The 56,197-nt window shown below is 62.4% G+C and carries 55 protein-coding genes, 1 tRNA gene and 2 pseudogenes (2 of these 58 only partly in view); 36 read left to right on the top strand and 22 right to left on the bottom strand.

Going from position 1 to position 56,197, the window contains the following annotated elements; genetic code table 11:
* On the top strand, positions 1–600 hold the 3' portion of the coding sequence (locus CCOS865_RS10630; protein ID WP_119140502.1) for a LysR substrate-binding domain-containing protein. The gene continues 312 nt to the left of window position 1, outside the view; 600 of the gene's 912 nt are visible here — the last part of the coding sequence; the start codon falls outside the window, past its left edge; the stop codon is at positions 598–600.
* A gap of 436 nt (positions 601–1,036) precedes the next feature.
* On the opposite strand, the gene CCOS865_RS10620 is transcribed toward CCOS865_RS10630, so the two are convergent.
* Entirely contained in the window at positions 1,037–1,936 is a 900-nt protein-coding gene (locus CCOS865_RS10620) for a lipopolysaccharide biosynthesis protein (protein WP_244216081.1), read from the bottom strand.
* Between the two features lie 409 nt (positions 1,937–2,345).
* Between CCOS865_RS10620 and CCOS865_RS10615 the strand changes: the two genes are divergently transcribed.
* Positions 2,346–2,954: a helix-turn-helix transcriptional regulator gene (locus CCOS865_RS10615; protein ID WP_119140491.1), complete on the top strand. Its 609-nt coding sequence runs from the start codon at positions 2,346–2,348 to the stop codon at positions 2,952–2,954.
* Positions 2,955–3,010: 56 nt separating this feature from the next.
* Here the strand turns inward: CCOS865_RS10615 and CCOS865_RS10610 are convergent, their stop codons facing one another.
* Positions 3,011–3,340, bottom strand: a complete 330-nt coding sequence (locus tag CCOS865_RS10610; RefSeq protein WP_119140489.1) for a hypothetical protein — start codon at positions 3,338–3,340, stop codon at positions 3,011–3,013.
* Between the two features lie 489 nt (positions 3,341–3,829).
* On the opposite strand from CCOS865_RS10610, the gene CCOS865_RS10605 reads away from it, so the two are divergent.
* Positions 3,830–5,173, top strand: coding sequence for a D-serine ammonia-lyase (locus CCOS865_RS10605; protein WP_119140487.1), 1,344 nt, complete (start codon positions 3,830–3,832; stop codon positions 5,171–5,173).
* A gap of 426 nt (positions 5,174–5,599) precedes the next feature.
* Here CCOS865_RS10605 and CCOS865_RS10600 read toward each other — a convergent pair whose 3' ends face one another.
* The gene (locus CCOS865_RS10600; protein ID WP_119140485.1) at positions 5,600–5,860 is read right to left on the bottom strand and encodes a DUF6429 family protein; all 261 of its coding nucleotides are present in this window, start codon (positions 5,858–5,860) and stop codon (positions 5,600–5,602) included.
* A 1,251-nt stretch (positions 5,861–7,111) separates the two neighbouring features.
* Here CCOS865_RS10600 and CCOS865_RS10595 point away from each other — a divergent pair.
* Positions 7,112–7,645, top strand: coding sequence for a DUF4145 domain-containing protein (locus CCOS865_RS10595; protein ID WP_244216080.1), 534 nt, complete (start codon positions 7,112–7,114; stop codon positions 7,643–7,645).
* Between the two features lie 80 nt (positions 7,646–7,725).
* Positions 7,726–8,799 (top strand): hypothetical protein, encoded by a 1,074-nt coding sequence (locus CCOS865_RS10590; RefSeq protein WP_119140481.1) that lies wholly within the window; start codon positions 7,726–7,728, stop codon positions 8,797–8,799.
* 50 nt (positions 8,800–8,849) lie between these two features.
* Here the strand turns inward: CCOS865_RS10590 and CCOS865_RS28420 are convergent.
* A pseudogene (locus tag CCOS865_RS28420) lies at positions 8,850–9,031 on the bottom strand (phage portal protein); the annotation flags it as partial.
* Between the two features lie 268 nt (positions 9,032–9,299).
* Positions 9,300–10,688 carry a KAP family P-loop NTPase fold protein gene (locus tag CCOS865_RS10580; protein WP_119140479.1) on the bottom strand — a complete coding sequence of 463 codons (1,389 nt, stop codon included), beginning with the start codon at positions 10,686–10,688 and terminating at the stop codon, positions 9,300–9,302.
* 190 nt (positions 10,689–10,878) lie between these two features.
* Here CCOS865_RS10580 and CCOS865_RS10575 point away from each other — a divergent pair, with 190 nt between their 5' ends.
* From CCOS865_RS10575 to CCOS865_RS10565, 3 genes and pseudogenes are all read left to right on the top strand, one after another.
* Complete coding sequence (locus CCOS865_RS10575; protein WP_119140986.1) at positions 10,879–11,046, top strand: helix-turn-helix domain-containing protein; 168 nt, start codon at positions 10,879–10,881, stop codon at positions 11,044–11,046.
* A 131-nt stretch (positions 11,047–11,177) separates the two neighbouring features.
* The gene (locus tag CCOS865_RS10570) at positions 11,178–11,438 is read left to right on the top strand and encodes a hypothetical protein (protein ID WP_244216079.1); all 261 of its coding nucleotides are present in this window, start codon (positions 11,178–11,180) and stop codon (positions 11,436–11,438) included.
* Positions 11,439–11,525: 87 nt separating this feature from the next.
* Positions 11,526–12,689, top strand: a pseudogene (locus tag CCOS865_RS10565) (Arm DNA-binding domain-containing protein).
* A gap of 122 nt (positions 12,690–12,811) precedes the next feature.
* Here the strand turns inward: CCOS865_RS10565 and CCOS865_RS10560 are convergent.
* A tRNA-Ser gene (locus CCOS865_RS10560) sits at positions 12,812–12,899 on the bottom strand.
* A gap of 127 nt (positions 12,900–13,026) precedes the next feature.
* On the opposite strand from CCOS865_RS10560, the gene CCOS865_RS10555 reads away from it, so the two are divergent.
* The 8 genes from CCOS865_RS10555 (at position 13,027) to CCOS865_RS10520 (ending at position 18,817) form a co-directional block, all read left to right on the top strand.
* Positions 13,027–13,698, top strand: a complete 672-nt coding sequence (locus tag CCOS865_RS10555) for a Bax inhibitor-1/YccA family protein (protein ID WP_119140474.1) — start codon at positions 13,027–13,029, stop codon at positions 13,696–13,698.
* Positions 13,699–13,899: 201 nt separating this feature from the next.
* The gene (locus tag CCOS865_RS10550; RefSeq protein WP_119140473.1) at positions 13,900–15,279 is read left to right on the top strand and encodes a nucleobase:cation symporter-2 family protein; all 1,380 of its coding nucleotides are present in this window, start codon (positions 13,900–13,902) and stop codon (positions 15,277–15,279) included.
* Between the two features lie 87 nt (positions 15,280–15,366).
* Positions 15,367–15,759 carry a sulfurtransferase complex subunit TusD gene (tusD, locus tag CCOS865_RS10545; RefSeq protein ID WP_119140471.1) on the top strand — a complete coding sequence of 131 codons (393 nt, stop codon included), beginning with the start codon at positions 15,367–15,369 and terminating at the stop codon, positions 15,757–15,759.
* Between the two features lies 1 nt (position 15,760).
* Positions 15,761–16,120, top strand: coding sequence for a sulfurtransferase complex subunit TusC (gene tusC / locus CCOS865_RS10540; protein ID WP_119140469.1), 360 nt, complete (start codon positions 15,761–15,763; stop codon positions 16,118–16,120).
* The gene (gene tusB / locus CCOS865_RS10535; RefSeq protein ID WP_119140467.1) at positions 16,120–16,416 is read left to right on the top strand and encodes a sulfurtransferase complex subunit TusB; all 297 of its coding nucleotides are present in this window, start codon (positions 16,120–16,122) and stop codon (positions 16,414–16,416) included. Before tusC ends, tusB begins: the two co-directional genes overlap by 1 nt.
* A complete protein-coding gene (locus CCOS865_RS10530) occupies positions 16,413–16,748 on the top strand; it encodes a TusE/DsrC/DsvC family sulfur relay protein (RefSeq protein WP_119140465.1) in 336 nt (111 codons plus the stop codon). The genes tusB and CCOS865_RS10530 overlap by 4 nt, the downstream gene beginning before the upstream one ends.
* The gene (locus CCOS865_RS10525; RefSeq protein WP_119140463.1) at positions 16,745–17,758 is read left to right on the top strand and encodes a glycosyl transferase family protein; all 1,014 of its coding nucleotides are present in this window, start codon (positions 16,745–16,747) and stop codon (positions 17,756–17,758) included. The genes CCOS865_RS10530 and CCOS865_RS10525 overlap by 4 nt, the downstream gene beginning before the upstream one ends.
* 96 nt (positions 17,759–17,854) lie before the next feature.
* On the top strand, positions 17,855–18,817 hold the full coding sequence (locus CCOS865_RS10520) for a glutathione S-transferase family protein (RefSeq protein WP_119140461.1): 963 nt from the start codon (positions 17,855–17,857) through the stop codon (positions 18,815–18,817).
* Positions 18,818–18,967: 150 nt separating this feature from the next.
* Here the strand turns inward: CCOS865_RS10520 and cysG are convergent, their stop codons facing one another.
* The 6 genes from cysG to ftsK all read right to left on the bottom strand — a co-directional run bounded on the left by cysG (position 18,968) and on the right by ftsK (position 26,469).
* A complete protein-coding gene (gene cysG, locus CCOS865_RS10515) occupies positions 18,968–20,356 on the bottom strand; it encodes a siroheme synthase CysG (protein WP_119140459.1) in 1,389 nt (462 codons plus the stop codon).
* The gene (gene serS / locus CCOS865_RS10510; RefSeq protein WP_119140457.1) at positions 20,357–21,637 is read right to left on the bottom strand and encodes a serine--tRNA ligase; all 1,281 of its coding nucleotides are present in this window, start codon (positions 21,635–21,637) and stop codon (positions 20,357–20,359) included.
* A gap of 25 nt (positions 21,638–21,662) precedes the next feature.
* A complete protein-coding gene (gene crcB / locus CCOS865_RS10505; RefSeq protein WP_119140455.1) occupies positions 21,663–22,037 on the bottom strand; it encodes a fluoride efflux transporter CrcB in 375 nt (124 codons plus the stop codon).
* Entirely contained in the window at positions 22,034–23,359 is a 1,326-nt protein-coding gene (locus CCOS865_RS10500) for a replication-associated recombination protein A (protein WP_119140453.1), read from the bottom strand. The genes crcB and CCOS865_RS10500 overlap by 4 nt, the downstream gene beginning before the upstream one ends.
* Before the next feature lie 12 nt (positions 23,360–23,371).
* The gene (gene lolA, locus CCOS865_RS10495; protein ID WP_119140451.1) at positions 23,372–23,995 is read right to left on the bottom strand and encodes an outer membrane lipoprotein periplasmic chaperone LolA; all 624 of its coding nucleotides are present in this window, start codon (positions 23,993–23,995) and stop codon (positions 23,372–23,374) included.
* Between the two features lie 62 nt (positions 23,996–24,057).
* Positions 24,058–26,469 carry a DNA translocase FtsK gene (ftsK, locus tag CCOS865_RS10490; protein ID WP_119140449.1) on the bottom strand — a complete coding sequence of 804 codons (2,412 nt, stop codon included), beginning with the start codon at positions 26,467–26,469 and terminating at the stop codon, positions 24,058–24,060.
* 445 nt (positions 26,470–26,914) lie between these two features.
* Between ftsK and aat the strand changes: the two genes are divergently transcribed.
* From aat to infA, 3 genes are all read left to right on the top strand, one after another.
* On the top strand, positions 26,915–27,595 hold the full coding sequence (aat, locus tag CCOS865_RS10485) for a leucyl/phenylalanyl-tRNA--protein transferase (protein ID WP_119140447.1): 681 nt from the start codon (positions 26,915–26,917) through the stop codon (positions 27,593–27,595).
* A 55-nt stretch (positions 27,596–27,650) separates the two neighbouring features.
* A complete protein-coding gene (locus CCOS865_RS10480; protein ID WP_119140445.1) occupies positions 27,651–28,358 on the top strand; it encodes an arginyltransferase in 708 nt (235 codons plus the stop codon).
* A 102-nt stretch (positions 28,359–28,460) separates the two neighbouring features.
* Positions 28,461–28,679: a translation initiation factor IF-1 gene (infA, locus tag CCOS865_RS10475; RefSeq protein ID WP_002553999.1), complete on the top strand. Its 219-nt coding sequence runs from the start codon at positions 28,461–28,463 to the stop codon at positions 28,677–28,679.
* Between the two features lie 89 nt (positions 28,680–28,768).
* Here the strand turns inward: infA and clpA are convergent, their stop codons facing one another.
* Both clpA and clpS read right to left on the bottom strand, forming a co-directional pair.
* Positions 28,769–31,039: an ATP-dependent Clp protease ATP-binding subunit ClpA gene (clpA, locus tag CCOS865_RS10470; protein WP_119140443.1), complete on the bottom strand. Its 2,271-nt coding sequence runs from the start codon at positions 31,037–31,039 to the stop codon at positions 28,769–28,771.
* Positions 31,040–31,069: 30 nt separating this feature from the next.
* Positions 31,070–31,432: an ATP-dependent Clp protease adapter ClpS gene (gene clpS, locus CCOS865_RS10465; RefSeq protein WP_119140441.1), complete on the bottom strand. Its 363-nt coding sequence runs from the start codon at positions 31,430–31,432 to the stop codon at positions 31,070–31,072.
* A gap of 230 nt (positions 31,433–31,662) precedes the next feature.
* Here clpS and cspD point away from each other — a divergent pair, with 230 nt between their 5' ends.
* The gene (gene cspD, locus CCOS865_RS10460; protein WP_119140439.1) at positions 31,663–31,929 is read left to right on the top strand and encodes a cold shock domain-containing protein CspD; all 267 of its coding nucleotides are present in this window, start codon (positions 31,663–31,665) and stop codon (positions 31,927–31,929) included.
* A 70-nt stretch (positions 31,930–31,999) separates the two neighbouring features.
* On the opposite strand, the gene icd is transcribed toward cspD, so the two are convergent.
* Complete coding sequence (gene icd, locus CCOS865_RS10455) at positions 32,000–33,256, bottom strand: NADP-dependent isocitrate dehydrogenase (RefSeq protein ID WP_119140437.1); 1,257 nt, start codon at positions 33,254–33,256, stop codon at positions 32,000–32,002.
* A gap of 479 nt (positions 33,257–33,735) precedes the next feature.
* Here icd and CCOS865_RS10450 point away from each other — a divergent pair, with 479 nt between their 5' ends.
* From CCOS865_RS10450 to CCOS865_RS10410, 8 genes are all read left to right on the top strand, one after another.
* Positions 33,736–35,961, top strand: coding sequence for an NADP-dependent isocitrate dehydrogenase (locus tag CCOS865_RS10450; protein ID WP_119140435.1), 2,226 nt, complete (start codon positions 33,736–33,738; stop codon positions 35,959–35,961).
* Between the two features lie 204 nt (positions 35,962–36,165).
* Positions 36,166–36,606 (top strand): NUDIX hydrolase, encoded by a 441-nt coding sequence (locus CCOS865_RS10440; protein WP_119140431.1) that lies wholly within the window; start codon positions 36,166–36,168, stop codon positions 36,604–36,606.
* A 56-nt stretch (positions 36,607–36,662) separates the two neighbouring features.
* Positions 36,663–37,787, top strand: a complete 1,125-nt coding sequence (mnmA, locus tag CCOS865_RS10435; protein ID WP_119140429.1) for a tRNA 2-thiouridine(34) synthase MnmA — start codon at positions 36,663–36,665, stop codon at positions 37,785–37,787.
* Positions 37,784–38,404 carry a high frequency lysogenization protein HflD gene (gene hflD, locus CCOS865_RS10430; RefSeq protein WP_119140427.1) on the top strand — a complete coding sequence of 207 codons (621 nt, stop codon included), beginning with the start codon at positions 37,784–37,786 and terminating at the stop codon, positions 38,402–38,404. The genes mnmA and hflD overlap by 4 nt, the downstream gene beginning before the upstream one ends.
* Before the next feature lie 207 nt (positions 38,405–38,611).
* A complete protein-coding gene (purB, locus tag CCOS865_RS10425; protein WP_119140425.1) occupies positions 38,612–39,982 on the top strand; it encodes an adenylosuccinate lyase in 1,371 nt (456 codons plus the stop codon).
* Between the two features lie 81 nt (positions 39,983–40,063).
* Positions 40,064–41,230 (top strand): ribosomal protein uL16 3-hydroxylase, encoded by a 1,167-nt coding sequence (locus tag CCOS865_RS10420; protein WP_119140423.1) that lies wholly within the window; start codon positions 40,064–40,066, stop codon positions 41,228–41,230.
* Positions 41,223–41,657 (top strand): GNAT family N-acetyltransferase, encoded by a 435-nt coding sequence (locus tag CCOS865_RS10415; RefSeq protein ID WP_119140422.1) that lies wholly within the window; start codon positions 41,223–41,225, stop codon positions 41,655–41,657. Before CCOS865_RS10420 ends, CCOS865_RS10415 begins: the two co-directional genes overlap by 8 nt.
* A 158-nt stretch (positions 41,658–41,815) precedes the next feature.
* Positions 41,816–43,780: a DNA topoisomerase III gene (locus tag CCOS865_RS10410; protein ID WP_119140420.1), complete on the top strand. Its 1,965-nt coding sequence runs from the start codon at positions 41,816–41,818 to the stop codon at positions 43,778–43,780.
* Between the two features lie 262 nt (positions 43,781–44,042).
* On the opposite strand, the gene CCOS865_RS10405 is transcribed toward CCOS865_RS10410, so the two are convergent.
* From CCOS865_RS10405 to CCOS865_RS10395, 3 genes are all read right to left on the bottom strand, one after another.
* The gene (locus tag CCOS865_RS10405; RefSeq protein ID WP_119140418.1) at positions 44,043–45,140 is read right to left on the bottom strand and encodes an extracellular solute-binding protein; all 1,098 of its coding nucleotides are present in this window, start codon (positions 45,138–45,140) and stop codon (positions 44,043–44,045) included.
* Positions 45,140–46,249, bottom strand: a complete 1,110-nt coding sequence (gene aguA / locus CCOS865_RS10400; RefSeq protein WP_119140416.1) for an agmatine deiminase — start codon at positions 46,247–46,249, stop codon at positions 45,140–45,142. The genes CCOS865_RS10405 and aguA overlap by 1 nt, the downstream gene beginning before the upstream one ends.
* A 96-nt stretch (positions 46,250–46,345) precedes the next feature.
* Positions 46,346–47,233: a LysR substrate-binding domain-containing protein gene (locus tag CCOS865_RS10395; RefSeq protein ID WP_119140414.1), complete on the bottom strand. Its 888-nt coding sequence runs from the start codon at positions 47,231–47,233 to the stop codon at positions 46,346–46,348.
* Positions 47,234–47,405: 172 nt separating this feature from the next.
* On the opposite strand from CCOS865_RS10395, the gene CCOS865_RS10390 reads away from it, so the two are divergent.
* From CCOS865_RS10390 to CCOS865_RS10375, 4 genes are all read left to right on the top strand, one after another.
* Positions 47,406–47,963, top strand: a complete 558-nt coding sequence (locus CCOS865_RS10390) for a helix-turn-helix domain-containing protein (protein WP_119140412.1) — start codon at positions 47,406–47,408, stop codon at positions 47,961–47,963.
* 9 nt (positions 47,964–47,972) lie between these two features.
* Positions 47,973–49,313 carry a glutamine synthetase family protein gene (locus CCOS865_RS10385; RefSeq protein ID WP_119140410.1) on the top strand — a complete coding sequence of 447 codons (1,341 nt, stop codon included), beginning with the start codon at positions 47,973–47,975 and terminating at the stop codon, positions 49,311–49,313.
* Positions 49,314–49,419: 106 nt separating this feature from the next.
* A complete protein-coding gene (locus tag CCOS865_RS10380) occupies positions 49,420–50,265 on the top strand; it encodes an RHS repeat-associated core domain-containing protein (protein ID WP_119140408.1) in 846 nt (281 codons plus the stop codon).
* Between the two features lie 177 nt (positions 50,266–50,442).
* Entirely contained in the window at positions 50,443–51,222 is a 780-nt protein-coding gene (locus tag CCOS865_RS10375) for a TSUP family transporter (RefSeq protein ID WP_119140406.1), read from the top strand.
* Here CCOS865_RS10375 and nudC read toward each other — a convergent pair.
* Complete coding sequence (gene nudC / locus CCOS865_RS10370) at positions 51,190–52,020, bottom strand: NAD(+) diphosphatase (RefSeq protein WP_119140404.1); 831 nt, start codon at positions 52,018–52,020, stop codon at positions 51,190–51,192. The genes CCOS865_RS10375 and nudC overlap by 33 nt on opposite strands.
* Before the next feature lie 34 nt (positions 52,021–52,054).
* On the bottom strand, positions 52,055–52,867 hold the full coding sequence (locus CCOS865_RS10365) for a crotonase/enoyl-CoA hydratase family protein (protein ID WP_119140402.1): 813 nt from the start codon (positions 52,865–52,867) through the stop codon (positions 52,055–52,057).
* Positions 52,868–53,067: 200 nt separating this feature from the next.
* On the opposite strand from CCOS865_RS10365, the gene CCOS865_RS10360 reads away from it, so the two are divergent.
* Positions 53,068–53,703: a hypothetical protein gene (locus CCOS865_RS10360; RefSeq protein ID WP_119140400.1), complete on the top strand. Its 636-nt coding sequence runs from the start codon at positions 53,068–53,070 to the stop codon at positions 53,701–53,703.
* 42 nt (positions 53,704–53,745) lie between these two features.
* Here CCOS865_RS10360 and CCOS865_RS10355 read toward each other — a convergent pair whose 3' ends face one another.
* Positions 53,746–54,291, bottom strand: a complete 546-nt coding sequence (locus tag CCOS865_RS10355) for a hypothetical protein (RefSeq protein ID WP_119140398.1) — start codon at positions 54,289–54,291, stop codon at positions 53,746–53,748.
* A gap of 58 nt (positions 54,292–54,349) precedes the next feature.
* Entirely contained in the window at positions 54,350–54,991 is a 642-nt protein-coding gene (locus CCOS865_RS10350; protein WP_119140396.1) for a LysE family translocator, read from the bottom strand.
* A 160-nt stretch (positions 54,992–55,151) separates the two neighbouring features.
* Between CCOS865_RS10350 and CCOS865_RS10345 the strand changes: the two genes are divergently transcribed.
* The 3 genes from CCOS865_RS10345 to CCOS865_RS10335 form a co-directional block, all read left to right on the top strand.
* Positions 55,152–55,457, top strand: a complete 306-nt coding sequence (locus CCOS865_RS10345) for an NIPSNAP family protein (RefSeq protein WP_119140394.1) — start codon at positions 55,152–55,154, stop codon at positions 55,455–55,457.
* 35 nt (positions 55,458–55,492) lie between these two features.
* Entirely contained in the window at positions 55,493–55,939 is a 447-nt protein-coding gene (locus tag CCOS865_RS10340) for an NUDIX hydrolase (RefSeq protein ID WP_119140392.1), read from the top strand.
* 96 nt (positions 55,940–56,035) lie between these two features.
* Positions 56,036–56,197: the beginning of a dihydrofolate reductase family protein gene (locus CCOS865_RS10335; RefSeq protein WP_119140390.1), read on the top strand. Its footprint extends 462 nt past the window's final position; 162 of the gene's 624 nt are visible here — the first part of the coding sequence; it begins with the start codon at positions 56,036–56,038; the stop codon falls past the right edge of the window.

Raw genomic sequence — 56,197 nt, 5'->3', positions numbered from 1 at the left:
CTGCTGAGCACCACCCCGGCATTTGCCAGTCGCTGGTTGATCCCGCGGCTGGGCCGGCTGGCGGCGGCGCACCCGCAGATCGCGCTGATGATCGACGCCTCCGACAGCACCCGCCCGCTCAGCGGCAAGGGCGCGGTGGACATGGCCGTGCGCTGGGGCGCGCCGCCGTTTGCCAACGGTCACGCCCGGCCCTTGCTGCCCGGCCAGGCGGTGCCGGTCTGCGCCCCCTCACTGCGGGGCGAACACCACTGGCAACACGCCGCCGAGCTGGCCGAGCTGCCGTTGATTTCCGACAGCCACAACAACTGGAAGCGCTGGTTCGACCACTATGGTTTGCCCGCCACACGCTTCACAGGCCCCAGCTTCTCGCAGACCATCCTGGCCATCGAGGCCGCCGAGCAAGGCATGGGGATCGCCCTGGTGCCTGGCCTGCTGGTGGAAAATGCATTGAAGGCCGGCACGCTGGTGGTCGCGCTGGCAGGGCATGCGCTGCCCAGTGCGGCAGGGTTCTACATGCTTACCGAGCAGTCATTGCCCGCGGGTTGCGCGACCGCGAAGGTGGCGCAGTGGCTGGAGCATGAGGCGCAGCTGCACGGTTGAGCCGTAGTCGGGCCTCATTAGGGTTAATTGCAACATATCGTTGCGACAGCGCTGCAAACGCCTGGGCAGCGCCTGCTTGAGCAAGGTCAGGAACAAGGCACGCAAAAAGCGACCCGCGTTCGACAGGCAGCGGGATACAGCGTGACTTAATTACATGATTGGAAATACAGCTCCCCGCTAACTTGTAGGAAGCTTCATATACGGCTGTAGGACAGGTCCTACAGCCGACTATAGCCTGTATGAAAAGGCAGTGTCGCACGCCAGATTGAGCTGATACGGTCCATGTTTTCCTACATCGGCACGGACGCCTTCACCTCGAGAAAAACATGGAAACGTTCAATCGCTCAGCCGTCGCACTGCAAAAGAATCTGCTCACCCTGCGCCAGCAGCGCGACCGCTCGAGGGCCATGGGCGACGATCAGCGCGCCGAGGATCTTCAGCGGATGATTGCCCGCATCGAAGCCGCACTCGCCACCTTGCAGGGTGCATTCGAACCCCCGACGCTGCAGTGAACCGACTTGCGCCCGGCGTGGCGTGGCGCCCTGCGTTGACCCGCGATGGCAAGCGCCTGCTCGTTGTCGATCTTGGGGATCAGCTCGCTGGGGATCCGAGAAGTGGCCGACAGGTTGTAGACCCTGAAGCCGTCTCCGATCACCTGGCGCTTCATCAACGACAGCGACGGCAAGATACGGCTGGCCCAGTGCTGGTCGAGGCCACAGGGTGAACGGCCGTGCTCGCCCTTCTCATAGAAACGGCCCACGGACTGATCGAGGTCGACGCCCACCAGCAGCACCTCATTGAAGCCGAGGTGATAGGCCAACTGCAGCGCGACGTAGGCAACGGTGCGCGCATCGAAGAAGCCGTGGCTCAAGTCCTTGCTGAACCCGATCGAGCGGGCCCGTTTGCTCCACAGCGAGCGCGCCCTGGCATACGGGCTGGCAGCACCCGCCAACCACTCGCCCAGGCTCGGCTCCGCCGCCTTGGTCAACGGGTAGCACTGCGTGCCTGCGGGTAGTGCGTGCGCCTCGCCCTGCTCGGCCCAAAGCGCGAGCCGCGGGCTCTGCCGCAGCGCGGTGGCAAACAGGTGCGGCTGTTGCCGGGCAAAGTCCTTGTCGGTACAAACATAGAAGAACGGCTTGATGCCAGCCTGCTCAAGCAGACTGATCGAGCCGTTCATCGCAATGATCGGACAATCGGCAAAACGCTGCAGCGGAAACTGCCCAGCCGACTGACCGGAGGCCAGAATAACGACCGGACCACTCTGGGTATTGCGACACGCCTCGAAGTCGGAGAACGCCCCGCGTAGAGCCTGCGGCTGCGACGGAAGTGAGTTCATTGATCTGTTCAAACAGTGGAATGACTTACAAGGTTACATAGGTTTACAACTCATACGCCAGCATTTACATAACACTTACGCGAATGCCATACATAGGCCATTAATACCAACTGGCCATCACTCGTAAGTGTCTTATGGTGATTTGTTAAGATAGGTAAAGATAGCGGTTAGTTACGTTAAGACAGTTACCGGCTGAATAGGTAACTTATAAAAATTAAAGGACGGAACTTATCAGCGCAACTTCAGTCAATTGATAATCCGTCTGGATTTTTCATACCGCTATTGCCCCCTGACACCCACAGTCCCGCCCGGCGCGCGATTTCTCCTGGCCGTGCCATCACCGCTGGTATGATGTAGCCCTTCCCTTCACTGCCCCACTGCCTGCCCATCAAGGACCTCGCCGTCGAACATGAAGCCGTTTGAAAACTACAAGGTCATCGCCGACTGCATCGCCACCCTGCTCTTTCCGCATGCCGAGGTCATCGTCCACGACCTCGAGAGCCAGACGGTAGTGCACATCGCCAACAACTTCTCCAAGCGCACGCTGGGTGATGACTCCGCCCTGGACGACTTGCCGGACGATCTCGGCCAGGCCGCCAGCCTCGGCCCCTACGAGAAGCTCAACTGGAACGGGCAGAAGATCCGCTCGATCAGCAGCGTGCTGCGCGACGCCCAGGGCAAGCCCGAGGCACTGCTGTGCATCAACGTCAATTTTTCAGTGCTGGAGCAGGCCCGCGATGCGCTCGACGCGTTCTTCCAGGTCAGCCGGCTAGTGCCGCAACCCGACGCGCTGTTCAGGGATGACTGGCAGGAGCGCATCAATACCTTCCTGCACGCCTGGCTGGGTGAGCGGCAGCTGTCGCTGAATACCTTGAGCATGAAGCACAAGCGGGTACTGATCGAAGCGCTGTACAACGAAGGGGCGTTCGAAGGGCGCAGTGCCGCCGACTATGTGGCCAACGTGCTGAGCATGGGCCGGGCGACGGTCTACAAGTGGGTCAAGCTGCTGCGCGGCTAGCGGGCGCAGGCCAGCCCCGCCTCGCCTCGGCAGCAGCGCACCTGCGCCGGCAGGGCTTACTCTGCGCTTTGGGCAAGCACGGCCAAGGCGCGGTCAGCGGCATTCTGGAAGATGCGCCGCAGGCTCTCGGCCTCGGCCTTGACGATCACGCGGGCGGCGATCAGGCCATGGGCAAAACCGATCCCCAGGCTTTTTGCGCAGAGCAGCTCTTCGCGGTCCTTGGCGTCGGCGATATCGCCCAGGTAGAGGGCAGCGGGATGCTCGTAACGCTCCAGCAGTTTCAGCGCGCGAAGCTCGTCCACGGAGATGGCGAACTGGGCGGCGGCCTCCGCACCCAGGCTTAAATGCTCAAACTGAAGCAGGCTGAGACGGTCGGTGGCGGTCATGGTGAATTTCCCTTCCCTCATAAAAACGGATCAGATCCGAGCGCTCCGCGCTCAGGGCTTGAAATGGATGAGCTGTTGGGTAGCAGGTTAACAGAAGCGGGGGCTGACCGCGCTTGGAAAGACGCCTTGACCGGTCAACGGCTGCGCGATGACGGGATGCCTGCGCAGACGCGCTGCTGAAACGGTGCGAACGGCCCGGAGAATGTGTCTTCAGCTCCCCGCCGCCCAGCGCTCCAGTTGTATCAGCTGAAGTCACAACCGATGCGGACCCACATTATCTTGCGGCAAGCGCCATTGAATCGCCGGAGCTTACATAATCAATGCTACCGATTTAATGAAGCGCCCCGCAGGCGTGTGCTCGTTTTTATAGTTCGGTTACATAGTCTCGAACAGAAATCGCACAACCTTCACCGCACGCTGGCGGATATAGGCGATGACTTCGACGTCGGCTAGAGTTTGAACCTGCCCATCCAGCCTACGGAGCTCGTCATGATCCACGGTAAAACCCTAGACGCCTGGAAACGGAGTCATCCGCTCATCACCGAGCTGACGGCGTTGAAACCCATTTCCTGGTTCAACCCAGGTATCGCCAAGGTTTCTGAAGCGCTGGATGACGTAGGGCTGTCAGCCGCGGATGTTCAGTCAGCGAGCGACAGGCTGCAACGGTTCGCCCCCTACCTGGCGAAGGTATTTCCAGAAACGGCGGCGAGCGGCGGCATTATTGAATCGCGCCTCCTGCCACTCACCCAGACACAAATCCTGCTAACCGAAGAGTCCGCCCTGGAAAATAGCGGTTCTCTTTGGCTCAAAGCCGATAACGAGCTGCCGATCTCAGGCTCGGTCAAAGCCCGCGGCGGTATCCACGAAGTGCTCAAGCATGCTGAGGACAGAGCGCTGGCGGCAGGTTTGATCAGCCTGGAGGATGACTACACCGTCCTGGCCAGCGATGCGTCCAAAGCCTTTTTCAGCCAGTACACACTGGCAGTGGGCTCGACCGGCAACCTGGGTCTATCGATCGGCATCATGGGGGCAACGCTGGGGTTCAAGGTGACGGTGCACATGTCTGCAGATGCGCGTCAGTGGAAGAAGGACAAGCTGCGCGCCAACGGTGTAACGGTGATCGAGTATGCGTCCGACTACAGCGTTGCAGTCGAGCAGGGTCGATCGCAGGCCGCCGCAGACCCCGCCTGCTACTTCGTCGACGACGAGAACTCGCCGCATCTGTTCCTCGGCTACGCAGTGGCCGCTGAGCGTCTGGCACGCCAGTTCGACGAGGCTGGCATCAGCGTCAGTGAAGAGGCGCCGCTGTTCGTCTACCTGCCGTGTGGCGTGGGTGGTGGCCCGGGGGGCGTGGCGTTTGGGCTCAAGCTGGTGTTCGGCGATGCGGTGCATTGCCTGTTTGCCGAGCCGACGCACTCGCCGTGCATGCTGCTGGGGGTTTATACGGGGTTGCACGACCAGACCAGCGTTCAGGATTTTGGCATCGACAACATGACCGCCGCAGATGGGCTTGCGGTGGGCCGACCCTCCGGGTTTGTTGGCAAGGCGATGCAGCGATTGATCGATGGGTATTACACGGTTACCGATGAGGAGCTGTATCGGCTGTTGGTGGTGGCCTGGGAGCGGGATGGCGCTCGGCTTGAGCCTTCGGCGTTGGCGGGGGTGCCAGGGATGGTGCGGGTGTTGCAATCGCCGGGTTATCTGGAGCGCATGGGGTTCACGCCTGAGCGGCTGCAGAGGGCCACGCACCTTGTCTGGGGCACGGGGGGGAGCATGGTGCCGGCGGAGGCGTTTGAAGAGTATCTGGCGAAAGGGGTTGGGCTGCAACGGTAGCCGTTTCGAGGTCCCGCCAAGTAGCGCGCCGCCTTGATAACCGTGGTGCGCTCGCCACCTGCGCGGCGCATCGCGGGCAAGCCCGCTCCTACAGTTGTTGCTACGTGCAATCGCGTATGAACAGAGGCGTCGCCAGCCATTATGGTGCATGGCGAGAACCACAAAAAAATCTATAGAGATCGACTCAATTTTTTCGTCGTACAAACAAGGTGAAAACCTCGGTCTGTCAGGTCATGGTACGTTGCAACAAATGTAGGAGCGGGCTTGCCCGCGATGCGCCGCGCGGGCGGCGCTCGATTTCAAAGACGCAACAGACTCTGCGGCATGCGCCACACAGCACTGATTCCTAAAGAATGAACCTGCTTGTCTCGCCCTGCGCCTCCTGACCTGGGGCACACTGCACGTTACAGTGGGCGCTCCGGGCAGTCAGCTATCAGCGTCGGACGAATGCTCGCCGTGAGCGCCTACCGCAAACAACCGATCAGCTATCTCCCGTCCTCGCTCCAGCCCTTCAGTCGTTAACCAGATCGACTTGTTACGGTTCACCGGATCGCTGATGAAACCCTGCTCGTGCAGTCGGTTCATGATCTCGAAGTCGAACCCTTTCCAGGCGTTGCCGGAATCAGAGCTGAAGGCTGCCAACAGGCCAAGGACGGCTTCTTCGAGGAGTTTTTCGTCGTATTGCATGATGGTACCTCCGCACGTAGGTTTTAACGTTAGGGTTAAATCCTACCTAGAGGCTACCTCGACGGCGATGATCTTCAAGCACAGGTTGTCAGCCCGATGCAAGGCGAAAGGTTGCAGAGAGACCTTCATGCTCGACTCGATGTCTTCGTCGTACCAACAAGGCTAAAACTCCAATCCATCAGGCCATGGCACGTTGCAACAAATGGGGGAGCGGCCTTGTGTCGCGATGGGCCGCGCGGGCGGCGCTCGATCTTGAGGTCGCCCGAGAAGCCAGTAGCATGAACTAGAATTGGAAGCGCGTCCAAAACAAACCCTTCCAAACGGCGTTCCCGCGGTTGATGTCACCGACTCCAAAAACGCAAAAAGCCCTGACTAATCAGGGCTTTGAAGTTGGCGGAAGAATAGAGATTCGAACTCAGAAAATCCGCGCTCCATGGGCTGTAGGCCTTGATTTACTTGGAGTCTATCACACCCCTGTCACCGGTTTTGTTCCCTGAGTGTTCCCAGCCTGCGGGCAGACGTCACCCTGCCACCCCTCCCCCGTAGGCCATTTGTCATTTCAGGTGGCCCCCTCAAAAAGGTAATTTTGGTAATCGGTTTTCAAATCAACCGTCAAACCATTTAAAATCAATTGGTTGCGCGGAGTACATAAAGGTAATTTTTTAGAAATTTTTAGGTAATCCAATTACCCAAACCTTAGGTTGAGCCGGGGAACACTCAAACCTAGTAAAGCCAATGGCTTAGTTAATAATCACCTTTTGACTTACCGTTCCTTAACATTTTTGATAATCGCTACTAGCCATGAATTCCGTGGTCAAAGGCGCAATCCAGAAGGGGTGATTACCAAAATCACCTATTTTTGAAACTACAACTAGAAATGCCTGAGCTGCACCGGCATGTCGAGACAACGGCCGCAGCCCCGGCACTGCAGGGATTCGCAGAAACCAATACACCCCATACCCTTCCCGAGACCAGATACGGGGCGGCTTGTCCCCAGCTACAGGGGCGCAGAAATTCCGACACGTTTTAGCCCGCAGGCGTGGCGGGGGGACGAGGGCGCGCGCCAGGGTCGGGTAGACATAAATTTATAAATTGGTATTAATGAACGCAGGAATCTGGATTTTGAAATCGATAGGGTACATTTCAATGGAAACAGTGATACCAAAGCACCGATTGAATGGATTCAGCTGCCCACACTGCGGGGCCTATGCGCATATGAACTGGTACCCGCTCCGTTACGGACAGGGCGGCGTGAGCGCGTTGGACATGGCAGAATGTGTGAGGTGCGATGAACATACCTTTTGGCGCAAAGACCAAGCCCGGATGATAGATCCTCTGTCGAGCGTTGCCCCGCGCCCAGCTGCGGACATGCCCGAAGATGTGAGAAAGGATTACTTGGAAGCAGCGGCGGTATTCGCGGTTTCCCCTCGGGCAGCAGCTGCGCTACTTCGACTCGCGCTGCAAAGGCTCTGCGTACACCTGGGAGAGAAAGGTGAGAAGATCGACATCGATATTCGAGAGCTAGCCAAAAAAGGAATTCTGCCCGAACTGCTTATTAAGGTTGCAGATACAGTGAGGATCACTGGCAACAATGCAGTGCACCCTGGCGAGATGGACATCGCGGACGTGGATTTTATCGCTTCAAAGATGTTTCAAATGCTTAATCTAATCGTACATAAAGGTATAACCGAGCCGGCCGAGCTGAAGGCCTTGTACGAAATGGTGCCAAAGGGCGCGCGAGAAGCTGCAGAGAAAAAAGACGCGAAGGCTCGCGCAGATAAATGAAGATGAACTGAGACACTGGAAAGAAAGCTTTCAATAAGTGCTTTTCTTGAGTTACACATCACCCAATTAAGAATGGATCAATGAGCCTCAAGAAGACAATAAAAATAGCAGATCTAATTATTGACACTGGATTGACCTGCAGCGGCATTCCTGGCGCCGAAAAAATCTATAACTTTGCCAAAATTGGGGCTTCATTCGTACGAGACTACATCTCAGAACAGAGCGAGAAAAAAGCATACGAATTTCATCGACGACTTCTTTTAGCTGATGATGACAGTCTTGACGAAAAATTAAATCAAGCCCAACTGGACGCTGCAGACTATCATGCATTATTCAGCGCATGCCTCTCGGACATAGAGCAAGAAAAAAGTGGGATCTATGGCCACTTAGCCAAGATGATAGCAACAAGCAAAGTCCCGAAGGAAATTCGGAGGTACTTCATCTTAAAGCTTAGAGAGATGACTTGGGACCAGCTGGACATACTGGCAAAGACGTACGTTGTAAGCAGCCATAGAATCATGCCAAGCCAGGGCAACCATGAGCTAAGGACCAGTGAGATCCTAGATAGCGAGAATCCATTTAGCGCCAAGGGCATGGATATTCATTATCTAAACCAAAATAAATTCATAGCTGATAGCAAAATTACAGTTCTGGGGAAACAGTTTATTAAATCGTGCTTCCCCGACGAGCTAATTACACCAGGAGCCTACAATTACCGAGAGTGGGCTGGGGCTAACTATGCAATGCTTAGCTTGCAAGAGCACGGCATAGACCACGTAGATTATAAAAGGATCGAAAACCACTTCAGAGACAAGGGCATAATGGGTCAAAGCGGGTATATGGAAGGATTATTAGATCGAGAAGCCCATATACCTATCGTAGATTTTATTCTAGTCGCCTACCCCAACGGCAAAAAACTAAACGCCTGCCGCCTTGCAAACCTTGAACAGCTAATTTCTCGTAAAGCGGCGCTGCAAATCATTTTTACGGAAAAACCTGAAGATATCGCAGAGCCGCTTATCAGTAAATCCCCTTACATAGCCATCTGCAATGAAGACAAATACCAATCCGGCCAGTTAGCTTATGAAAAAATGGGCAATATCCTTTTGGAGCGTAAAAAAAACCAAGAACAGCATCCCTCTTCTACAGAATAAAACTGGACAAACAAAGCCGCCTCAATGGGGGCTTTTCCGTTCCAGATACCTCAGCTTGCTTTGTGGTTCGGCAACTCGTAGGGGTTGAAGCTAATCACCTCCCCCCCAACCACTCGTTGATTTGCAAAAGCCTAGCCTGCTCGGGCTCCAGCTCGTTGATAGCCGAGAGCTCAGTTGCATTGCGAACTAAACCAAACCAGCTTGCGTTCTGCGGTACCACCCCCGTCAAACGGCTACACCACCCTGGAGCTGGAAAGTAAGCTGCGAGGGGTCTCGACCGAAAGACTTTACCAGGACGAGAACGGCGGCACATACACCGGAGTGGTGGCGTTTTATTGCGATAAAACCACCGGAAGAGAAATGTCTGTGGTCGCTGGCGATGCCACCAAGCCAACACGGATTAAGAGGGGTTATAACAACGAGGAAGCCGCTCAGAAAGCAGCTGATCGGGAATGGAAGAAAATGCAGGGTAGCTCTCGACAGCTACCCTTGGAAAATTTTTAATTCAAACGATGAGCCAAGTCTACAACCTTTCTGTAGCTGCGCAGTCGCTCTGGCGCATCACCATTACAGTTGGCATAAAAGACAGTTGAGCGCCACCCTTCTAGATTTTGCCCGAAGGAGCGAAAACCCTGCTCACTCAACATCACCATAGAATGATAGAACGACACCAATTCAAAAACACTCTCTAACGAGCTCACAAATAAAAACTTGGTATTGACAAGACTATAATCAAACGACTTATGCAAATCCTCAAGACCCCTAGCACTAAAGAAAGTGAGATAAGTCTCGGCTTTAGAGTTTTTGTAAAATACAAGAAACGCCAACCAGAAGAAATTAACATTCCCGCCAATGGTGTCGGCCGCACCTTTAATTTGCTGAATGTAGTTGTTAATCTCACGCAAACCGACATCGAAGCATTTAGCCAACGCCACAATCATCAGTTGATTTTCATTAAAATCCTCAAGATCACAAACCACCGTATAACGATCTGGATAAATGACATCTTGTCCCATTCCGCGCACCGACTGGTAGGAGAAATTATCTACACGACCTGTCACATTTATATTGATCGCTATCGAGGGCACGGGCGGGAGCATGCTTTTAACCAATGGGAAGATATTTTCATTATCCAACCTAAACTCGGCGTCAAAGAAACGATTCAAGTAACATTCCGAATGAAACCCTTGCCCGTATACAGCCCGAATCGAATGCGCGAGCTGCACAGAGTCGGAAGCAATAATGAATCTACAATCTTCCAGCTCGAAAAAATGTTTAATTCGCTCTAACAGCTCGATTGCATATGTAGGCCTACAGCGATCGAGCTCATCAATAAAAATGAAAGCGGGCGCCTTCAGGCCTTTATTCTCAGCTGCTTGGGACAGCCTTCTTGAAACTTCCACCTTGAATTCTTTTACGTTCTGCTTCGTTTCCATCTGATCTTTAATCAGAGACTCAACCACACTTCCCGTAGCTTCTTCAGCACCCTCTCCGAAAAGATCATTTAGCTCAACGCCACTAAACTTTTTGAAGAGCCCTTTTAAAATCAGAGGACCAGCTTTTTGAACCAACAATGACCCAGCATTAACTAGGTCCTCACCGACACTTGTAGCGGTGATATCAACAGGATCACGCAACTGATCTTCAATGCAAGCAATCAACGCCACTAGCGGCTCGGCAGAATAATCAGTTTCCCATGCATTGAAGCGTACACAAACATGCTTTTCAGAAAGTGTGGCAGCCCAACGCTCCAAGAAAAAAGACTTCCCAGTCCCCCAAGGCGAGTTAACATTCAGAACTTTGACATGCGCATTACTTAAGATGTATTTATTCAGAAACTCAGCACTTGGCTTCCTATCCATATGATCGTCTTGCCAAATACCGCCCATAACGCCTCCTTTTGAAGGGGGCTTATTAATCAAGCCCCACCATAATTCCTTACTCAGATGACTTTCGAAGTACCTCCAATACCCTCATCAAATCTTGTCGCCGCTGCTCATCCAAGCCGCGTAGTAATTCGATAAAGAGGCGCTCCAACTGGGTAAGGCTTTCCATCATAGGTACTGCACGATGGCCACTATGCACGCCAGCCCCGTAACCGAGCAAGCATGCGACACAGCCCGACAACGCTTGGAAAAGCAGGGCATCTCCTTGAAAGAGTTCGCTATCAAGCATGGACTTCAACCCAGCACTGTCTATGCCGTCCTCCTTGGACAAAAAAAGTGCTTCCGCGGTGAAGCGCACTGAGCAGCCGTCCTGCTCGGGATAAAGCGAATGCCTACTACCAGCAAAACCAAAAACTAGCCACCTGGCCCAAGGAAGAAACCAGAACATTAAGACCACCGTTCTAGAGAACCTACGCCAGGTTGTCAGCGCCGTTGTATGTCACCGCCAAGCTGAATCCGCCCACGGACGCCCCCCACGTCTTTGCCGAAGCCTACGCCACCGAAGGCTTGCTTGAGATCCTGAAGGTGCGTGTCGCCCGAGGCGAACGCGGGATCCTGGTGATGAACTGTTCGCGGGCCCAAGTGCAGGCCGTCCTAGAGTGGTGCACCTGCGACGATGATGGCAAGTTGCGGGACCTTGCGATTTTCCTGGTGCGCCAGGCGAGTAGTTCGACCTTGCACGGCAAAAACTGACGCCCAGAACTTCTAGGCCTGGAAATCAGCCGTCACCTCAGCACGGCCCATACACTGGGCCGTATCTTTGTTTTCGAGTAGAAATTAATGGCAGCTGGAGCCGAAGCACGCGGCAACCACGTCCGCGTATATTTCCGTTACCAGGGAGAGTTGTGCCGGGAAACCATTCCCGGGTCGCCTCGCCCGCAAACTTGGCTAACGCCGAGCGCCTGGTCGGGATCATCAATTACGAGACTGAGGCCGGTACCTTCAACTATGCCCGCCACTTCCCTGACTCGCCCGGGTCAAGACCAACACCCTTGGCCACTACATTGGCCTGTGGCTGGAAACAAAGGGCAACCAGATGCCGGCCAGCGGCTTCGCCATGTACCGCAGCCGTACCGAGAAACACATACGCCCGCGTTGGGGCGACCAGTAGGCAGATCGAATCGACCATCTGGACATAACACTGGGTGCAAACGGTAGTAATGCCCAAGCTACACAACAAGACCGTGCGCGAGATCGTGAGCCCTCTGCGCCAGATCTTCCAGCTGTACCGCACTAGGACCGGCTTTGCTTTCGACCCGACCGACGGGATAACCATCTCACTGCCGGATGCAGACGACCCGGACCCTTTCACTCGGAAGAAATCGGGGCGATTATGGCCAGCAGACAGACCGGGAGCTGGAAATCAACCTCACTGAATTCATGATCTGGACTGGCCCGCGAGTCAGCGAAGCGATGGCTATTGCCTGGGAAGACGTCGACCTGGTGGCCGGTACCGTGGAGATTCGCCGCGCCCGGGTGGCCGGCCAGTACAGAGTGACCAAGACCCGGCGCTCTACACGCAAGGTCAAACTGCTCACTCCAGGCCTGCGCGGGCTGCAGGCGCAAGCCAGGTTCACCCAGCACCATGGGCCGGAATTGATCGAGGTCGTCGATCGCGACAATCGGACCGTGCGGGAACAGCGCGCGCGCTGTGTCTTCCACAACAGTGCCACTGGTGAGCCGTACCGCTCCTCAAATGTTCTGCGCCATGGCTGGTGGATCACGCACCTGGGAAAAGCTGGTGTACGCCAGCGCGGGCCGAACACCTGCCAGCACGCCTTCGCCAGCCAGATGCTGAGCAGTGGTATCGCCACGCCGGAGCGGATCGCAGATCAAATGGGGCACACGTCGACGGCGATGATCTTCAAGCACTACGCGAAGTGGACCAGCGAAGATGGGCCGGATGTGGTCAGCTTGCTGAATCGGGCACTCAAGTTGAGCTGACAAAGGACAAAAAAGGGGCCATATAGGCCCCTTTCTTTTGCCTGATATTCCCAAAGTGTTCCCAAAATGCTCCCTTTTACAGGGAGGGCGCGGGCAAACATCAATGAAATCAAGCACTTGTATGGCGGAAGCGTAGAGATTCGAACTCTAGGATAGTTGCCCATCGACGGTTTTCAAGACCGTTGCCTTAAACCACTCGGCCACGCTTCCGGAACAGCATTTTGCGGGCGCCATAATACCGTAATGAAACACGCTGTCAAACTCTCTGTGTCGCGGGCTGCGGCGGCTCTGGTATGCTCTGAGCATCCATAGGTTTCAACCCCACAGGAGTGTCGCCATGCGCGAACAGGATTATGCCGTACAACACGGCCAGCAGGTCGAGCAGCGCGAGGTCAGCAAGGTCCTGCGCAACACGTACAGCCTGCTGGCGCTGACCCTCGCCTTCAGCGGCGTAATGGCCTTCGTCGCGCAACAGATGCGCGTCGGCTACCCGAACATCTTCGTCGTGCTGATCGGCTTCTACGGGCTGTTCTTCCTGACCAACAAACTGCGTGATTCGGTCTGGGGCCTGGTTTCCACCTTTGCCCTGACCGGCTTCATGGGCTTCATCCTTGGCCCGATCCTCAACCGCTACCTCGGCATGGCCGGTGGCGCTGAAGTGGTCAGCTCGGCCTTTGCCATGACCGCACTGGTGTTCGGTGGCCTGTCGGCCTACGTGCTGATCAGCCGCAAGGACATGAGCTTCCTCAGCGGCTTCATCACCGCGGGCTTCTTTGTCCTGCTGGGCGCCGTGGTTGCCAGCTTCTTCTTCCAGATCAGCGGCCTGCAACTGGCGATCAGCGCTGGCTTCGTGCTGTTCTCGTCGGTCTGCATCCTGTTCCAGACCAGCGCGATCATCCATGGTGGCGAGCGTAACTACATCATGGCAACCGTCAGCCTGTACGTGTCGATCTACAACCTGTTCATCAGCCTGCTGCAGCTGTTCGGCATCATGGGCCGTGACGACTGATTGTCGACCGATCGCAAAAAGCCCGCTTCGGCGGGCTTTTTTGTGGGCGAGGCACTGATGTGTGGAGACTGATGGCGCCATCGTGGGCAAGCCCGCGCCTACAGGGCGGGCGGTGACGGGGCGACAAATGCGCGCGAAAGCTACCCCAATCGCCACGCGCCCCGTAGAATGCGCTCCTTTTTTCTTCCGGGGCAGCTTCCCATGAGTTCCATCGAACAAGGGCCTGGCGCCGCAGCGCCTGCCAATGAACTGGTCCTTGGCCTAGAGGACAAGCCGCGGCCGCTGATCGGCATGCTGGCTGCCCTGCAGCACCTGCTGGCGATCATCGTACCGATCGTCACCCCTGGCCTGCTGATCTGCCAGGCACTCGGTGTGTCGGCGCGTGACACCAACCTGATCGTGTCGATGTCGCTGGTGATCTCGGGCATCGCCACCTTCGTCCAGTGCCGGCGTTTCGGGCCATTTGGCGCGGGGCTGCTGATCGTTCAAGGCACCAGCTTCAACTTCGTCGGGCCGCTGATTGCCGGCGGCGCGCTGATGGTCAAGCAAGGCACGCCGGTGGAGGGCGTGATGGCGGCGATCTTTGGCGTGGTGATCGCGGGCTCGTTCGTCGAGATGGGCGTGTCGCGCATCCTGCCGTTCATCAAGCGCCTGATCAGCCCGTTGGTCACTGGCATCGTCGTGCTGATGATCGGCCTGACGCTGATCAAGGTCGGCCTGATCAGCATGGGCGGCGGCTTTACCGCGATGGGCAACGGTACCTTCGCCAACGGCGAGAACCTGCTGCTGTCGGGCGTGGTGCTGGCGATCATCGTGCTGCTCAACCGGATCCCGGTGGTGTGGATGCGCAGCTGCGCGATCGTCATCGCCCTGGCCGTGGGCTATGCGTTGGCCGGCTACATGGGCCGCCTGGACTTCACCGGGATGCACGAGGCGGCGCTGTTCCAGGTGCCGATGCCGCTGCACTTCGGCCTGAGCTTCTCCTGGGCGCTGTTCATCCCGATGCTGGTGATCTACCTGGTGACTTCGCTGGAAGCCATCGGTGACGTCACCGCGACCAGCAAGGTGTCGCGCGAGCCGGTCGAAGGCCCGGTGTGGATGCAACGGATCAAGGGCGGCGTGCTGGTCAATGGCGCCAACTCGCTGCTGGCCGGTGTGTTCAACACCTTCCCCAGCTCGATCTTTGCCCAGAACAACGGGGTGATCCAGCTGACCGGTATCGCCAGCCGCCATATCGGCATCTGGATCGCCGCGATGCTGGTGCTGCTGGGCCTGCTCCCAAGCGTGGCCGGGGTGATCCAGGCCGTGCCGGAGCCGGTGCTGGGTGGCGCCGCGATGGTGATGTTCGGGGCGGTGGCGGCGTCGGGGATCAACATCCTTGCCAGCACCCGCCTGGACCGCCGCGCGCTGCTGATCATCGCCGTGTCGCTGGCCTTGGGCCTGGGCGTGGCGCAGGTGCCGGAGTTCCTCGCGCACATGCCATCGGCGCTGCGTAACGTGCTGGAGTCTGGCGTTGCCACCGGCGGCATCTGTGCGCTGGTGCTGAACTGGTTCCTGCCTGAGAGCAAAGAGCAGCACTGACCTGCAGCCTGATCCAGCAAGAGCCCGCGCCGACAGACGCGGGCTTTTTTGCTTTATCATGGCGCCATTACGTTGCAAGAGCCTCCCATGAAATTCGCCATTGCGGTTTTTTCCCCGGCCCATGCGCCCTCCTCGCGCCGCGCCCTGCGCTTCGCCGAGGCGGCCCTGGCCGGCGGGCATGAGATTGCCCGCTTGTTCTTCTACCAGGACGGGGTGCACAGCGCCTCGGCCAACGTCGTCGCGCCCCAGGATGAGGTCGACGTGGCCGCGCAATGGCGCGCCTTCATCGACACCCACCAGCTCGACGCGGTGGTCTGCATTGCTGCCGCACTGCGCCGTGGCGTGCTGGATGAGACCGAAGCCCACCGCTACCAGCGCCCGGCCGTGAACCTGCCGGCGCCGTGGGAGTTGTCGGGCCTGGGCCAGTTGCACGAGGCGGCGCAGCTTGCCGACCGCCTGGTCTGTTTCGGAGGCGATTGAAATGGCCAAATCCCTGTTGATCATCAGCCGCCAGGCGCCGTGGGCTGGCCCGTCCGCCCGCGAGGCACTGGACATCGCCCTCGCCGGCGGCGCCTTTGACCTGCCGCTGGGCATGCTGTTTCTCGATGACGGCGTGTTCCAGCTCGACGACGGCCAGCAGCCTGCCACGCTGCAACAGAAGAACCTCGCCGCCAACCTGCAGGCACTGCCGATGTTCGGCGTCGACGAACTGTTCGCCTGTGGCCATAGCCTCGCCGAGCGCGGCCTCGACGCGGGCAGCCTGGCGCTGCCGGTCGAGGTGCTGGACGACGCGGCGCTGGCCGCGCTGATTGCCCGTTTCGACCAGGTGGTAACGCTCTGATGACGACCCTGCATGTAATTGCCCACTCGCCCTTCGGCGACAACCGCCTGGCCAGTTGCCTGCGCCTGCTCGGCGCGGACGATGCCGTGCTGCTCTGCGGCGATGCGGTGTACGCCCTGCGTGCCGGCACCGAGCCGCAGCGCCTGGTACAAGCCGCGCAACTGGACAATCGGCTGTTCGCCCTCGCCGAGGACCTGCAGGCCCGTGCCATCAACAGCGACCTGGCCCAGGCGGTGGACTACCCCGCGTTTGTTGCGCTGTCGCTGCACTACGACAAGGTAAACAGCTGGCTATGAGCACTCTGACTGTCGGCGACCAGCAGATCGCCCTGGATAAGGACGGCTTCCTGGTCGACCTGCAAGACTGGTCGCACCCCGTCGCCGAGGCCCTCGCCGCCCGCGAGCAGATTGCGCTGAGCGACGCTCACTGGGAGATCCTCGAAGTACTGCGCCAGTTCTACCAGGAGTTCGAGCTGTCGCCGGCCACGCGCCCGCTGATCAAGTACACCGCGCTCAAGCTGGGCCCGGACAAGGGCAACAGCCCGCACCTCAATCGCCTGTTCAACGGCACTCCCGCCAAACTCGCCGCCAAGCTGGCGGGCCTGCCCAAGCCGACCAATTGCATATGACCGAACTGTTGCCAGCACCGCCCCCACTGACCCTGGAAACCCCAGCCGAGCACCCCTTCGCCGAATTCGTCCGCATCTTGGGCAAAGGCAAGCGTGGCGCCCGCGGCCTGACCCGCGAAGAAGCCCGCGCCGCCATGACCCTGCTGCTTGAAGGGAAGGTCGAAGACACCCAGCTTGGTGCCTTCCTGATGCTGCTGCGGCACAAGGAGGAAAGCGCCGAGGAGCTGGCCGGCTTCACCGAAGCCCTGCGCGCTCACCTGCAGGCGCCCCAGATCGCCGTCGACCTCGACTGGCCGAGCTATGCCGGCAAGAAGCGCCACCTGCCGTGGTACCTGCTGGCGGCCAAGTGCCTGGCCGGCAACGGCGTGCGCATCATGTTGCACGGCGGTGGTGCCCACACGGCCGGGCGGATGTACACCGAGCAACTGCTGCAACTGCTCGAGATCCCGCTGTGCCGCGACTGGCAGGCACTGGCCCGCACGCTCGACGAACAGCGCCTGGCGTTTTTCCCGCTGCAGGACTGGGCGCCGCAATTGCAGCGGATGATCGACCTGCGCAACACCCTCGGCCTGCGCTCGCCGATCCACTCGCTGGCACGGGTGCTCAACCCACTGGGCGCGCGTTGCGGCCTGCAGAGCATCTTCCACCCCGGCTACCAGGCGGTGCACCGCGAAGCCAGCCGCCTGCTCGGCGACCACGCGCTGGTGGTCAAGGGGGATGGCGGCGAGATCGAGATCAACCCGGATGTCGCCAGTCATCTGTACGGCACCTCGGGCGGCGAGAACTGGGACGAGGAGTGGCCCGCCATGAGCGCCCAGCGCCATGTCAAACCGGCCAGCCTGGAGCCTGCCCATCTGCTCGCGGTGTGGCGCGGCGAGGCCCAGGACAGCTACGGCGAGATGGCCGTGGTGGCGACCATTGCCCTGGCCCTGCGCGGCCTCGGCCACACGCGCGAGCAGGCGTTCGAGACTGCCCGAGGTTATTGGGCCGCCCGCAAAAACATCGAATAATCCGATAGGAAAGGCGCAGTCTTTGCGCTATTTATTCGAACGATAATCCCTAGACTGGGCTCCAACGACAAACCCTTTTGTTCCGAGGAGCTCCCCATGGGCCTTTTGATTGACGGCCGCTGGCACGACCAGTGGTACCAGACCAGCAAGGACGGCGCGTTCCAGCGCGAGAACGCACAACGCCGCAATCAGCTGCCCGCCCCTGAAGCCGGCCGCTATCACCTGTTCGTCTCGCTGGCCTGCCCGTGGGCTCACCGCACCTTGATCCTGCGCGCCATCAAAGGCCTGGAGCCGCTGATCGACGTGTCGGTGGTGAGCTGGCTGATGGGCGAGCACGGCTGGACCTTCGACCAGGCTGAAGGCTCCACCGGCGACCGCCTCGACGGCTTCGACTACCTGCACCAGCGCTACACCCAGGACGACGCCAACTACACCGGCCGGGTGACCGTGCCTGTGCTGTGGGACAAACAGGAAAAGCGCATCGTCAACAACGAGTCGGCCGAGATCATCCGCATCTTCAACTCAGCCTTCGACGAGTTGACCGGCAACCGCCTGGACCTCTACCCCGAGGCCCTGCGCACGACCATCGACGGCCTCAACGAGCGTATTTATCCGGCGGTGAACAACGGCGTTTATCGCGCAGGCTTCGCCACCTCGCAGGATGCCTACGAGGCTGCCTTCGATGAGGTGTTCAATGAACTGGATTACCTGGACGACCTGCTCAGCCGCCAGCGCTACCTGGCCGGTGAATACCTGACTGAAGCGGATGTGCGCCTGTTCACTACCCTGGTGCGCTTCGATGCGGTGTACCACGGGCACTTCAAGTGCAACCTGCGGCGCTTGAGCGACTATCCGAACCTGTCGAACTGGCTGCGTGAGCTGTATCAGTGGCCTGGGGTGGCGGGCACGGTGGATATGGAGCATATCCAGAAGCACTATTACATGAGCCACAAGACCATCAACCCGAATGGGATCGTGCCCAAGGGGCCGCTGCAGGACTTTGGTTTGGCGCATGATCGCGAGCGTTTGGTTGGGCGGGGGATCTGGGAGCGCAGCTAATTCGGCTTTCACTCAAGAACCTGGGGCTGCTTCGCAGCCCTTTCGCGACACAAGGCCGCTCCCACAGGTTCATCGCCGCTCATGAGAGTAGCGCTGAACCTGTGGGAGCGGCCTTGTGTCGCGAAAGGGCTGCGAAGCGGCCCCAGTGCACTATTCCTGGGTCCCTTCGAACCAGGCCAGCTTCTCGCGCAACTGCACCACTTCCCCGACAATCACCAAGGTCGGCGCGTGCACTTCATGCCGGGCCACCAGGTCCGGCAAGTCTGCCAGGGTCCCGGTAAACACCCGCTGATTGCGCGTAGTGCCTTGCTGCACCAGCGCGGCAGGCGTGCTGGCCGCGCGGCCGTGGCGGATCAGTTCGGCGCAGATGGTCGGCAGGCCAACCAAACCCATGTAGAACACCAGGGTCTGCGCCGGCGCCACCAGGTCATTCCACGGCAGGTTACTGGTGCCGTCCTTGAGATGCCCGGTCACGAAGCGAACCGACTGGGCATAGTCGCGGTGAGTCAGCGGGATCCCGCCATACGCGGAGCAGCCACTGGCCGCGGTAATGCCCGGCACCACCTGGAACGGAATGCCATGCTCGGCCAGCTCTTCGATCTCTTCGCCACCCCGGCCGAAGATGAACGGATCGCCGCCCTTGAGGCGCAGCACACGCTTGCCCTGCTTGGCCAGGTCCACCAACAGCTGGTTGATCTGCTCCTGCGGCACCGAATGGTCGGCGCGGCGCTTGCCGACATAGATGCGCTCGGCGTCACGCCGGCACATGTCGATGATGGCGGGCGCCACCAGGCGGTCATACAGCACCACGTCAGCCTGCTGCATCAGGCGCAAGGCGCGGAAGGTCAGCAGGTCCGGATCACCCGGGCCAGCCCCCACCAGATACACCTCACCGCCCTGCTGCACCGGCGCACCGTCGACCATCGCCTGCAACAAGCGCTCGGCCTCGGCACCCTGCCCCGCCAGCTGGCGCTCGGCGATCGGCCCCTGGAACACGGTCTCCCAGAAGCCGCGACGCTGGTTGACGTCCGGGTACAAGGTTTTCACCTGGTGCCGAAAACGCGCTGCCAGGCCGGCCAGTTCGCCGTACGCCGAAGGGATCCAGGCTTCCAGCTTGGCGCGGATCAGTCGTGCCAGCACCGGCGCATCGCCGCCACTGGACACCGCCACGACCAGCGGCGAACGGTCGACGATCGCCGGGAAGATCACCGTGCACAAGGCCGGCGCATCCACCACGTTGACCGGCAGGCTGCGCGCCTGCGCCTCGGCCGAGACCTGGGCATTCAGCGCAGGGTCGTCGGTCGCCGCGATCACCAGCCGGCAACCGTCGAGGTCGCCGACTGCATAGCCACGCACGCGGACTTCACCGCCACCCTCGCGGGCCATGGCGGCGAGCTCGGCGTCGACTTCGGGCGCAACCACCCGCAGCGCGGCGCCGGCATCGGCCAGCAGGCGCGCCTTGCGCAAGGCGATTTCACCACCGCCGACGACCAGTACCCGGCCGCCCTGCAGCTTGTGGAACAGCGGCAGGTAATCCATTTAGCCGATGACCTCGACGCCACCCATGTACGGCTTGAGGACGTCTGGCACGCGGATCGAACCGTCGGCCTGCTGGTAGTTCTCGAGCACCGCGACCAGGGTCCGGCCAACGGCCAGGCCGGAGCCATTGAGGGTGTGTACCAGCTCTGGCTTGCCGGTTTCCGGGTTGCGCCAGCGGGCCTGCATGCGGCGCGCCTGGAAGTCGCCGCAGTTCGAGCAGGAGCTGATCTCGCGGAACTTGTCCTGGCTCGGTACCCAGACTTCCAGGTCGTAGGTCTTGACCGCGCTGAAGCCCATGTCGCCGGTGCACAGGGCCAGCACGCGGTACGGCAGCTCGAGCAGTTGCAGTACGCGCTCGGCGTTGGCGGTCAGGCCTTCGAGGGCTTCCATCGACTTCGAGGGCTCGACGATCTGGACCATCTCGACCTTGTCGAACTGGTGCTGGCGGATCATGCCGCGGGTGTCGCGGCCCGACGCGCCGGCTTCACTGCGGAAGCACGGGGTGTGGGCGACGAACTTGATCGGCATCTGCTTGGCGTCGATGATCTCGCCGGCGACGATGTTGGTCAGCGACACTTCGGCGGTCGGGATCAGGTAGAAGTCGGCCTCGCCCTCGCGGGAGATCTTGAACAGGTCTTCCTCGAACTTCGGCAGCTGGCCAGTGCCTTGCAGGGCCGGCGCCTGTACCAGGTACGGGGTGTAAGCCTCTTCGTAGCCGTGCTCGCTGGTGTGCAGGTTGATCATGAACTGCGCGAGCGCACGGTGCAGGCGCGCGATCGGGCCGCGCAGCAGGGCGAAACGCGCGCCGGACAGCTTGGCCGCGGTCTCGAAGTCCAGGCCACCGGTGATCTCGCCCAGGGCGACGTGGTCCTTGACCTCGAAGTCGAACGCGCGCGGGGTGCCCCAGCGACGAACTTCGACGTTGGCTTCTTCATCCGGGCCGACCGGCACGCTTTCATCCGGCAGGTTGGGGATGGTCAGGACGATGCCGTCCAGCTCGGCCTGGATGCTGTCGAGTTCGTTCTTGCCGGCGGCCAGTTCATTGGCCATGCGCTCGACGTCCGCCATCAGCGGGGCGATGTCTTCGCCCTTGGCCTTGGCCTGGCCGATGGACTTGGAGCGGGCGTTACGCTCGGCTTGCAGTTGCTCGGTGCGGGTCTGCACCGACTTGCGACGCTCTTCCAGCGATTCGATGCGCGCGACATCCAGGCTGAAGCCACGGGAGGCCAGGCGGTCCGCCACTTCCTGAAGTTGGCCGCGTAACAGTTTGGCATCGAGCATATCGTTCTCTCGTTATGTGTGTGGTTCAGAATTTGGTTAAGGACAGGCCGGCCCAGGTCGCGAGCAGCCCGCCGACGACGCTGATAGTGGTATAGCCCAAGGCGAGCGGTACTTGCCCGTTTTCCAAGAGGCGCACGGTGTCCAGCGAAAAAGAGGAAAATGTGGTCAGGCCGCCGAGAAAGCCGACGATGAGGCCAGCGCGCAGCTCGACCGGCACCAGCGGCCGGTGCAGAAACAGGCCGTAGAGCAGGCCGATCAGCAGGCAGCCAATCAGGTTGACCGCCAGCGTACCGACATAGAAGTGCCGTGGCCAGTGGGCGCTGACCCAGTTGCTGGTGGCGAAGCGCAGCAGCGTACCGGCAATGCCCCCCGCGCTGACGGCGGCGATCAGTGCGATCACGGCTTTCTCCGTTGCCGAGGGCTGGTGCGGTCGAGCTCGGCGAGGTGGCGCAGCTTCTCGCCGATTTTCAGTTCCAGGCCGCGCGGCACCGGCTGATAGTAGGCGCGTGGTTCCAGGGCATCCGGGAAGTAGTCTTCGCCGGCCGCATAGGCATCCGGCTCGTCATGCGCGTAGCGGTATTCTTCGCCATAGCCGAGTTGCTTCATCAGCTTGGTCGGCGCGTTGCGCAGGTGCAGCGGCACCTCCAGCGAGCCGTGCTCGGCGGCTTCGCGCATGGCCGTCTTGAAGCCGACGTAGACCGCGTTGCTCTTCGGTGCGCAGGCGATGTAGGTGATCGCCTGGGCCACCGCCAGCTCGCCTTCGGGGCTGCCGAGGCGCTCCTGCACGTCCCACGCTGCGAGGCACAGGCTCAAGGCGCGCGGGTCGGCGTTGCCGATGTCTTCGCTGGCCATGCGCACCACCCGGCGGGCGATGTACAGCGGGTCGCAGCCGCCATCGAGCATGCGCGCGTACCAGTACAGGGCGCCGTCGGGGTTGGAGCCGCGCACGGACTTGTGCAGGGCCGAAATCTGGTCGTAGAACGCCTCGCCGCCCTTGTCGAAGCGCCGGCGGCTGTCGCCGAGCAGGCTTTGCAGCAGCTCGACGCCGATCTCGCCACCGTCTTCGGCGAGGTCCGAGGCGTTTTCGAGGAAGTTGAGCATGCGCCGGCCATCGCCATCGGCGGCGGCCATGAGCATCTTGAAGGCGTCGTCGCCGACCGTCAGCTGACGCTTGCCCAGGCCACGCTCTTCGCTCAGTGCGCGGTCGACCAGCTTGCGCAGGGCCGGCTCGTCGAGGCTTTTGAGCACATACACGCGGGCCCGCGAGAGCAAGGCGTTGTTCAGTTCGAAGGACGGGTTCTCGGTGGTGGCACCGATGAAGATCAGCGTGCCGTCTTCGACAAACGGCAGAAAGGCGTCTTGCTGGGACTTGTTGAAGCGGTGCACTTCGTCGACGAAGAGGATGGTCCGCCGGCCGTACTGGGCGGCCTGCTGCTTGGCCACCTCGACCGCCTGACGGATCTCCTTGACCCCGGCGAGTACCGCCGAGACCGTCTCGAAGTGCGCGTCACAGAACTGCGCCAGCAGCCGCGCCAGGGTGGTCTTGCCGACCCCGGGCGGGCCCCAGAAGATCATCGAGTGCAGCGCACCCTGTTCCAGCGCCTCACGCAGCGGCTTGCCGCGCGCCAGCAGGTGCTCCTGGCCGACATACTCGTCCAGGTTGGACGGGCGCAGGCGGGCAGCCAGGGGCTGGGCGACGGGTTCGCTTCGAAACAGGTCCATGACGCTCTCTGGTTACTCCTGGATGACGTCGGCGCCAGCCGGGATCTTGAACTGGAACTTGTCGGCCGGGACCGGCTGGTTGGCCTTGACCCCATTGAACAGGATATTGGTACGCTGGCCAACGCTGTCGATCAGCTGCATGTCGTTGATCAGGCCTTTGCGGAACGACACGCGCAGCGAGTCGAACAGGGTGTCCTTGGTCTTTGGCTTCAGGGTGAAGTCCATCACCTCGCCCTGCTCCTTGGAGACGATGTCGAAGCTCTGGCTGATCTTCGACACGTCACCCGACAGCAGCAGCGCCGGGGTCTGGTTCAAGCGCTGGTCGAGCTTCTTGACCGTGGCCTGCTCCAGGTCCGGGTCCCACAGGGTGACGTTCTTGCCGTCGGACACAACGACCTGCTCCTGTGGCGCGTCGGTGTGCCAGTAGAACAGGCCAGGACGCTTGACCGTCATCTTGCCGGTGGTCTCCTGCAGGCTGGTGCCGCCGGCATCCAGGGTCAGCTGGGAGAAGTTGGCTTCGATGGTCTGCGACTTCTCGAGCAACTGGGTCAAACGCGCCACGTCCTGCTCACCGGCCTGGGCCGACAGGGTGCCCAGGGTCAGGGCAGAAACCAACAGCATGCGAATCGCGCGCATGGGAATCCTCGTAGAACAGTGAAGGGGCCGGGCGCCCGCGTGGGCGCCCGGCAAGGTGATCATCAATCGCGTGGGCCGCCCGGAGCAATCACTTCGCGCGAGCCGTTGGTGTTCATCGGGGTAACGACGCCGGCCATTTCCATCGACTCGATCATCCGCGCAGCGCGGTTGTAGCCGATCTTCAGCTTGCGCTGCACCGCGGAAATCGACGCACGCCGGCTTTCCAGGACGAACTGCACGGCTTCGTCGTACAGGGCATCGGTTTCAGCGTCATCACTGTCGCCGCCGCCACCGCCGCCATCAAAGCCGCTGCCGGCTTCTTCGACACCGGCCAGGATGTCGTCGTTGTAGTCCGGCGCGCCGCGCAGCTTCCACGCCTCGACCACGCGGTGGACCTCTTCGTCGGAAACGAAGGCGCCGTGCACGCGGATCGGCAGGCTGGTGCCCGGCGGCATGTAGAGCATGTCGCCGTGGCCGAGCAACTGCTCGGCGCCGCCCTGGTCGATGATGGTCCGCGAGTCGATCTTGCTCGACACCTGGAACGCCATACGCGTCGGGATGTTGGCCTTGATCAGGCCGGTGATGACATCCACCGACGGCCGCTGGGTAGCCAGAATCAGGTGAATACCGGCCGCCCGCGCCTTCTGCGCGATACGGGCGATCAGCTCTTCGACCTTCTTGCCGACGATCATCATCATGTCGGCGAATTCGTCGACCACCACGACGATGGTCGGCAGGGTCTTCAGCGTCGGCGGCACGTCGTCCATGCTTTCACGGCGGAACAGCGGGTCGTGGATGACCTCGCCGGCTTCCTCGGCGTCCTTGATCTTGCGGTTGAAGCCGGCCAGGTTACGCACGCCCATGGCGGCCATCAGCTTGTAGCGCCGTTCCATTTCGGCGACGCTCCAGCGCAGCGCGTTGGCGGCGTCCTTCATGTCGGTGACGACCGGGCACAGCAGGTGCGGAATGCCTTCGTAGATCGACAGCTCGAGCATTTTCGGGTCGATCATGATCAGCCGCGCGTCTTCCGGGCCGGACTTGAACAGGATCGACAGGATCATCGCGTTGACCCCCACCGACTTACCGGAGCCGGTGGTACCGGCCACCAGCAGGTGCGGCATCTTCGCCAGGTCGGTGATCACCGGCTTGCCGCCGATGTCGTGGCCCAGGGCCAGGGCGACCGGCGACTTGGCCTCGTCGTACTGCGACGACGACAGCACCTCGGAGAAGCGCACCATCTGGCGGTTCTCGTTGGGGATCTCGATGCCCACGGTGGTCTTGCCCGGGATCACCTCGACCACCCGCACGCTGGTCACCGCCAGCGAACGGGCGAGGTCCTTGGCCAGGTTGGAGATACGGCTGACCTTGACCCCGGCCGCCGGCTGGATCTCGTAGCGGGTGATCACCGGGCCCGGGTGGATCGAGTCGACCGAGACTTCGACACCAAACTCCTTGAGCTTGATTTCCAGCAAATGGCCGACGCCGGCCAGGGATTCTGGCGAGTATTCGATCTTCTTTTCTTCGGCCGGATCGAGGATCGAGATCGACGGCAGGGTGCCTTCCACGGCGCTGTCGACGAACAGCGGGGTCTGCTTCTCTTTCATCACCCGCTTGCTCGGCTCGGGTGCTTTGACCGGCGCAGGCATGATCACCGGCGCGGGCTGCTGCTCGCGCTGGGCAACGTGTTTGGTCAGCGCATCGTCGCGCTCGATGATGCGCTCGCGGGCCTTGATCTGCTCGCGCTTGTCGGCGACCACCGGGGCCACCACCACTTCGACCTGCTCGTCCACTTCACGCAGCTGGGCGACCAGGCGCTTGCGCTCGTTGCGCGCTTCCCACCAGCGGTTGGCTGCGCCTTGCACCAGCTCGAACAGGTCGAGGGTGATCTTGCCGGTGAGGTCCATGACCTTGAACCACGACAGGTCGGTGAACACCGTCAGGCCGAACAGGAACAGGGCAATGAACATCAGCGTGCTGCCCTGCACGTTGAGCAGGCTGCGCGCCAGGTCGCCGAGGCTCTCGCCCAAGGCGCCACCGGCGGAAAACGGCAGGCTCGCCGACGGGTGGAAATGGATATGCGCCAGCGCCGCGCCCGACAGCACCAGGAACACCAGGCCGATCAGCCGCCAGGAGAACAGCCAGCCGCTCCACTGCCACGGCTGGTGGCGTTCGCGGAAGATCTGCCAGGTCTTGATCGCCAGCAGCAGCGGGAAGATGTAGGCGAAGTAGCCCAGCACCATGAACAGGATGTCGGCGAAGTAGGCCCCGGCGCGGCCGGCGGCGTTCTGCACCTGGTCGACATTGCTGGTGTGGGTGAAGCCAGGGTCGGCCGTGTCGTAGGTCACCAGGGCCATCCACAGGTACAGGCACAGGGCACCGACGGCGATCAGCGCACCTTCCTTGAGGCGGTAGTGCAGCTGCTGTCGCCACAGGGGCACAGGCAGAGGGGGCGGAGTTGCGGTGGATTTCTTCAAAACGCGTCTATTCCTGCGCTTGCTGCGCGTCCAGTAGTGATCGACCCGGTGTTCGGCCAATGAACCACTACTTTTAACATTACTGCCCGCCCGCCGCCATGGCGGCACGCCCTACGGGGCGTGAAAGGGGCAATCTTCGATGCCTGCAATTTGAGCATGCATTTTCTTTTGTGACAAAGGCTTATGCTGTGTTTTTGCACAGGTGTGACAACAAAGCGTGCGGTTGGTGCCGGATGGCGCATGAATGTGCAGGAAATCGGCTATCACGATGCCAGCTCTGGCCTCTTCGCGGGTAAACCCGCTCCCACAGGGTTGGCGGCAAACTCTGTGGGAGCGGGTTTACCCGCGAAGAGGCCAGCCCAGCTACCACGCGCGCAGCGATTGACCTCGATTCCCCGCCGCGCCATGCTGGTCGCCCTCCCCTCCCCCACCGCATTAGACGACCATGCTCACCTGGCTGACCCGCGACTCGCTGACCTTTCCGCCGCTGGCCAAGGCCCTGCAAGAGCCCAACGGCCTGCTCGCCGCCGGTGGCGACCTGACCCCCGAGCGGCTGGTCCAGGCCTACCGGCATGGCTGCTTCCCGTGGTACCAGGATGGCCAGCCGATCCTCTGGTGGTCGCCCGACCCGCGCACGGTGATGTTCCCCGATGAGCTGCACGTCTCGCGCTCGCTGGCCAAGCTGATCCGCCAGGGGCGCTACCAGGTCAGCTTCGACACAGACTTCGCAGCGGTCATCGCCGCCTGCGCTGCGCCGCGCGACTACGCCGACGGCACCTGGATCACCGACACCATGCAAGCCGCGTACTGCGAGCTGCACCGGCGCGGCATCGCCCACTCGGTGGAAGTGCGCCAGGACGGCGAGCTGGTGGGCGGCCTGTACGGCCTGGCGATGGGCCAGCTGTTTTTCGGCGAGTCGATGTTCAGCCGCGCCGACAATGCCTCCAAGGTCGGTTTCGTGACCCTGGTCGAGCACCTGCGCGCCGCCGGCTTCGTCCTCATCGACTGCCAGATGCCGACCAACCACCTGCACAGCCTGGGTGCCCGCGCGATCAGCCGCGAGCACTTTGCCGAGCACCTGGCGCGCCACCTCGATCAGCCCAACAACGCCTCTTGGGTTCGCTAGGCGAGTTGCCATAGCTGGCTTACACTTAATCCAAAGTCTTGCCGAGGGGCTGATCATGACAGAGTTGGCGCGCTTGAAGTTCTATGCCACTCAACCCCACTCGTGCAGCTACCTGCCGGACGAACAAGCGACCACGCTGTTCCTCGACCCTAGCCAGCCGATGGACGTGCACGTCTACGCCGACCTCTCGGAAATGGGTTTTCGGCGCAGTGGCGACCACCTCTACCGCCCGCATTGCCAGAACTGCAATGCCTGCGTACCGGCGCGCATCCCGGCGGCGCGGTTCATCCCCAACCGCCAGCAGCGGCGGATTCTCAAGCGCAACGCTGACCTCACCGTCACGGCCGCGCGCCCGGCGTTCAAGGAAGAATATTTCGACCTGTACCGGCGGTATATCGAGCAGCGCCACAGCGATGGCGACATGTATCCACCCAGTCGCGACCAGTTTTCCACCTTTTTGGTGCGCGATCTGCCATTCTGCTGGTTCTACGAGTTTCGCCTCGAAGGCCGCCTGCTGGCGGTGGCCGTCTGCGATATGCTGCCCAACGGGCTTTCTGCGGTGTACACCTTCTACGAGCCGGACGAAGAACGCCGCAGCCTGGGGCGCTTCGCCATTCTCTGGCAGATTACCGAAGCGCTGCGGCAGAACCTCGATGCGGTCTACCTTGGCTACTGGATCAAGAACTGCAAGAAGATGAACTACAAGACCCAGTACCGTCCTATCGAACTGCTGATCAACCAGCGTTGGGTCAGCCTCAATTGAAAGCATTGGCTTGAAAAACTCTTTTCGGGCATAATCCACGCCACTTTTTTGCCCGGTGCAGTTGCGCGTCGGGCCTACACTGGATACCGAGGGCTTTACTGCATGTCGAAAGAAGACAGCTTCGAAATGGAAGGCACTGTCGTCGACACCCTGCCCAACACCATGTTCCGCGTGGAGTTGGAAAATGGGCACGTCGTAACCGCGCATATCTCCGGGAAGATGCGCAAGAACTACATCCGTATTCTCACTGGCGACAAGGTCCGCGTCGAGCTGACGCCTTATGACCTGAGCAAGGGCCGCATCACCTACCGCGCCCGTTAAGCTCCAGCCATGAAAAAGCCCGGCCAATGTGCCGGGCTTTTTTGTGGGCGCTGAAACCTGGGGCCGGCTTGCGGCCCCAGTCAGTGCGGTTACGCCACCTCGGCCGTGGTTTCGAAGTCGAACACCAACTCGTCATCCCGCAGCTCGATGTGCACCACGCCGCCATGCTCGGCCAGCTCACCGAACAGGATCTCCTCGGCCAACGGCCGTTTGATCTTGTCCTGGATCAGCCGCGCCATCGGCCGCGCACCCATCTGCACGTCATAGCCACTGGCCGCCAGCCAGCCCCGCGCCTCGTCACTGACCTCAAGCAGCACACGCTTGTCTTCCAGCTGAGCCTGCAGTTCGATAAGGAACTTGTCGACGATGCTCTTGATCGTCTCGTGGCTCAGGCGACCGAACTGGATAATGGTATCCAGGCGGTTGCGGAACTCAGGCGTGAAGCTCTTGCGGATGACTTCCATCGCGTCGGACGCATGGTCCTGGTGGGTGAAGCCGATCGAGGCCCGCGCGGCGGTTTCAGCGCCGGCGTTGGTGGTCATGATCAGGATCACGTTGCGGAAGTCCGCCTTGCGCCCGTTGTTGTCGGTCAGGGTACCGTGGTCCATCACCTGCAGCAGCAGGTTGAAGACTTCCGGGTGAGCCTTCTCGATCTCGTCGAGCAGCAGCACGCAGTGCGGTTGCTTGGTGATCGCCTCGGTCAGCAAGCCGCCCTGATCGAAACCGACATAGCCCGGCGGTGCACCGATCAAGCGCGAAACGGTATGCCGCTCCATGTACTCGGACATGTCGAAGCGCACCAGCTCGACGCCCAGGGCCTTGGCCAGCTGACGCGCCGCCTCGGTCTTGCCGACGCCGGTAGGGCCGGCGAACAGGAACGACCCGACAGGCTTGTCAGGCGCCTTGAGGCCCGCACGCGACAGTTTGATCGCGGTGGACAGCGAGTCGATCGCCGGGTCCTGACCAAACACGGTCAGCTTCAGGTCACGCTCCAGGTTACGCAGCAGCTCTTTGTCGGAGCTGGACACGTGTTTTGGCGGAATACGCGCGATCTTGGCGACGATGTCTTCGACCTGGGCCACTTCGATGCGTTTGACGCGGTTCTGTTCCGGCTGCAGGCGCTGGTAGGCACCCGCCTCGTCGATCACGTCGATGGCCTTGTCCGGCATGTGCCGGTCATTGATGTAGCGGGCCGCCAGCTCAGCCGCGGCGCGCAGCGCCTCGTCGCTGTACTCGATGTGGTGATGGGTCTCGAACCGCCCTTTCAGGCCGCGCAGGATGCCCACGGTGTCTTCCACCGACGGCTCCGACACGTCGACCTTCTGGAAGCGCCGCGCCAGGGCGCGGTCCTTCTCGAAGATGCCGCGAAACTCCTGGAAGGTGGTCGAGCCGATGCAACGGATATCACCCGACGAGAGCAACGGCTTGAGCAGGTTGGAAGCATCCATCACCCCGCCCGACGCCGCACCGGCACCGATGATGGTGTGGATCTCGTCGATGAACAGGATCGCCTGCGGACGTTTGCGCAGCTCGCCGAGCAGCGCCTTGAAGCGCTTCTCGAAATCGCCGCGGTACTTGGTACCGGCCAGCAGCGCACCCAGGTCGAGCGAGTAGACCACGCTCTGGGCGAGCAGGTCAGGCACCTGGCCGTCGACGATGCGCTTGGCCAGGCCTTCGGCGATGGCGGTCTTGCCGACACCGGCCTCACCCACCAGCAACGGGTTGTTCTTGCGCCGACGGGCAAGGATCTGCGCAACACGCTCGACCTCCTGCTCGCGACCCACCAACGGGTCGATCCGGCCTTGACGGGCCAGCTCGTTGAGGTTGGCGGCGTAGGCATCCAGAGGGTTGCTCGAAGATGACGTTTCGCCGCCCTCCTCGTCCTGCATGTCCTGGTCGCTGTCGGTGTTGGGCCCATGGCCAGGCACCTTGGAGATGCCATGAGCGATGTAGTTGACCACGTCGATGCGGGCCACGCTCTGCTGCTTGAGCAGGAACACGGCCTGGCTTTCCTGTTCGCTGAAGATCGCGACCAGTACGTTGGCGCCGGTCACTTCGCGCTTGCCGGAGCTTTGCACGTGGAACACGGCACGCTGCAGCACGCGCTGGAAGCCCAGGGTTGGCTGGGTTTCACGGTCTTCGTCGTGCACCGGAATCAGCGGCGTGGTGGAATCGATGAACTCCTGCAGGTCGTGCTTGAGCTTGTCGAGATTGGCGCCACAGGCGCGTAGAACGGTTGCGGCCGCCTCATTGTCAAGGAGTGCCAGCAGCAGATGTTCGACGGTCATGAACTCATGACGTTTCGAACGGGCCTCCTTGAAGGCCAGATTGAGGGTGACTTCGAGCTCGCGGTTTAACATAGCTTCACCTCATACCCAAGTGGTCGGCGATTAACCGTCCTTCTCGATTTCACAGAGTAGCGGATGCTGGCTTTCCCTGGCGTATTGGTTGACCTGCATGGCCTTTGTTTCGGCGATGTCACGGGTAAACAATCCGCACACTGCCCGTCCCTCGGTATGGACAGTCAGCATGATCTTGGTCGCCAGCTCGCGGTTCAGACTGAAGAACGTCTCGAGCACTTCGACGACGAAATCCATCGGTGTGTAGTCATCGTTGAATAAAACCACCTTGTACATCGGTGGCGCCTGCAGGATCGGTTTGGCTTCCTGAACCGCCAGACCGGAGCCATCGTCCTCGTTGGTTTGAGGACGATCCTGATTGAATGTTAGTCGAATCTGACTGTGTGCATGCATGGAAAGAATTTCATCACATCGACAGGTTAGGGTAGTGGGTTGACCGTACAGGCCGCCGTCGACGCGGGCGCCGCATGACCTTGACTATCGGCAAAACGGTGTTACAACCAATAAGAACCCACCGTGGTCGATAAAGATCCGCGCAGTCAACCAGATTTTTTCGCAAGGTTCGTATGCGGATGACGTGGATGATACTCCAGTGATGGAGTCCTTTGCAGAGGGACATAGGGATGGCAAGCGGTAAAGTCAAGTGGTTCAACAATGCCAAGGGCTACGGATTCATCAACGAAGACGGCAAAACCGACGATCTGTTCGCCCATTATTCGGCGATCCAGATGGAAGGTTACAAGACGCTGAAGGCCGGCCAAGCGGTGAGTTTCGACATTGTCCAGGGACCCAAGGGCCTGCATGCAGTGGCGATTCGCGCGGCGGGTGCCGAAGCCCTTGCCCCAGCCCCCGTCAACCCGGCCACTGAAGACCGCCGAACCGAAGCCTGAATACCCTGCTATCTGCCGGTATACGAAAAAACCGGTCGCTTCTTTACCGAAGCGACCGGTTTTGTTTGCCTTACATATGCTTGATCAGCGCCTCACCGAAGCCTGAACTGCCCACCAGCGTGGCGCCGTCCATCAGGCGCTCGAAATCGTAGGTGACGGTCTTGGCCGCGATCGCACCGTTGGTCCCCTTGATGATCAGGTCGGCGGCCTCGGTCCAGCCCATGTGCCGCAGCATCATTTCCGCTGACAGAATCACCGACCCCGGGTTGACCTTGTCCTGCCCGGCGTACTTGGGCGCGGTGCCGTGGGTCGCTTCGAACATGGCAACGGTATCGGACAGGTTGGCGCCCGGCGCGATACCAATGCCGCCGACCTCTGCGGCCAATGCGTCGGACAGATAGTCGCCGTTGAGGTTGAGGGTAGCGATCACGTCATACTCGGCCGGGCGCAGCAGGATCTGCTGGAGCATGGCGTCGGCAATCGCATCCTTGACCACCACTTCCCGGCCGGTGCGGGGGTTCTTGAAGCGCATCCACGGGCCGCCATCGAGCAGCTCGGCGCCGAACTCCTCCTTGGCCACCTCGTAGCCCCAGTCCTTGAACGCACCCTCGGTGAATTTCATGATGTTGCCCTTGTGCACCAGGGTCAGCGATTCGCGGTCGTTGTCGACCACGTACTGCAGCGCCTTGCGCACCAGGCGCTTGGTGCCCTCGCGGGAGACCGGCTTGACGCCGATGCCGCAGTCCTGGTCGAAGCGGATCTTGGTGACGCCCATTTCTTCCTTGAGAAACTTGATCACCTTGATGGCTTCAGGCGAGCCGGCCTTCCACTCGATGCCGGCGTAGATATCCTCGGAGTTCTCGCGGAAGATCACCATGTCGACATCACCGGGCTTTTTCACCGGGCTCGGCACGCCCTCGAACCACACCACCGGGCGCAGGCAGACGTACAGGTCGAGCTGCTGGCGCAGGGCCACGTTGAGCGAACGAATGCCACCGCCCACCGGCGTGGTCAGCGGCCCCTTGATCGACACCACGTACTCGCGCACCGCGTCGAGGGTTTCCTGCGGCAGCCAGGTGTCCTGGTCGTACACCTGGGTGGCTTTTTCGCCGGCATAGACCTCCATCCAGGCGATCCTGCGCTTGCCGCCGTAGGCTTTGTGCACCGCGGCGTCGACCACCTTGATCATCACCGGCGAGACATCGACGCCAATCCCGTCGCCCTCGATGAAGGGAATGATCGGGTTGTCGGGCACGTTGAGCGAATGGTCTGCATTGACGGTGATCTTGGAACCGTCCGCCGGCACCTTGATTTTCTGGTATCCCATGCTTGCACTACTCCGCTGTCGGGTGTGTTTGGACATCGTGCGATCCACTCAGCCTAAACCACATCTGCCGACCTGCAAGGTTACTGGCGCCAAGGATCGCGCATCCCCCGCAGCAGCGGCGTTGCCCGCAAAATGCCGCCCACGGGCCTGCGGCATCACGCCACATTGCCGCTTAGTCTTTGGTCTTATAAACGCGCTGATACCACTTGGCCTTGCTGATTAGCCCAAAGGGTTTGGTATACTCCGGCCCTGACCGCAGGGTCATCGGGGCGAACCCTTGCAGATACTGGCTCGCCCTCGGCCAAGAATGGCCAAAAAGCCTGGGCTGTTACCGCAGTTCAGCACTTGACGCTCGACTGATGCATCCACCATCACCGCTCGCAGCCTCTCGACTATCCGCTCATGGCGTCGCCGGAGCGAAGCGCCTACCTGCGCACCACGAGACTCGAGTACGCTCAGCACACAGAGAGTTAACCCGCATGCCCACCCGTTCCAAGATCATCTATACCTTCACCGACGAAGCCCCCGCCCTCGCCACCTATTCGCTGCTGCCGATCATCGAGGCGTTCACCGCTTCGGCCGACATCGCCGTCGAAACGCGCGATATCTCCCTGGCAGGCCGTATTCTTTCGGCATTCCCGGAGCAACTCGGCGCCGACAAGCAGGTAGCCGATCATCTGGCGGAGCTGGGCCAACTGGCCACCACCCCTGACGCCAACATCATCAAGCTGCCGAACATCTCGGCTTCGGTCCCGCAGCTGAAAGCGGCGATCAAAGAGCTGCAGGCCAAGGGCTACAACATCCCTGACTTCGCCGACGCACCGGCCACTGCCGACGAGAAAGAGTCCCGCGCGCGCTACAACCGCGTCATGGGCAGCGCCGTGAACCCGGTCCTGCGTGAAGGCAACTCCGACCGCCGCGCTCCGCTGTCGGTCAAGAACTACGCGCGCAAGCACCCGCACAAGATGGGTGCCTGGGCCGCCGACTCCAAGTCGCACGTCGCTCACATGAGCCAAGGCGACTTCTACGGCAGCGAAAAGGCCGCACTGATCGAGGCTGACGACAGCCTGCGCATCGAGCTGGTCGACAAGAACGGCACCACCACCGTTCTGAAAGAAAAGACTGCGGTCAAGGCGGCTGAAGTCATCGACTGCGCCACCATGAGCCGCAAGGCCCTGAAGGCCTTCATCACCGAGCAGATCGCTGATGCCAAGGCCTCCGGCGTACTGCTGTCGGTGCACCTGAAAGCGACCATGATGAAGGTCTCCGACCCGATCATGTTCGGCGTCATCGTCGAAGCGTTCTACGGCGAAGTGCTGAGCAAGCACGCCAGCGCCCTGGCTGACGTCGGCTTCAACGCCAACAACGGCATCGGCGACCTGTACGCCCGCATCAAGGACCTGCCAGCCGAGCAGCAGGCCCAGATCGAAGCCGACATCCAGGCCCTGTACGCAGTGCGTCCGGCCCTGGCCATGGTCAACTCCGACAAAGGCATCACCAACCTGCACGTGCCGAGCGACGTCATCGTCGACGCCTCGATGCCGGCCATGATCCGTGACTCGGGCAAGATGTGGAACACCGCCGGCGAGCTGCAAGACGCCAAGGCGATCATCCCGGACCGTTGCTACGCCGGTATCTACCAGGCCACCATCGAAGACTGCAAAGTCAACGGCGCGCTGGACCCGACCACCATGGGCAGCGTACCGAACGTCGGCCTGATGGCGCAGAAAGCCGAAGAATACGGCTCCCACGACAAGACCTTCCAGATCAAGGCCGACGGCGTCGTGCGCGTGGTCGATGGCAAGGGCAAGGTCGTGCTCGAGCAGACCGTCGAAGCCGGTGACATCTTCCGCATGTGCCAGACCAAGGACGCGCCGATCCAGGACTGGGTCAAGCTGGCCGTCAACCGCGCCCGCCTGAGCAACACCCCTGCGGTGTTCTGGCTGGACCCGGCCCGCGCCCACGACGGCGTGATGATCGAGAAGGTCCAGCAGTACCTGAAGGACCACGACACCGCCGGCCTGGACATCCAGATCCTGGCACCGGTCGAGGCCATCAAGTTCTCCCTGGCCCGTATCCGCGAAGGCAAGGACACCATCTCGGTGACCGGCAACGTGCTGCGCGACTACCTGACCGACCTGTTCCCGATCATGGAGCTGGGCACCAGCGCCAAGATGCTGTCGATCGTGCCGCTGATGAACGGCGGTGGCCTGTTCGAAACCGGCGCTGGCGGTTCGGCACCCAAGCACGTGCAGCAGCTGGTCGAAGAAAACTTCCTGCGTTGGGATTCGCTGGGTGAGTTCCTGGCCCTGGCCGCGTCCCTGGAGCACCTGGGCGAGACCTACGCCAACCCACGCGCCAAGGTCCTGGCCAACACCCTGGACCAGGCGACCGGCAAGTTCCTCGACAACAACAAGTCGCCATCGCGCAAGGTCGGCGGTATCGACAACCGCGGCAGCCACTTCTACCTGACCCTGTACTGGGCAGAAGCCCTGGCCGCCCAGTCCGACGACGCCGCGCTGCAAGCGCGCTTCGCCCCGCTGGCCAAGACCCTGGCCGAGAACGAAGCGACCATCGTCGCCGAGCTCAACGCCGTGCAGGGCAAGCCAGTCGACATCGGTGGCTACTACGCCCCGGATGCCGAGCTGACCGCCAAGGTGATGCGCCCAAGCCAGACCCTCAACAGCGCCATTGCCGCCCTGTAAGGCCTGCTTGAAGTAACACCACAAACCCCGGCCACGCACCGGGGTTTGTGCTTTTTTGGCACAGGGAGCCGCCTTGCGGCTCTTCGCGGGTAAACCCGCTCCCACAGGTACCGCGCAAAGCCTCGAGGCGACGCCGCCCCTGTGGGAGCGGGTTTACCCGCGAAGGGCCGCACAGCGGCCCCAGGATCTCAAGGACACCCTCATATGACCTGGCAACCGCACATCACCGTCGCCACCCTCGTCGAAGACCAGGGCCGCTTCCTCTTCGTCGAAGAGTTCAAAGCCGGCCAGCACGTCTTCAACCAGCCCGCTGGCCACCTCGAGCCCAACGAAACCCTGGCCCAGGCCGCCCTGCGCGAAACCCTCGAAGAAACCGCCTGGGAGGTCGAGCTGACCGGCCTGGTGGGCATCTACCTGTACACCGCACCGAGCAACGGCGTGACCTACCAGCGCATCTGCTTCGCCGCCCGCCCCGTGCGCCACCGCCCGGAGCTGAGCCTGGACAGCGACATCGTCCGCGCCCTGTGGATGACCCGCGAGCAGCTGCTGGCCGACCCCACGCGCTGGCGCAGCGAGCTGGTGCCGCGCTGCCTCGACGACTACCTGGCAGGCCCACTGCACAGCCTCGCCCTGCTGCGTGACTGACGCGCGCGAGCGGGCCTGATAGAATCGACCTTTTTCCCTGATACACATCGGTAGCCATGACCAGCCCAGCACTCAAAGACCCCGCCAAGACCCGCGTCATCGTCGGCATGTCCGGCGGCGTCGACTCTTCCGTCTCCGCCCTTCTGCTCATGGAGCAGGGCTACCAGGTCGAAGGTCTGTTCATGAAGAACTGGGAAGAAGACGACGGCACCGACTACTGCACCGCCCGCGAAGACCTGGCCGACGCCCAGGCCGTGTGCGACCGCATCGGCATCACGCTGCACACCGCCAACTTCGCCGCGGAATACTGGGACCACGTGTTCGAGCATTTCCTCGAAGAATACAAGGCCGGCCGCACGCCGAACCCGGACATCCTCTGCAACCGCGAGATCAAGTTCAAGGCGTTCCTCGACTACGCCCTGTCGCTGGGTGCCGACCTGATCGCCACCGGCCACTACGTGCGCCGCCGCGACACCGGCGAGCTGACCGAACTGCTCAAGGGCCTGGACCCGAACAAGGACCAGAGCTACTTCCTGCATGCCGTCGGCGGCAAGGAAATCGCCCGTACGCTGTTCCCCGTCGGCGAGCTGGAAAAGCCCGAAGTGCGCGCCATCGCCGAAAAGCATGGGCTGGCCACGGCCAAGAAAAAGGACTCCACCGGCATCTGCTTCATTGGCGAGCGGCGTTTCAGCGACTTCCTCAAGCAGTACCTGCCGGCCCAGCCGGGCACCATCGAAACCACCGAAGGTGAAGTGATCGGCCAGCACCACGGCCTGATGTACCACACCATCGGCCAGCGCCAGGGCCTGGGCATCGGCGGCCTCAAGGACGCCGGCGACGACCCGTGGTACGTGCTGGTCAAGGACCTCTCGCGCAACGTGCTGGTGGTCGGCCAGGGCAACGAGCACCCATGGCTGTTCTCGCGTGCGCTGCTGGCCTCGGACATCTACTGGGTCAACCCGATCGACCTGTCCGTGCCCCGCCGCCTGACCGCCAAGGTGCGCTACCGCCAAGGCGACCAGGGCTGCACCCTGGAACGCACCGAGCAGGGCTATCGCGCCGTGTTCGACGAGCCGCAGCGCGCCGTCACCCCCGGTCAGTCGGTGGTGTTCTACGACGGCGAAGTGTGCCTGGGCGGCGGCGTGATCGAGACCGCCGAGCCCTGGAGCCCGCGCGCATGAGCAACCTCCAGGAGCAATTGATTGCCCTTGGCGCGGTGTTCCAGGCCGCCGTGCTGGTCGACCGCATCGCCCGCACCGGCCAGGCCTCGGAAGCGAACCTCGGCTGCATGCTCGGCAGCCTGCTGGTGCGCGACCCCAAGGACACCCTGGAAGTGTTCGGCGGCGACGACCTCAACCTGCGTGACGGCTACCGCGCGCTGGTCGGTGCGCTCGAGCGCGACCCCAGCAGCCTGCAGCGCGAGCCGCTGCGCTACGCCCTGTCGATGCTCGGCCTGGAGCGCCAGCTGGGCAAACGCGGCGACCTGCTCGAAACCATCGGCAACCGCCTGCCGCAGATCCAGTCGCAGGCCGACCATTTCGGCCTGGTGCACGACAATGTCATCGCCTCCAGCGGTGCCTTGTACCAGGACACCCTGAGTACCCTGCGCCAGCGCATCCAGGTGCATGGCGACATGCGCTTCCTGCAGCAGGCCAACAACGCCTCGAAGATTCGCGCCCTGCTGCTCGCCGGGATCCGCGCCGCGCGCCTGTGGCGCCAGCTCGGCGGCCACCGCTGGCAGCTGGTGTTCAGCCGGCGCAAGCTGCTCAACGAGCTGTACGGGATGATGCGCCCCTGATTCAGACCTTGGCGACGCCCCTTGTGGGAGCGGGTTTACCCGCGAATGCGCGAGTGGCCACACCGGCGCATTCGCGGGTAAACCCGCTCCCACGGTGATCGCCGAACGCTTTACATCGGCCCGACCTTTGGTCAGCCACCCGACCCGGGCGCGTTTTTCATGTATGATATGCGCCCTTCCAAAAGCCTGACTGTCCGAGAACACCCTATGCAGCTCTCCTCGCTCACTGCGGTTTCCCCTGTAGACGGCCGCTACGCCGGCAAAACCCAGGCCTTGCGCCCCATTTTCAGCGAATTCGGCCTGATCCGTTTCCGCGCCCTGGTTGAAGTGCGCTGGCTGCAACGCCTGGCCGCTCACCCGCAAATCGGTGAAGTGCCGGCGTTCTCCGCCGAAGCCAACGCCGTGCTCGACACCCTGGCCAGCGATTTCAAGCTGGAGCACGCCGAGCGCGTCAAGGAAATCGAGCGCACCACCAACCACGACGTCAAGGCCATCGAGTACCTGCTCAAGGAGCAGGCTGCGCAGCTGCCAGAGCTGGCCAAGGTCAGCGAGTTCATCCACTTCGCCTGCACCAGCGAGGACATCAACAACCTGTCCCACGCCCTGATGCTGCGCGCTGGCCGTGATGACGTGCTGCTGCCGCTGATGCGCCAGATCGCCGAGTCGATCCGCGCCCTCGCCCACCTGCACGCCGACGTGCCGATGCTCTCGCGTACCCACGGTCAACCGGCGTCGCCGACCACCCTGGGCAAAGAGCTGGCCAACGTCGTCTACCGCCTGGAGCGTCAGATCGCTCAGGTGGCCGCCGTGCCGCTGCTGGGCAAGATCAACGGCGCCGTGGGCAACTACAACGCCCACCTGTCGGCCTACGCGCAGATCGACTGGGAAGAAAACGCCCGCGCCTTCATCGAAGACGAGCTGGGCCTGCAGTTCAACCCGTACACCACCCAGATCGAGCCGCACGACTACATCGCCGAGCTGTTCGACGCCATCGCGCGCTTCAACACCATCCTGATCGACTTCGACCGGGACATCTGGGGCTACATCTCGCTGGGCTACTTCAAGCAGCGCACCGTTGCCGGTGAAATCGGCTCGTCGACCATGCCGCACAAGGTCAACCCGATCGACTTCGAAAACTCCGAAGGCAACCTGGGTATCGCCAACGCGCTGTTCCAGCACCTGGCCAGCAAGCTGCCGATCTCCCGCTGGCAGCGCGACCTGACCGACTCCACCGTGCTGCGCAACCTCGGCGTGGGCTTTGCCCACAGCGTGATTGCCTACGAAGCCAGCCTCAAGGGCATCGGCAAGCTGGAAGTCAACACCGCGCGCATCGCCGCCGACCTGGACGCCTGCTGGGAAGTCCTCGCCGAGCCGATCCAGACCGTGATGCGCCGCTTCAACATCGAGAACCCCTACGAGAAGCTCAAGGAGCTGACCCGTGGCAAGGGCATCACGCCAGAGGCGCTGCTGACCTTCATCGATGGCCTCGACATGCCTGCCGACGCCAAGGCCGAGCTCAAGCTGCTGACCCCGGCGACCTACATCGGTAACGCCGCCGCCCAGGCCAAACGCATCTAAGCCTGTGCCCGCGTGCAACGCCCGGCCTGGCCGGGCGTTTTTATTCCCGGACGAAAATTACTTTTTTTCAATAGGTTGAACATGAATCCTGATATTCCACTGCAGCTGCTTGGCGGTTTGACTGCCCGTGAATTCCTGCGCGACTACTGGCAGAAGAAGCCCCTGCTGGTGCGCCAGGCCTTCACCGACTTCGAAAGCCCGATCGACCCTGACGAGCTGGCCGGCCTGGCCCTCGAAGAGGAAGTCGAGTCGCGCCTGGTGCTCGAGCACGGCGAGCGTCCGTGGGAGCTGCGCCGCGGCCCGTTCAACGAAGACGACTTCGCCACCCTGCCGGAGCGCGACTGGACCCTGCTGGTCCAGGCCGTCGACCAGTTCGTCCCGGAAGTCGCCGAGCTGCTGGAAAACTTCCGTTTCCTGCCGAGCTGGCGCATCGACGACGTGATGATCAGCTACGCCGCGCCTGGCGGCAGCGTCGGCCCGCACTTCGACAACTACGACGTGTTCCTGCTGCAGGGCCACGGCACCCGCAACTGGAAAGTCGGCCAGATGTGCAACAGCGAGAGCAAACTGCTCGAGCACGCTGACCTGCGCATCCTCGCCGAATTCGAGCAGACCGAAGAATGGAGCCTGGAGCCGGGCGACATGCTTTACCTGCCGCCGCGCCTGGCCCACTTCGGCGTCGCCGAAGACAACTGCCTGACCTACTCGGTCGGTTTCCGCGCGCCGAGCGCCGCTGAAGTGCTGACCCACTTCACCGACTTCCTCAGCCAGTTCCTGCCGGACGAAGAGCGCTACAGCGACGCCGATGCCCAGCCGGTCAGCGACCCGCACCAGATCCAGCACGACGCCCTCGACCGCCTCAAGGCCCTGCTCGCCGAGCACATGGGCGACGAGCGCCTGCTGCTGACCTGGTTCGGCCAGTTCATGACCGAGCCGCGCTACCCCGAGCAGGTCGCCGGCGACGAGCTGAGCGAAGAAGAGCTGATCGACAGCCTCGAGCAAGGCGCGATCCTCATCCGCAACCCAAGCGCTCGCCTGGCCTGGTCGGAAGTCGACGACAACCTGCTGCTGTTCGCCAGCGGCCAGAGCCGCCTGCTCCCGGGTCACCTGCGTGACCTGCTGAAGCTGATCTGCGCCGCCGATGCCCTGCACATCGAAAACCTTGTAGAGTGGTTGCGCGACGACGAAGGCCGCACACTGGTCTGCCAATTGGTCCAACAGGGAAGTCTGGGATTCGCCAATGAATAAAATCAGCGTTCGCCTTGCCGACTGGCAAAAAGACAACGCCGATATCCGCCGCATCCGCGAAGCGGTGTTTATCGCCGAACAGCACATTCCACCAGAGCTCGAGTTCGACGCCGAAGACCCGGAAGCCCTGCACTTCCTGGCCCTCGAAGGCGACTACCCGATCGGTACCGCCCGACTGCTGTCGGACGGCACCATCGGCCGCATCTCGGTGCTCAAGGACTGGCGCGGGCTGAAGGTGGGCGATGCGCTGGTCAATGCGGTGATCGTCGAGGCGCAGAACCGCGACCTCAAGCAGCAGACGCTCAGCGCCCAGGTGCATGCCACGCCGTTCTACGAGCGGTTGGGCTTCCGGGTGGTCAGCGAGGAGTTCCTCGAAGCGGGCATTCCGCACGTGGACATGGTGCGCGACTCCCGCGATTTCGCCTGAGTCCGCAGCACAGGCCCGCTCCCCGCATGGGGAGCGGGCTCGCCCCGCCGCACCGCCTCTGACCAACAAAGCTGTACATCCATACAGATAAACCTTGCTTCACCTCCCTTCTTTGCGCATCCTTACGCCCATCGTCCGCCCATGAAGCGTTGCTGGCCATGCGCCTGTTCCTCTGCGAAAAGCCCTCCCAGGCCAAAGACATCGCCAAAGTGCTCGGCGCCTCGCGTCGCGGTGACGGCTGCTGGCAAGGCACCGACGTCTGCGTGACGTGGTGCATCGGCCACCTGCTCGAGACCGCCCCGCCAGACAGCTACGACGCGCGCTACAAGCGCTGGACGCTCGAAGACCTGCCGATCATCCCGCAGAAGTGGAAGATGCTGGTCAAGCCCAAGACCGCCAGCCAGTTCAAGGCGGTCAAGCGCCTGCTCGGCGAAGCCCGCGAACTGGTGATCGCCACCGATGCCGACCGCGAAGGCGAGATGATCGCCCGCGAGCTGGTCGAGCATTGCCGCTACCGTGGGCCGATCCAGCGCCTGTGGCTGTCGGCCCTCGACGACGCCTCGATTCGCAAGGCCCTGGCGCGCCTGCTGCCGGGCAGTGAAACCTTCAGCCTGTACCACTCGGCCTTGGGCCGCTCACGCGCCGACTGGCTGATCGGCATGAACATGAGCCGGCTGTTCACCCTGCTCGGCCAGCAGTCTGGCTACCAGGGCGTGCTGCCGGTCGGCCGGGTGCAAACGCCGACGCTGCGCCTGGTGGTCGACCGCGACCGCAGCATCGCCGACTTCGTGCCGGTACCGTTCTGGGCCATCGACGTACAGCTGGAGCAGGCGGGCAGCGTGTTCAACGCTCAATGGCGTGCGCCGGAAGACGCCTGCGATGACCAGGGCCGCTGCCTCAACCCGGCACTGGCTCAGCAGGCCGCCGCCGACATGAGCGCCGCCGGCAGCGCCCGAGTGCGCAAGATCACCACCGAACGCGTGCGCGAAGCCGCACCGCTGCCATTCGACCTGGGCACCCTGCAGGAAGTCTGCTCGAAGAAGTTCGGCCTGGGCGCCCAGGAAACCCTCGACATCGCCCAGGCCCTGTACGAAACCCACAAGCTGATCACCTACCCGCGCAGCGACTGCGGCTACCTGCCCCAGAGCCAGCACGCCGAAGCACCGGCGATCCTCGCCGCGCTGCAACGCGCCGACGCCAGCCTCGCCCCGCTGCAGGCGCACCTCGAGCCGCAACGCCGCTCGCGGGCCTGGAACGACGCCAAGGTCAGTGCCCACCACGGCATCATCCCGACTGCCGCGGCCAGCGACCCCGCGCGCCTGCCGCCCAAGTACAAGGCGGTCTACACCCTGGTGCGCGCCCGTTACCTGGCGCAGTTCCTGCCCAATCACGAGTACGACCGCACCCAGGCCGAGTTCGACTGTGCCGGCCATGCCCTGCGCGCTGTCGGCAAACAGATCGTCGAACCGGGCTGGCGGCGTGCCCTGCCCGAGGCCCTGACCCCGGCCAAAGGCCGCGAGGCGCCCCCGGCCCAGGTGCTGCCGGCGTTGCGCGAAGGCCAGGACTGCAACGTGCACGGCCTGCAGCTCAAGGACCTGTGGACCCAGCCGCCGAAGCCCTTCACCGAAGGCGACCTGATCAAGGCCATGAAGAACGTCGCCAAGCTGGTCGACGACCCCAAGCTCAAGCAGAAGCTCAAGGACACCACCGGCATCGGCACCGAGGCGACCCGGGCGAGCATCATCCAGGGCCTGCTCGACCGCGGTTACCTGGTCAAGAACGGCAAGGCGCTGGCCGCCACCCCGGCCGCGTTCGGCCTGATCGACGCGGTACCGCGGGCGATTGCCGACCCGGGCACCACGGCGATCTGGGAGCAGGCGCTGGACATGGTGCAGAGCGGCGAGATGACCCTGGAAGAGTTCGTCGCCCGCCAGTCGGCCTGGATGGGCAAGCTGGTCGAGCGCTGCAGCGGCATGCGCATGACCATCAGCGGGCCGCCGCTGGCCGGCAACGCCGCACCGTGGAAGAAGAAGCGCCGCAGTGGCGGCAAGGCCAAGGCAGGGGCACCGGCCAAGGCGGCGAGTGGCAAGCCAAGGGCACCTCGGCGCAAGGCCAGCACCTAACTTGTATTGCCTGTTCCGGCCCCTTCGCGGGGCAAGCCCGCTCCCACAGGATCTGTGTGCACCTCAGGTCTGTGAACACCTCAGGTCTGTGAACACCTCAGGTCTATGTGCACCTCAGATCTGTGAACACCTCAGGTCTGTGTGCACCTCAGGTCTGCGGACACCTCAGGGCTGTGCGCACCTCGGTTCTGTGAGCACTTGGGACCCTGTGGGAGCGGGCTTGCCCCGCGAAGACGCCGGAGCAGGCAACCAGTAACTCGGATCAGGTGCCACTCTTGAGCCGGGTGAACGCCCGGGTCAGCTCGCGGTTGAACTGCTTGCCATTGTCATTCTTGCTGTACAGCCGCGCCCTCACCTCGGCCGGCGGATACGTCCCCGGCGCGTTACGGATCTGCGCATCGACCAACGCATCCGCGGCAGTGATCGCATTGGCGTAGTGAATCGTGTCGGTAATCGGCGCAATCACCTCCGGCCGCATCAGGTAATCCATCAGCGCCCAGGCCGCCTCGGGGTGCGGCGCATCCTTGGGCACCACCAGCGCATCCAGCCAGATCAACGTGCCCTCCTGCGGGATCCGATAGTCCAGGTTGAACGACTTGCCCGCCTGCTGCGCCTGCCCCTGGGCGATGGACACATTGCCGTTCCACGACATCGCCACGCAGGTTTCACCATTGGCCAGGTCATTGATGTTGCGATCATTGTCGAAGTAGCGGATATACGGGCGGATCTTGCGCAACTGCGCCTCGGCGGCCTTGAGGTCTTGCAGCCGCTGCTGATTGATATCCAGCCCCATGTAGCGCATCACCGCCGCGAACACCTCATTGGGGTCATTGAGCAGGCTCACCCCGCAGTCAGCGAATTTCGCCACCACCTCCGGGTCGAAAACCATCGCCCAGCTGTCGCGCGGCGCTTCAGGCATCCGTGACGCGACCGCCTGCTCCTGAAAGCCCACCCCGGTCGTGCCCCAGGCATAGGTACCGGCATACCGATTGCCCGGGTCGAACACCGCCATGTGCTGGCGAAACTCTTCACCAACCCCTTGCAGGTGCGGCAGGCGGGCCTTGTCCAGCGGCTGAATGGCGCCGCTGGCGATCGCCCGGCTCAGGTGCTGCCCGGCACTGAGCACCACGTCATAGCCACTGCCGCCGGTGAGCAATTTGGTTTCGGCGGTTTCCAGCGAATCGAAGTGGTCGGCGACCACGCGAATGCCCGTCTGCTTCTCGAAGTTGCTCAAGGTGTCCGGGGCGAGGTATTCGCCCCAGATATACAGGTTGACGGTCGGCTGTTGGGAGTCGGCGGCCTGGGCCGCCGCCCCCGCGCAGGCCAGCGCCACGGCGAGGGCAAGCGTGCGCGGTTGCATCAGCGACGTCCTCCGGCATATTGCGGCATGGTGATGCAGGCGACGTTGCCACCGCCCAGGAGGATTTCGCGCGAATTTTCAATACCGATGATCCGGTGGCCGGGGAACAGTTCGGCCAGGGTGGCCTGGGCAATGGCGTCGTTACGGTCGCCGAACAACGGCACGATGATCGCCGAGTTGCCTGCGTAATAGTTGATGTACGAGGCGCAGATGCGCGTGCCGGCCTCGCGCAGGTGGGTGCCGTCGACCTGGTCCAGCCCTGCCGCTTCTTCGGCGGTCCACTGCAGCACGTCAGGCTGCGGCAGCTTGTGCACCTTCAACTGGCGACCCCGGCTATCGCGGGTGCTGCGCAGGATGTCGTAGGCCTCCTGGTAGATCTCCCACTGTGGGTCGTCGCGATTGTCGGTCCACTGCAGCACCACCTCACCGGGGCGCACGAAGCACGCCAGGTCATCGATATGGCCATCGGTCTCGTCGAACTTGCAGCCGCGTGGCAGCCAGATCACCTGCTCGGCGCCGAGGTAATCCTGCAGCCGCCGCGTCACCTCGTCCTTGCCCAGGTGCGCATTGCGGTTGCGGTTGAGCAGGCACTGCTCGGTGGTCAGCAGGCTGCCTTGACCGTCGCTCTGGATCCCGCCCATTTCGGCGATCAGCGGCGCGCGGTAGCGGTCGAGGTTTTCCATCTCGAGGACCTTGCGAGCAATCTGGTCGTCCTTGTCCCAGGGGTAGTAGAGGCCACCGTCGAGCCCGCCATAGGCGTTGAACTCGAAGTCGACGCCGCGCACCTCGCCGCTTTCATCGTTGACGATGAAGCACGGCCCACTGTCGCGGAACCAGGTGTCGTTGCAGGTCATCTCGACCACCCGCACCTGCTCGGGCAGCAGGCGCCGAGCATTGGCGTACTGGGCGGCGGAGGCGCAGACGGTGACCGGCTCGCTGCTGGCGATGGCGCTGACGATCTCGACCCAGACCTTCTGCGCCGGCTTGGCGCCGTTGCGCCAGACGTCCGAGCGCTCTGGCCAGCCGAGCCAGCAACCCGCCTTGGGCTCGAACTCGCCGGGCAAGCGGAAACCATCGGCTTTCGGAGTGGTGGTGAGCGAACGTGCCATGGGTCAACCTCGTCGTGTCGGGATGGGATGAGCAGACGCTACGCCGCCAGGTCCCACGCTTCCAACGATGAAAACTCAGCGATAGGTGAATTGAATTCAGGGTTCGGCGATCTGTTCGATGAACCAATCGACGAATTCCGCGACCGCAGCGCGCTCCAGGCGCAAGCGTTCGCAGACCAGCGCGTACTGCCCCTGGGCGGTGACGCTGGGGTTGAACGGGCGCACCAGGCGGCCGCTCTGCAGGTCGGCCTGGCAGGTCAGGTTGTCGCCCATGGCCACGCCCTGCCCCAGCACCGCCGCTTCCAGCGCCAGCGCCGCGTGCGGGAAGTACAGCTGGCGGGTCGGCTGGGCATCGTCGGCATGGGTGGCCAGCCAGGAAGTCCAGGTCTTGCCGTCCTGGTCGTCATGCAGCAGGCAATGCCGCACCAGGTCGCGTGGGCGCTTGAGGCCGCCCTGGTTGAACAACCCCGGGCTGCACACCGGGAAGAACTGCAACAGCTGCAGCGGCCGGACGAAGTGAGTGCTGGCGTCCAGCGCGCTGGTGCCGTAGGTGATGGCGATATCCACGTCCAGCGCCGGCGCACCGGCGTTGATCGGCTGGTCATGCAAGTGCAGGGTGATGTGCGGGTAGCGGCTGCTGAAGTCGGCCAGCCGGGCGACCAGCCATTTTTGCGCCAGCTCGGCCGTTACCGCCACCCGCAGCACCGCTTGCGAGGCCGGGTCGCGCAGCTCGTCGCAAGCCTTGCCGATCAGCTCGAAGGCCTGCTGCAGGTGGTGCAGCAGGCGCTCGGCCTCGGGGCTGGGGCGCACCTGACGGCCGACCCGTTCGAACAGCGCCACCCCCAGTTGCTCCTCCAGCTGGCGGATCTGGTGGCTCACGGCGCTGTCGGTGACGCACAGCTCGGCGGCCGCGCGGCCGAAGTGGCCATGGCGGGCGGCGCACTCGAAGGTGCGCAGGGCGGTCAGCGAAGGCAGTCGGCGCATTGCAGAGTCCTGATGATTGCTGGGGGCGCGAAGCCGCCCCAGCTTCCTGCGCGCCGAGCACAAACGCAAGCGACTGGCGCTATGAAATTTCCCTGCTAGATTTTCATGAAATAACCAACAAGAAATTTCACACACTCGCAGCCGGGCGACACAAGTTGAACGGAGCCCGTCGATGAACATGCAGGATGAAATCGAAGGCTTGGCCATCCTCGTGCGCGACCTGCGCAAGCACCGTGGATTGACCCTGGACGAACTGGCCAGCCGGATCAATCGCTCGGTGGGTTTCGTCTCGCAGGTCGAGCGCGGCCTGTCGCGGCCAACCGTGGCCGACCTGACCGCGATCAGCGAAACCCTCAACGTCCCCACCACCTACTTCTACAACGTCAGCAAGCCGCGCGCGGTGGATTGGGTGACCCGCCCGGATGAGCGGCGCACCCTCTACTACGCCGCCGGCATCACCGACGTGCTGGTCTCGCCCAAGCTCAATGGCGGCTTCTCCATGCTCGACAGCCACCTGGCACCGGGCGCCAGCAGTGGCGAGGGGCACTTGACCGACAGCGCCGAGCAAGGCGGTTTCGTCCTCGAAGGCGAACTGACCCTGTGGCTCGACGGCGCCGAGCAGGCCGTCACCCTCGGCCCCAACGACAGCTTCCAGCTGCCGCCCCACAGCCATTTTCGCTACGCCAACCTGTCCGCCCAGGCGACGCGCGTCCTCTGGGTCTACCGTTGAGAACACACCATGACCACGCCAAACCTGCTCAGTGAAGTCCGCGCCTTTCGCAGCCAGCACCCGGAGGTGCGCTACGTCGACCTGATCAGCCTGGACATCCCCGGGCACTTCTACGGCAAGCGCTACCCGATCGACATGCTCGAGAAAGTGGCCGCGGGCAGCCCGCTGAAACTGCCGCAGAACTGTGTGCTGCTCGGCGCTCAAGGCGGGCTCTTCGACATCGGCGATTATTGTTTCAACGATGGCGACCCAGACGCGGCACGACGGCTGATCCCCGGCACGCTCAAGCCGGTCAGCTGGGAGCGCGAGCCCCTGGGGCAAATGCTGATCAGCTCCGACGGCACCGCCGCACCGATCGAATTCGAACCGCGTGAAGTGCTGGCACGGGTGCTGCAACGTTTGGAGCAGCGCGGGATTCGCCCGGTGGTGGCGTTCGAGCTGGAGTTCTACCTATTCGATCGCGCGCTCAAGGACGGCCTGCCGCAGTTCCCCCGCGACCCGCTCAGCGGCGACCTCGACGACCAGCCCAACCTGCACATCGAGCGGCTCTCACGGTTCTCCGACGTGCTCCGCGACATGGTCGAGACCGCCAACGCACAAGGCGTCGACGCCAACGTGATCACCGCTGAGCTGGGCCCCGGCCAGTTCGAGATCAATTTCGGCCACTGTGACGATGGCCTGCGCGCCGCCGACTGGGCGGCGCTGTTCTGCCGCAGCACCCGCGGCGTAGCGCTCAAGCACGGGCTACGGGCCAGCTTCATGAGCAAGCCGTACCTGCAGGCGCCGGGCAGCGGCATGCATGTGCATGTCAGCCTGTACGACCGCGAAGGCAACAACCTGCTTGCCGCCGACGCACAGCGCCCGCTGCGCCACGCCGTCGCCGGCTGCCTGGCCGTGCTGCCGCAGTGCATGCCGCTGTTCGCCGCCAACCACAACGCGTTCCGCCGCTATGGCGCCATGGTCAATGCCGCCAGTCGCGCCAGCTGGGGCTATGAAGACCGTGACGCGTGCATTCGCATCCCCGAATCAGACCCGCGCAACCTGCGCATCGAGCATCGCCTGGCGGGGGCCGACGCCAACCCGTACCTGGTGCTGGCGGCGATCCTGTGTGGCATGGAGCATGGCCTGGACGCCGCGCAGGAGCCGATTGCGCCGTTGAACGAGGACCGCGGCAGCGGCATCGATTTCCCCAAGGACATGCTCGCGGCGGTGGCGGCGATGCAGCAGGACCCGGCGCTGATCAAGGGGCTGGGGGTGGAGTTTGTGAAGGTCTATTGCGAGAACAAGCGCCAGGACCACCTGGCGTTCATGCACGATGTCAGTGCGCGCGAGTATCGCTGGTTCCTGTGAGCTGAGATGGGCGAAGGGGCAGGCTGCTACCTGGCATTTCTGTTAGTTGCCCCTCCTGGATATTTGAGCCAGATTGCAGCTATCTACTGAAAAATGGAAAGCGGCCATGCCAGTACAGCGCCAGACCCGGTTGTTCTACAGAGGGGATCAACTTCAATTAGCGCTCAGTGAACTGGATTCACGCACCCTCGTTGGCATAACAGGGATGTCATTGGCCGAGGTCCGCGCCAGTGGCAGCGAGTCGGAAACAGCGCTTCTCGGGTTTGACTCGCTCGGTTCCATCGGGCACGCCTACTCCCGCCATCAATCGCACGTTTTTGCGTACACCAGCTTCGGCCATACAACGGATGGAGACGCTCGGGTATTGTTGGGGTTCGCCGGACAACGCCGCGATGCTGCACTAGGTTGCTATCAACTGGGAAACGGTTATCGCTCATACAGTCCTGTCTTGATGCGATTCCACTCACCCGATAGCTGGAGTCCTTTTGCAAGGGGCGGCATCAATGCATACGCCTATTGCAAAGGGGATCCCATCAACACGATGGACCCATCAGGTCATGGACGAATAGGTCGTTTCTTCGGTCTGTCCAACTCACCACAGAAAGACTATAAGGCACTGGCAATTAAGGCTACCGAAGCGCACTCAGCGACCCAAGAACACAATGGCTGGTGGGATAACCCTTCGGCTAAACGCAAAGACTTCAAGAAAGCCTCGAAACTCCCCGAAAACATAGAGGGCGCCGCCTCAGCACGGTCCAATTTCGAGCGCGAACAGACAGGCAAACTCGACATTGACGGTGAACTCCGGCTGGTTGGGATTGAAAATTTGGAGATGGCGAACACAAAAATGCTCGAACGTTTGAAACAACTGAAGAGCACTGTCCCCGCTCGGCAGCCAGTCGTAATTGAGCCGCTTCCAACCCTCGCAACACTCACACGAAAGTCCAGCTGATCGATTTCTGCATAGGCAGACGTGCTCCTTGTGCGCCAGGCATGCTGCCAACGATTAGATCAACCACAAAGCCTTGTGCAGGGGTCCGGCAAAACTGGTAACGCCTAGTGCGGGCGATTACCATGGAGGGCTTTGGCGCGACCCGTTGCCGCGCCCTGCCGCTAAAGCCCGAGCCTCATGCCTTTCGAACTCTCTGTAGAACCCCTCACCCTGCTGATCCTCATCCTGGTCGCCTTTGTCGCCGGTTTCATCGATGCCATCGCCGGCGGCGGCGGTCTGCTGACCACCCCGGCGCTGCTCACCGCCGGCATGCCGCCGCACCTGGTGCTGGGCACCAACAAGCTCAGCTCGACCTTCGGCTCGGCCACCGCCGGCTTTACCTACTACCGGCGCAAGCTGTTCCACCCGGCACAATGGCGCCATGCCCTGGTGGCGACCCTGGTCGGCTCGCTGATCGGCGCGGTGGTGGCCCACTACCTGCCGGCCGAGTGGCTGAACAAGATGCTCCCGGTGATCGTCTTCGCCTGCGGCATCTACCTGCTGTTCGGCGGCACGCCAAAGGCACCGCTGGACGCCGATGCGCCGATCAAGAAGACCTGGCAGATGCCGCAGGGCTTTACCCTCGGGTTTTATGATGGCGTCGCCGGGCCAGGCACCGGTGCGTTCTGGACCGTCAGCACCTTGCTGCTGTACCCGATCGACCTGGTCCGCGCCAGCGGCGTCGCGCGCAGCATGAACTTCGTCAGCAACGCGGCGGCGCTGACGGTGTTCATGCTCTCCGGGCAGGTCGACTACATCGTCGGCCTGGCGATGGGCCTGTCGGTGATGGTCGGGGCGTTCTTCGGCGCACGCACGGCGATCAGTGGCGGCAGCAAGTTCATCCGCCCGGTGTTCATCACCGTGGTCCTGGCCTTGACCGTGCGCCTAGCGTGGCAGCACTGGTTCGGCCAGGCCTAAGCGGCGCGCCACATACAGGTCGATGAGGTGCCGGGCGATCGAACGCCCGGCCGGCAACGGCGGCAGCGCATGCACGCTGAACCACTGGGCGTCCTCGATCTCGTCCGCCTGCATGACGATTTCGCCACCGGCATATTCGGCATGAAAGCCGAGCATCATCGAGTGCGGGAACGGCCAGCACTGGCTGCCCACGTACTGGATGTTGCGCACCTCGACCGCGACCTCTTCGCGCACCTCGCGCACCAGGCAGTCTTCGGCCGACTCGCCCGGCTCGGCGAAACCGGCCAGGGTGCTGTAGACGCCGGTGACGAAGCGCGGTGAGCGGGCCAGGAGAATCTCGTCGCCGCGGGTGACCAGCACGATCATGCTCGGCGAGATCCGCGGGTAGCTGCGCAGGTCGCAGCGCTGGCAGTGCATCGCCCGCTCCCAGTGGATCTGGGTCATGGCCTGGCCACAGCTGCCGCAGAAGCGGTGCTCACGCGCCCAGGTGCCGATCTGCGCCGCATACCCGAGCAGCTTGTAGGTGTCGAAGTCGCCTTCGAGCATGAACTGACGCAGCCCGCGCCAGCCGCAGCCGGCGACCTCGGCCGTGCTGCGCAGCTCGAGGAGAAACACCGGCTCGCCATCGAAATGGCCGATGCCGTGTTCGCCGAGCACGTCCAGGTCCTGGCGCTTGAGCCACTCACGGGGGAACAGCGCACCGTTGTCATCCACCAGGAACCCCTCCGGGCCACGGGCCACGGCCCAGCCCCCGGCGGTCTGCGGGTCGAGTACTGCGGTAGTCCAGCGTGCTGACATGTTCGGCTTCCTTGAAGCGCGTCCCCCGGCCCGGTCAGTCGGCGAACGTCGGTTTCTGTTTGCTCATGTGGGCCGCAACGGCGACCCGCAGGTCTTCGGACTGCAGCATGGCGGCGTTCCAGGTGGCGATGTACTCCAGGCCATCGTCGATGCGATGGTCGCGCATGTAGCTGAGCATCTCCTTGGTGCCGGCCACGGCAATGGGGGATTTTCCCGCAATTTCCCGGGCAATGGCAAAGACTCCGTCGAGCAGCGCCGCCTGATCAGGGTAGACGCGGTTGACCAGGCCGATCTGGCGCGCCTCGTCGGCCTCGACGTGGCGCCCGGTGTAGGCCATCTCGCGCATCACGCCGTCGCCGATGATACGCGGCAAACGTTGCAAGGTGCCGACATCAGCGGCCATGCCCATGTCGATTTCCTTGATCGAGAACTGCGCATCGCTGCTGCAGTAGCGCATGTCGCAGGCCGAGATCAGGTCGATCGCACCGCCCAGGCAGTAGCCCTGGATCGCCGCCAGGACCGGCTTGCGGCACGTGTCGACGGCAGTGAACGAGGCTTGCATGCGCAGGATGGTCCGGCGCAGCAGGCGCGCATTGCGGCCGACATCCTTGCCCAGCTGGTTAGCCAGCGAGGCCAGCATCATCAGGTCGATGCCCGAAGAAAAGTGCTTGCCCGCGCCGCTGATGACCACCGCGCGCACGCTGTCGTTGTCGTCGATCCATTGGAAGATCTCAATGATCTCCTGCCAGAAGGCAGCGTTCATCGCGTTGATCTTTTCCGGTCGATTGATCTGGACGTGGGCGATGCTGTCGGTCAGTTCGACCTTGAACGCGGTGTACTCGGTCACGGGCGGCACTCCTGGGGAGAAAGGGTTCACAGCGCCGGACTATAGCGCACCCCCAAGGCCGCACTTGTGCCAAAAGCGGGACTGCGGGACTAAGCCCGGGCAAGCGTTCGAACCTTGAACTTTTCAATCGGTGATGGCTCTATAGCGGCCCGCTGCCACTTCGCACGGCAGCGCCCAGCCATCATTCAAGGACGTTTCACATGCAATTAGGAAAGATTCTGGGCCTGGCCCTGGTATTGGGCCTGTCTGGCTGCGCCAGCTTTACCAAGGACCAAGTCGCGCCGGTCGACCTGCCGTCCATGGCCAGCTACGCCAACAAGCCCAACGTCTACGTCGACTTCGATTTCTATCAGGGCGAACCGAGCAACGCTGCGGCCAACGAAGTGCCGCAGGCACGTGACCAGCTCAAGCCGGAGCTCAAGCGCCTGATGAGCGAATCCGGGCTGTTTGGCCGGGTCACCTTCGACGAATTCGAAAAGCAGCCTGGCGACTACAGCCTGCGCCTGAAGGTCTACAACCATCCACCGGGTGGCGGCCAGATGGCCCTGGCGTTCATCAGCGGCTTCACCTTCACCATCATCCCGGCGTTGGCCACCGACCAGTACACCATGAGCCTGGAGACCCTCGACGAGCGTGGCCAGTCGCTGGGCAAGACCAGCAACCACGACGCGATCAACACCTGGATGGGCATCTGGTTCCTGCCGCTGGCGGGCAATACGGTCAAGGAAGCGGTCAACGACACCTTCAGCCGCCAGGTCAACGGGCTGCTCAAGGCCTGGGTCGAGAGCAACCGCCTCAAGTACTCGGCGCTCGACAGCCGCGTGCCGCAGGCGTGAGCCGCACCTGAACAAAAAAAGAGCCGCAATCGCGGCTCTTTTTCATTTCAGCGCCTGGATGAACTGCGGGTCGCTGTACAGCGACTTGAGCAAGGCCTGCAGCATCGGGTTGTAGTTATTGGCTGCGGCCGGGATCGCGATCGGCCCGAAGAAGCTGCTGCTCCATTGGCGCTCGACCCGCTTGGTCGCGTCGTACAGCACCTGATCGCCGTCACGCAGGGTGAACCGCGCAGCCAGCTCACCGTGGCCTGTGGCGACGCCTGAGTTCAGCGAGTTGCTGACCAGCAGCACCTGCAACTGACGGTCCGCGCGCGGGTCGAGCAAGCCGGCCCGGCGCAGTTCGTCGTTGATCGCCTGCTGGACGTGCAGCGGGATGCTGCCGCTGGGCGAGGCGATCGGGTTCAGGCGCACGGTCAACGAGCCCTGCCCCGCTGCGGCCTCGACCTCGGCCCCGTGGATCGGCTGGGCGACGCCACCCTGCTTGAGCTGCTGGACATTCTCATAGTTGGCGTCGTAGCGGGTCATGGTGACCCCACAGCCCTGGAGCATCAGGGCCAACAGCGGGATGGCCAGGTAAGACTTGGTCACGGCGAGTCCTTGCGTGATTTGGAAAGGGCCGAAAGTATGGCGACCTAGCGGATCGGCTTCAAGCGGTCTGCCGGCGCATGGCCAGGATCGCCGCACCAAAGCCGATGAAGGTGGTGCCGACCACCCGGCTGACCCAGCGCGAAAACTGTGGCCGGGTGAGCACGCCCTTGGCGCGAGAGGCCAGGGTCGCGTACAGGGCCAGCGACACCAGCGACAGGGCCATGAAGATCGAGGTGAGGATCAGAAATTGCGGCAGCAGCGCCGCGCCCTGGTCGATGAACTGCGGGAACAGCGCGGTGAAGAACATCGTCGCCTTGGGGTTGGTCGCAGCAGTCAGAAACGCTGATTTGTACAGTTTCGAACGGGGCGGCTGCCCGCCCTTGCCATTGCCGCCCTCTGCCGGCGCCAGCATCGCGCTCTTCTTCAAGAGCTGTTTGCCACCCAGGTAGAACAGGTAGCCGGCGCCCATGATCTTCACCGCGTTGAACAGCACTTCCGAACTGGCGAGCAAGGCGCCGAGCCCGAGCATGGCCGCCGCCGACAGGCAGAACAGCCCGCTGACATTGCCCAGCGACGACCAGACCGTGGCGCGCGGCCCGTATTGAATGCTGTTGTTGATCGCCATCAAGGAGGCAGGCCCGGGGCTGGCGATGGCGATCGCGGCGACCAGGGTGTAGGCGAGCAGTGCGTGCAGATCCATGGCTTGAAACTCGAAAAGGAATGCGCCGATGCTAAAGCACGCGGGCGCGGGCGATAAGCTACAGATCGCTCTGAATCGCACCATACAGAGGGTGGCCATCGACGCTGATGGCCCGATGGCGGTACTGTGTGCGCCCCAGATCGCAGCAAGGACTCAGCGCATGATCACCTGCCACCTCAAATACGTCATCGACCCCTACCAGATCCCCGCATTCGAACACTACGCACGTCTGTGGATCCACCTGGTCAATCGCATGGGCGGCACCCACCACGGTTACCTGCTGCCCGCCGAGGGCGCGAGCAACATCGCCTACGCCCAGTTCAGCTTCCCCAGCCTGGCGGCGTACGAGCAGTACCGCAAGGACTCCGAAACCGATCCGGAGTGCATCGCGGCGTTCGCGCTGGCCACCGAGCAGCGGTTTATCCTGAGCTACGAACGCAGCTTCCTGCGCCCGGTATTCGAGTAAGCTGCGCCACCCTCATCGACCAAGGATTGTCACCCGTGCCTGAACCGCGCATCCGCCCGCTCGCCCTGTGCGTGTTTCACCACGCCGGGAAGATCCTGGTCAACGTCTTCGAGGACGCCGTGACCCGCCAGACCCTGTACCGGCCGCTGGGCGGTGGCATCGAGTTTGGCGAGACCGGCAGCGCAGCGATTGCCCGGGAGATTGACGAGGAGCTGGGCCAACCGATCAATGACATCCGCCTGCTCGGGACACTCGAAAGCCTGTTTGTTCATGACGGCAAGCCGGGGCATGAAATCGTCCTGGTGTTCGATGCGACCTTCGCCGACACCGCCCTTTATGCGCAGCCTTGGCTGGACGGTCACGAAAGCGACGGTGCGCGGTTCAGGGCGAAGTGGTGCGACAGCTCGAGCTTCAGCGCCGATACGCCGCTGGTGCCCAAGGGCCTGGCCGAGTTGCTCAAGGGCTTGTCACTGCTGGATTGAGTGGCTTGCTGTCGATGTCGATTTAGCACCGCCTCGTTCGACTACTCATCAGGAACCCACGCGTTTACGCGCCTGACAACTGACGAGGACAAGCCCATGCGGACGCTGACCGTTGCCGCTTTCATCAGCCTGGATGGCGTCATCCAGGCACCCGGGGGGCCGACCGAGGACACCACGGGTGGCTTTTGCTTCGGTGGCTGGATCGTGCCCTATGCGGACCAGGCCTCGGGCGAGGCCGTGGGCGAGTTGTTCGCGCAG

Source organism: Pseudomonas reidholzensis, assembly GCF_900536025.1.
Lineage (GTDB): Bacteria > Pseudomonadota > Gammaproteobacteria > Pseudomonadales > Pseudomonadaceae > Aquipseudomonas > Aquipseudomonas reidholzensis.
The sequence above is the reverse complement of the archived record's forward strand: the minus strand, read 5'-3'. Positions and strand labels throughout refer to the sequence as shown.

Coding starts and splice junctions, on each gene's coding strand:
- CCOS865_RS10580 (WP_119140479.1), bottom strand. CDS start 10,688: ATGGGCGGTATTTGGCAAGACGATCATATGGATAGGAAGCCAAGTGCT.
- CCOS865_RS10525 (WP_119140463.1), top strand. CDS start 16,745: ATGACCGAACTGTTGCCAGCACCGCCCCCACTGACCCTGGAAACCCCA.
- CCOS865_RS10385 (WP_119140410.1), top strand. CDS start 47,973: ATGACCACGCCAAACCTGCTCAGTGAAGTCCGCGCCTTTCGCAGCCAG.
- CCOS865_RS10390 (WP_119140412.1), top strand. CDS start 47,406: ATGAACATGCAGGATGAAATCGAAGGCTTGGCCATCCTCGTGCGCGAC.
- mnmA (WP_119140429.1), top strand. CDS start 36,663: ATGACCAGCCCAGCACTCAAAGACCCCGCCAAGACCCGCGTCATCGTC.
- CCOS865_RS10395 (WP_119140414.1), bottom strand. CDS start 47,233: ATGCGCCGACTGCCTTCGCTGACCGCCCTGCGCACCTTCGAGTGCGCC.
- tusC (WP_119140469.1), top strand. CDS start 15,761: ATGGCCAAATCCCTGTTGATCATCAGCCGCCAGGCGCCGTGGGCTGGC.
- CCOS865_RS10350 (WP_119140396.1), bottom strand. CDS start 54,991: ATGGATCTGCACGCACTGCTCGCCTACACCCTGGTCGCCGCGATCGCC.
- clpS (WP_119140441.1), bottom strand. CDS start 31,432: ATGCATGCACACAGTCAGATTCGACTAACATTCAATCAGGATCGTCCT.
- CCOS865_RS10555 (WP_119140474.1), top strand. CDS start 13,027: ATGCGCGAACAGGATTATGCCGTACAACACGGCCAGCAGGTCGAGCAG.
- CCOS865_RS10600 (WP_119140485.1), bottom strand. CDS start 5,860: ATGCAATACGACGAAAAACTCCTCGAAGAAGCCGTCCTTGGCCTGTTG.
- lolA (WP_119140451.1), bottom strand. CDS start 23,995: ATGCGCGCGATTCGCATGCTGTTGGTTTCTGCCCTGACCCTGGGCACC.
- CCOS865_RS10575 (WP_119140986.1), top strand. CDS start 10,879: ATGCACGCCAGCCCCGTAACCGAGCAAGCATGCGACACAGCCCGACAA.
- tusD (WP_119140471.1), top strand. CDS start 15,367: ATGAAATTCGCCATTGCGGTTTTTTCCCCGGCCCATGCGCCCTCCTCG.
- icd (WP_119140437.1), bottom strand. CDS start 33,256: ATGGGATACCAGAAAATCAAGGTGCCGGCGGACGGTTCCAAGATCACC.
- CCOS865_RS10450 (WP_119140435.1), top strand. CDS start 33,736: ATGCCCACCCGTTCCAAGATCATCTATACCTTCACCGACGAAGCCCCC.
- CCOS865_RS10415 (WP_119140422.1), top strand. CDS start 41,223: ATGAATAAAATCAGCGTTCGCCTTGCCGACTGGCAAAAAGACAACGCC.
- CCOS865_RS10345 (WP_119140394.1), top strand. CDS start 55,152: ATGATCACCTGCCACCTCAAATACGTCATCGACCCCTACCAGATCCCC.
- cspD (WP_119140439.1), top strand. CDS start 31,663: ATGGCAAGCGGTAAAGTCAAGTGGTTCAACAATGCCAAGGGCTACGGA.
- purB (WP_119140425.1), top strand. CDS start 38,612: ATGCAGCTCTCCTCGCTCACTGCGGTTTCCCCTGTAGACGGCCGCTAC.
- CCOS865_RS10520 (WP_119140461.1), top strand. CDS start 17,855: ATGGGCCTTTTGATTGACGGCCGCTGGCACGACCAGTGGTACCAGACC.
- CCOS865_RS10550 (WP_119140473.1), top strand. CDS start 13,900: ATGAGTTCCATCGAACAAGGGCCTGGCGCCGCAGCGCCTGCCAATGAA.
- CCOS865_RS10620 (WP_244216081.1), bottom strand. CDS start 1,936: ATGAACTCACTTCCGTCGCAGCCGCAGGCTCTACGCGGGGCGTTCTCC.
- aguA (WP_119140416.1), bottom strand. CDS start 46,249: ATGGCACGTTCGCTCACCACCACTCCGAAAGCCGATGGTTTCCGCTTG.
- tusB (WP_119140467.1), top strand. CDS start 16,120: ATGACGACCCTGCATGTAATTGCCCACTCGCCCTTCGGCGACAACCGC.
- CCOS865_RS10375 (WP_119140406.1), top strand. CDS start 50,443: ATGCCTTTCGAACTCTCTGTAGAACCCCTCACCCTGCTGATCCTCATC.
- CCOS865_RS10530 (WP_119140465.1), top strand. CDS start 16,413: ATGAGCACTCTGACTGTCGGCGACCAGCAGATCGCCCTGGATAAGGAC.
- CCOS865_RS10360 (WP_119140400.1), top strand. CDS start 53,068: ATGCAATTAGGAAAGATTCTGGGCCTGGCCCTGGTATTGGGCCTGTCT.
- CCOS865_RS10605 (WP_119140487.1), top strand. CDS start 3,830: ATGATCCACGGTAAAACCCTAGACGCCTGGAAACGGAGTCATCCGCTC.
- aat (WP_119140447.1), top strand. CDS start 26,915: ATGCTCACCTGGCTGACCCGCGACTCGCTGACCTTTCCGCCGCTGGCC.
- CCOS865_RS10380 (WP_119140408.1), top strand. CDS start 49,420: ATGCCAGTACAGCGCCAGACCCGGTTGTTCTACAGAGGGGATCAACTT.
- CCOS865_RS10615 (WP_119140491.1), top strand. CDS start 2,346: ATGAAGCCGTTTGAAAACTACAAGGTCATCGCCGACTGCATCGCCACC.
- hflD (WP_119140427.1), top strand. CDS start 37,784: ATGAGCAACCTCCAGGAGCAATTGATTGCCCTTGGCGCGGTGTTCCAG.
- clpA (WP_119140443.1), bottom strand. CDS start 31,039: ATGTTAAACCGCGAGCTCGAAGTCACCCTCAATCTGGCCTTCAAGGAG.
- CCOS865_RS10500 (WP_119140453.1), bottom strand. CDS start 23,359: ATGGACCTGTTTCGAAGCGAACCCGTCGCCCAGCCCCTGGCTGCCCGC.
- CCOS865_RS10420 (WP_119140423.1), top strand. CDS start 40,064: ATGAATCCTGATATTCCACTGCAGCTGCTTGGCGGTTTGACTGCCCGT.
- serS (WP_119140457.1), bottom strand. CDS start 21,637: ATGCTCGATGCCAAACTGTTACGCGGCCAACTTCAGGAAGTGGCGGAC.
- CCOS865_RS10610 (WP_119140489.1), bottom strand. CDS start 3,340: ATGACCGCCACCGACCGTCTCAGCCTGCTTCAGTTTGAGCATTTAAGC.
- CCOS865_RS10410 (WP_119140420.1), top strand. CDS start 41,816: ATGCGCCTGTTCCTCTGCGAAAAGCCCTCCCAGGCCAAAGACATCGCC.
- CCOS865_RS10440 (WP_119140431.1), top strand. CDS start 36,166: ATGACCTGGCAACCGCACATCACCGTCGCCACCCTCGTCGAAGACCAG.
- CCOS865_RS10590 (WP_119140481.1), top strand. CDS start 7,726: ATGAGCCTCAAGAAGACAATAAAAATAGCAGATCTAATTATTGACACT.
- CCOS865_RS10480 (WP_119140445.1), top strand. CDS start 27,651: ATGACAGAGTTGGCGCGCTTGAAGTTCTATGCCACTCAACCCCACTCG.
- nudC (WP_119140404.1), bottom strand. CDS start 52,020: ATGTCAGCACGCTGGACTACCGCAGTACTCGACCCGCAGACCGCCGGG.
- CCOS865_RS10405 (WP_119140418.1), bottom strand. CDS start 45,140: ATGCAACCGCGCACGCTTGCCCTCGCCGTGGCGCTGGCCTGCGCGGGG.
- cysG (WP_119140459.1), bottom strand. CDS start 20,356: ATGGATTACCTGCCGCTGTTCCACAAGCTGCAGGGCGGCCGGGTACTG.
- infA (WP_002553999.1), top strand. CDS start 28,461: ATGTCGAAAGAAGACAGCTTCGAAATGGAAGGCACTGTCGTCGACACC.